Annotated in this window: 56 protein-coding genes (1 of these 56 running past the window's edge); 34 read left to right on the top strand and 22 right to left on the bottom strand. The window is 59.8% G+C overall.

All coding sequences use genetic code 11. From position 1 onward, the window contains the following. The 9 genes from IC232_RS03335 to IC232_RS03295 all read left to right on the top strand — a co-directional run. Window positions 1–393 carry the 3' portion of an SAM-dependent methyltransferase gene (locus IC232_RS03335; RefSeq protein WP_190843497.1) on the top strand. Its footprint begins 189 nt before the window's first position, so 393 of the gene's 582 nt are visible here — the last part of the coding sequence; its start codon lies beyond the left edge, outside the window; its stop codon occupies window positions 391–393. A gap of 176 nt (window positions 394–569) precedes the next feature. Next, entirely contained in the window at window positions 570–1,220 is a 651-nt protein-coding gene (locus IC232_RS03330) for a hypothetical protein (RefSeq protein ID WP_190843496.1), read from the top strand. A gap of 20 nt (window positions 1,221–1,240) precedes the next feature. Continuing rightward, the gene (locus IC232_RS03325; protein WP_190843495.1) at window positions 1,241–1,693 is read left to right on the top strand and encodes a hypothetical protein; all 453 of its coding nucleotides are present in this window, start codon (window positions 1,241–1,243) and stop codon (window positions 1,691–1,693) included. Further along, entirely contained in the window at window positions 1,659–2,369 is a 711-nt protein-coding gene (locus IC232_RS03320) for an XF1762 family protein (protein ID WP_409564850.1), read from the top strand. The genes IC232_RS03325 and IC232_RS03320 overlap by 35 nt, the downstream gene beginning before the upstream one ends. A 283-nt stretch (window positions 2,370–2,652) precedes the next feature. After that, a complete protein-coding gene (locus IC232_RS03315; RefSeq protein ID WP_190843493.1) occupies window positions 2,653–4,683 on the top strand; it encodes a putative Ig domain-containing protein in 2,031 nt (676 codons plus the stop codon). A 414-nt stretch (window positions 4,684–5,097) separates the two neighbouring features. Further along, the gene (locus IC232_RS03310; protein WP_190843492.1) at window positions 5,098–5,796 is read left to right on the top strand and encodes a thermonuclease family protein; all 699 of its coding nucleotides are present in this window, start codon (window positions 5,098–5,100) and stop codon (window positions 5,794–5,796) included. Window positions 5,797–5,978: 182 nt separating this feature from the next. Next, window positions 5,979–6,974, top strand: a complete 996-nt coding sequence (locus tag IC232_RS03305) for a hypothetical protein (RefSeq protein ID WP_190843491.1) — start codon at window positions 5,979–5,981, stop codon at window positions 6,972–6,974. 42 nt (window positions 6,975–7,016) lie between these two features. Beyond that, on the top strand, window positions 7,017–7,916 hold the full coding sequence (locus tag IC232_RS03300) for a hypothetical protein (protein WP_190843490.1): 900 nt from the start codon (window positions 7,017–7,019) through the stop codon (window positions 7,914–7,916). A 10-nt stretch (window positions 7,917–7,926) separates the two neighbouring features. Continuing rightward, entirely contained in the window at window positions 7,927–8,253 is a 327-nt protein-coding gene (locus IC232_RS03295; protein WP_190843489.1) for a hypothetical protein, read from the top strand. Here the strand turns inward: IC232_RS03295 and ligD are convergent. The 4 genes from ligD to IC232_RS03275 all read right to left on the bottom strand — a co-directional run bounded on the left by ligD (window position 8,250) and on the right by IC232_RS03275 (window position 14,542). Next, complete coding sequence (ligD, locus tag IC232_RS03290; protein WP_190843488.1) at window positions 8,250–9,182, bottom strand: non-homologous end-joining DNA ligase; 933 nt, start codon at window positions 9,180–9,182, stop codon at window positions 8,250–8,252. The two genes, IC232_RS03295 and ligD, sit on opposite strands and share 4 nt — an antisense overlap. A gap of 183 nt (window positions 9,183–9,365) precedes the next feature. Next, window positions 9,366–10,907, bottom strand: a complete 1,542-nt coding sequence (locus IC232_RS03285; protein ID WP_190843487.1) for a hypothetical protein — start codon at window positions 10,905–10,907, stop codon at window positions 9,366–9,368. Between the two features lie 502 nt (window positions 10,908–11,409). After that, window positions 11,410–11,979 carry a hypothetical protein gene (locus IC232_RS03280; protein WP_190843486.1) on the bottom strand — a complete coding sequence of 190 codons (570 nt, stop codon included), beginning with the start codon at window positions 11,977–11,979 and terminating at the stop codon, window positions 11,410–11,412. Window positions 11,980–12,082: 103 nt separating this feature from the next. Beyond that, window positions 12,083–14,542, bottom strand: coding sequence for a hypothetical protein (locus IC232_RS03275; RefSeq protein WP_190843485.1), 2,460 nt, complete (start codon window positions 14,540–14,542; stop codon window positions 12,083–12,085). A 254-nt stretch (window positions 14,543–14,796) separates the two neighbouring features. On the opposite strand from IC232_RS03275, the gene IC232_RS03270 reads away from it, so the two are divergent. Further along, window positions 14,797–15,510: a hypothetical protein gene (locus IC232_RS03270; protein ID WP_190843484.1), complete on the top strand. Its 714-nt coding sequence runs from the start codon at window positions 14,797–14,799 to the stop codon at window positions 15,508–15,510. 88 nt (window positions 15,511–15,598) lie between these two features. Here the strand turns inward: IC232_RS03270 and IC232_RS03265 are convergent, their stop codons facing one another. Together IC232_RS03265 and IC232_RS03260 are read right to left on the bottom strand one after the other, a co-directional pair. Further along, window positions 15,599–17,833, bottom strand: coding sequence for a fused MFS/spermidine synthase (locus tag IC232_RS03265; RefSeq protein ID WP_190843483.1), 2,235 nt, complete (start codon window positions 17,831–17,833; stop codon window positions 15,599–15,601). Between the two features lie 91 nt (window positions 17,834–17,924). Continuing rightward, window positions 17,925–18,737 carry an outer membrane protein gene (locus IC232_RS03260; RefSeq protein ID WP_190843482.1) on the bottom strand — a complete coding sequence of 271 codons (813 nt, stop codon included), beginning with the start codon at window positions 18,735–18,737 and terminating at the stop codon, window positions 17,925–17,927. Between the two features lie 255 nt (window positions 18,738–18,992). On the opposite strand from IC232_RS03260, the gene IC232_RS03255 reads away from it, so the two are divergent. The 12 genes from IC232_RS03255 (at window position 18,993) to IC232_RS03200 (ending at window position 26,234) form a co-directional block, all read left to right on the top strand. Further along, entirely contained in the window at window positions 18,993–19,445 is a 453-nt protein-coding gene (locus IC232_RS03255) for a hypothetical protein (RefSeq protein ID WP_190843481.1), read from the top strand. Then, complete coding sequence (locus tag IC232_RS03250) at window positions 19,442–19,720, top strand: hypothetical protein (RefSeq protein WP_190843480.1); 279 nt, start codon at window positions 19,442–19,444, stop codon at window positions 19,718–19,720. Before IC232_RS03255 ends, IC232_RS03250 begins: the two co-directional genes overlap by 4 nt. Beyond that, window positions 19,717–20,022: a hypothetical protein gene (locus IC232_RS03245; RefSeq protein ID WP_190843479.1), complete on the top strand. Its 306-nt coding sequence runs from the start codon at window positions 19,717–19,719 to the stop codon at window positions 20,020–20,022. Before IC232_RS03250 ends, IC232_RS03245 begins: the two co-directional genes overlap by 4 nt. Then, window positions 20,015–20,866, top strand: coding sequence for a hypothetical protein (locus IC232_RS03240; protein ID WP_190843478.1), 852 nt, complete (start codon window positions 20,015–20,017; stop codon window positions 20,864–20,866). Before IC232_RS03245 ends, IC232_RS03240 begins: the two co-directional genes overlap by 8 nt. A 122-nt stretch (window positions 20,867–20,988) precedes the next feature. Then, window positions 20,989–21,420 (top strand): hypothetical protein, encoded by a 432-nt coding sequence (locus tag IC232_RS03235; RefSeq protein WP_190843477.1) that lies wholly within the window; start codon window positions 20,989–20,991, stop codon window positions 21,418–21,420. A gap of 185 nt (window positions 21,421–21,605) precedes the next feature. Next, on the top strand, window positions 21,606–21,923 hold the full coding sequence (locus IC232_RS03230; protein ID WP_190843476.1) for a hypothetical protein: 318 nt from the start codon (window positions 21,606–21,608) through the stop codon (window positions 21,921–21,923). A 33-nt stretch (window positions 21,924–21,956) separates the two neighbouring features. Then, window positions 21,957–22,241, top strand: a complete 285-nt coding sequence (locus IC232_RS03225; RefSeq protein WP_190843475.1) for a hypothetical protein — start codon at window positions 21,957–21,959, stop codon at window positions 22,239–22,241. A gap of 29 nt (window positions 22,242–22,270) precedes the next feature. After that, entirely contained in the window at window positions 22,271–22,912 is a 642-nt protein-coding gene (locus tag IC232_RS03220) for a hypothetical protein (protein WP_190843474.1), read from the top strand. A 37-nt stretch (window positions 22,913–22,949) separates the two neighbouring features. After that, complete coding sequence (locus IC232_RS03215; protein WP_190843473.1) at window positions 22,950–24,203, top strand: hypothetical protein; 1,254 nt, start codon at window positions 22,950–22,952, stop codon at window positions 24,201–24,203. 65 nt (window positions 24,204–24,268) lie between these two features. After that, a complete protein-coding gene (locus tag IC232_RS03210) occupies window positions 24,269–25,042 on the top strand; it encodes a hypothetical protein (RefSeq protein ID WP_190843472.1) in 774 nt (257 codons plus the stop codon). A gap of 14 nt (window positions 25,043–25,056) precedes the next feature. Beyond that, window positions 25,057–25,878, top strand: a complete 822-nt coding sequence (locus IC232_RS03205) for a hypothetical protein (RefSeq protein WP_190843471.1) — start codon at window positions 25,057–25,059, stop codon at window positions 25,876–25,878. Between the two features lie 11 nt (window positions 25,879–25,889). After that, entirely contained in the window at window positions 25,890–26,234 is a 345-nt protein-coding gene (locus IC232_RS03200) for a hypothetical protein (protein ID WP_190843470.1), read from the top strand. 49 nt (window positions 26,235–26,283) lie between these two features. Here the strand turns inward: IC232_RS03200 and IC232_RS03195 are convergent, their stop codons facing one another. Then, window positions 26,284–26,715 carry a response regulator gene (locus IC232_RS03195; protein ID WP_190843469.1) on the bottom strand — a complete coding sequence of 144 codons (432 nt, stop codon included), beginning with the start codon at window positions 26,713–26,715 and terminating at the stop codon, window positions 26,284–26,286. A gap of 195 nt (window positions 26,716–26,910) precedes the next feature. Between IC232_RS03195 and IC232_RS03190 the strand changes: the two genes are divergently transcribed. The 7 genes from IC232_RS03190 to IC232_RS03160 all read left to right on the top strand — a co-directional run bounded on the left by IC232_RS03190 (window position 26,911) and on the right by IC232_RS03160 (window position 31,437). Next, complete coding sequence (locus IC232_RS03190) at window positions 26,911–27,285, top strand: hypothetical protein (RefSeq protein WP_190843468.1); 375 nt, start codon at window positions 26,911–26,913, stop codon at window positions 27,283–27,285. Window position 27,286: 1 nt separating this feature from the next. Beyond that, window positions 27,287–27,778 carry a hypothetical protein gene (locus IC232_RS03185; RefSeq protein ID WP_190843467.1) on the top strand — a complete coding sequence of 164 codons (492 nt, stop codon included), beginning with the start codon at window positions 27,287–27,289 and terminating at the stop codon, window positions 27,776–27,778. A gap of 365 nt (window positions 27,779–28,143) precedes the next feature. After that, window positions 28,144–29,463: a replication-associated recombination protein A gene (locus IC232_RS03180; protein WP_190843466.1), complete on the top strand. Its 1,320-nt coding sequence runs from the start codon at window positions 28,144–28,146 to the stop codon at window positions 29,461–29,463. A gap of 128 nt (window positions 29,464–29,591) precedes the next feature. After that, window positions 29,592–29,798 (top strand): cold-shock protein, encoded by a 207-nt coding sequence (locus tag IC232_RS03175; protein WP_190843465.1) that lies wholly within the window; start codon window positions 29,592–29,594, stop codon window positions 29,796–29,798. Window positions 29,799–29,893: 95 nt separating this feature from the next. Then, a complete protein-coding gene (locus IC232_RS03170; RefSeq protein WP_190843464.1) occupies window positions 29,894–30,199 on the top strand; it encodes a hypothetical protein in 306 nt (101 codons plus the stop codon). A 94-nt stretch (window positions 30,200–30,293) separates the two neighbouring features. Further along, window positions 30,294–30,521: a hypothetical protein gene (locus tag IC232_RS03165; protein WP_190843463.1), complete on the top strand. Its 228-nt coding sequence runs from the start codon at window positions 30,294–30,296 to the stop codon at window positions 30,519–30,521. Between the two features lie 196 nt (window positions 30,522–30,717). Beyond that, window positions 30,718–31,437, top strand: coding sequence for a restriction endonuclease (locus IC232_RS03160; protein ID WP_190843462.1), 720 nt, complete (start codon window positions 30,718–30,720; stop codon window positions 31,435–31,437). 27 nt (window positions 31,438–31,464) lie between these two features. On the opposite strand, the gene IC232_RS03155 is transcribed toward IC232_RS03160, so the two are convergent. Further along, entirely contained in the window at window positions 31,465–31,923 is a 459-nt protein-coding gene (locus IC232_RS03155; RefSeq protein ID WP_190843461.1) for an RNA polymerase subunit sigma-70, read from the bottom strand. 362 nt (window positions 31,924–32,285) lie between these two features. On the opposite strand from IC232_RS03155, the gene IC232_RS03150 reads away from it, so the two are divergent. After that, window positions 32,286–33,896, top strand: a complete 1,611-nt coding sequence (locus IC232_RS03150) for a diguanylate cyclase domain-containing protein (protein ID WP_190843460.1) — start codon at window positions 32,286–32,288, stop codon at window positions 33,894–33,896. 341 nt (window positions 33,897–34,237) lie between these two features. Here IC232_RS03150 and IC232_RS03145 read toward each other — a convergent pair whose 3' ends face one another. From IC232_RS03145 to IC232_RS32035, 4 genes are all read right to left on the bottom strand, one after another. Then, window positions 34,238–36,676, bottom strand: coding sequence for a PAS domain S-box protein (locus tag IC232_RS03145; protein ID WP_190843459.1), 2,439 nt, complete (start codon window positions 36,674–36,676; stop codon window positions 34,238–34,240). A 436-nt stretch (window positions 36,677–37,112) separates the two neighbouring features. After that, window positions 37,113–37,409, bottom strand: coding sequence for an integration host factor subunit alpha (locus tag IC232_RS03140; protein WP_190843458.1), 297 nt, complete (start codon window positions 37,407–37,409; stop codon window positions 37,113–37,115). Between the two features lie 31 nt (window positions 37,410–37,440). Next, on the bottom strand, window positions 37,441–37,641 hold the full coding sequence (locus IC232_RS03135; protein WP_190843457.1) for a NepR family anti-sigma factor: 201 nt from the start codon (window positions 37,639–37,641) through the stop codon (window positions 37,441–37,443). Window positions 37,642–37,993: 352 nt separating this feature from the next. Next, window positions 37,994–38,716 carry a LuxR C-terminal-related transcriptional regulator gene (locus IC232_RS32035; protein ID WP_210335221.1) on the bottom strand — a complete coding sequence of 241 codons (723 nt, stop codon included), beginning with the start codon at window positions 38,714–38,716 and terminating at the stop codon, window positions 37,994–37,996. A 587-nt stretch (window positions 38,717–39,303) separates the two neighbouring features. Between IC232_RS32035 and IC232_RS03125 the strand changes: the two genes are divergently transcribed. Beyond that, complete coding sequence (locus IC232_RS03125; RefSeq protein WP_190843456.1) at window positions 39,304–39,633, top strand: hypothetical protein; 330 nt, start codon at window positions 39,304–39,306, stop codon at window positions 39,631–39,633. A gap of 8 nt (window positions 39,634–39,641) precedes the next feature. On the opposite strand, the gene IC232_RS03120 is transcribed toward IC232_RS03125, so the two are convergent. The 5 genes from IC232_RS03120 to IC232_RS03100 form a co-directional block, all read right to left on the bottom strand. Then, window positions 39,642–40,493 carry a GAF domain-containing protein gene (locus IC232_RS03120; RefSeq protein WP_190843455.1) on the bottom strand — a complete coding sequence of 284 codons (852 nt, stop codon included), beginning with the start codon at window positions 40,491–40,493 and terminating at the stop codon, window positions 39,642–39,644. A gap of 801 nt (window positions 40,494–41,294) precedes the next feature. Further along, entirely contained in the window at window positions 41,295–42,482 is a 1,188-nt protein-coding gene (locus IC232_RS03115) for an IS91 family transposase (RefSeq protein ID WP_190843454.1), read from the bottom strand. A gap of 10 nt (window positions 42,483–42,492) precedes the next feature. After that, entirely contained in the window at window positions 42,493–43,356 is an 864-nt protein-coding gene (locus tag IC232_RS03110) for a tyrosine-type recombinase/integrase (RefSeq protein WP_190843453.1), read from the bottom strand. A 262-nt stretch (window positions 43,357–43,618) separates the two neighbouring features. Beyond that, complete coding sequence (locus tag IC232_RS03105; protein ID WP_190843452.1) at window positions 43,619–44,593, bottom strand: tripartite tricarboxylate transporter substrate-binding protein; 975 nt, start codon at window positions 44,591–44,593, stop codon at window positions 43,619–43,621. Window positions 44,594–44,743: 150 nt separating this feature from the next. After that, window positions 44,744–45,904 (bottom strand): mandelate racemase/muconate lactonizing enzyme family protein, encoded by a 1,161-nt coding sequence (locus IC232_RS03100; protein WP_190843451.1) that lies wholly within the window; start codon window positions 45,902–45,904, stop codon window positions 44,744–44,746. Window positions 45,905–46,016: 112 nt separating this feature from the next. Between IC232_RS03100 and IC232_RS03095 the strand changes: the two genes are divergently transcribed. Both IC232_RS03095 and IC232_RS03090 read left to right on the top strand, forming a co-directional pair. Then, window positions 46,017–46,946 carry a LysR family transcriptional regulator gene (locus IC232_RS03095; protein ID WP_190843450.1) on the top strand — a complete coding sequence of 310 codons (930 nt, stop codon included), beginning with the start codon at window positions 46,017–46,019 and terminating at the stop codon, window positions 46,944–46,946. A 342-nt stretch (window positions 46,947–47,288) separates the two neighbouring features. After that, window positions 47,289–49,397 (top strand): ATP-dependent helicase, encoded by a 2,109-nt coding sequence (locus IC232_RS03090; RefSeq protein WP_210335220.1) that lies wholly within the window; start codon window positions 47,289–47,291, stop codon window positions 49,395–49,397. A 96-nt stretch (window positions 49,398–49,493) separates the two neighbouring features. Here IC232_RS03090 and IC232_RS03085 read toward each other — a convergent pair whose 3' ends face one another. From IC232_RS03085 to IC232_RS03065, 5 genes are all read right to left on the bottom strand, one after another. Further along, on the bottom strand, window positions 49,494–50,459 hold the full coding sequence (locus IC232_RS03085) for a hypothetical protein (protein WP_190843449.1): 966 nt from the start codon (window positions 50,457–50,459) through the stop codon (window positions 49,494–49,496). A gap of 195 nt (window positions 50,460–50,654) precedes the next feature. Next, window positions 50,655–51,173 carry a hypothetical protein gene (locus IC232_RS03080; RefSeq protein WP_190843448.1) on the bottom strand — a complete coding sequence of 173 codons (519 nt, stop codon included), beginning with the start codon at window positions 51,171–51,173 and terminating at the stop codon, window positions 50,655–50,657. Window positions 51,174–51,233: 60 nt separating this feature from the next. After that, the gene (locus IC232_RS03075) at window positions 51,234–51,419 is read right to left on the bottom strand and encodes a hypothetical protein (RefSeq protein WP_190843447.1); all 186 of its coding nucleotides are present in this window, start codon (window positions 51,417–51,419) and stop codon (window positions 51,234–51,236) included. Window positions 51,420–51,543: 124 nt separating this feature from the next. Further along, on the bottom strand, window positions 51,544–54,189 hold the full coding sequence (locus tag IC232_RS03070) for an EAL domain-containing protein (protein ID WP_190843446.1): 2,646 nt from the start codon (window positions 54,187–54,189) through the stop codon (window positions 51,544–51,546). Window positions 54,190–54,384: 195 nt separating this feature from the next. After that, window positions 54,385–55,578, bottom strand: coding sequence for an RHE_PE00001 family protein (locus IC232_RS03065; protein WP_281413334.1), 1,194 nt, complete (start codon window positions 55,576–55,578; stop codon window positions 54,385–54,387). An 18-nt stretch (window positions 55,579–55,596) separates the two neighbouring features. Between IC232_RS03065 and IC232_RS03060 the strand changes: the two genes are divergently transcribed. Continuing rightward, on the top strand, window positions 55,597–57,038 hold a 1,442-nt coding region (locus tag IC232_RS03060), incomplete at its 3' end, for a transposase (RefSeq protein ID WP_190843445.1).

Raw genomic sequence — 57,038 nt, 5'->3', positions numbered from 1 at the left:
CGGAAAGGTGTTGCGTTTCTCGTCCGCTTGGCATGGCTTGAAAGCCAGAGCCGCTATCACGCACTCTGGACGCAGACGCCTCCCACGGTAGTCGCCGCTTTTACCGAACGATTGCCAATGTGTCTGGGCGGGTGGGATCCAAAGTTGTCAACAGCGACGGCCTATGCCTGGTACATTTGGGTCCGCGATGAGGACGGCAAATGGCCCTGTGTTCAGCACCAGCCGTTCTTCATCCCCACATTCCTGATCCCGCCAGGTTGCAGGGAAACCCTCACTTCTGAAACGGATTTCATCCTCGCACGGCGCTATGTTCCTGGCTGGATCTCGCCGACAGAACGCCGGAAACTCGAGAAGCTGCAGGAGAGATCGGTTCCGTTGCTTGCCGCTGAGTGATCCTGTTAACCAAGGCATGAACTCACCAGTAGATCGCAGTTGATAGTCCTGTGGAGCGATAGATCGCATCGAATAAACAGGGGATAATGAAACTCACAAATTGCATTGAAAACGTTTGAAGATCTTTGGATCAAAACGGGTGATCTGAAACAGAGGCTAATCCCCGGGAGCATCACATGATCGGACGTCTTGCCAGCCGCCGTATGTCGCTTGAGAAAACTCTTTCTGTGATTGGAACTGCCGGCCGCAAAGACGATGCGCCGCGTCTGTCTGCGTATCTCTACGAGATGATGATGCGCGAGACCTTTCGGGCGATCAACGACTTCGATATCAGCCACGGAATCTCTGGCGGTGCGGCCTGGGCGGATCACTGCGCCGTCACCGCGTTCCTTCAGGGTGGCTTGGAGAGCCTCACGCTTTATGTTCCGGCTGAGTTCGACGGACGCCGCTTCGTTCCGGATGCCAGCATCCAGTTCAATCCGGGGAAGACATCGAACTACTATCACGACATCTTCTCTCGGGCGATGAACCGCGACACGCTGCGGGATCTGGCCGTCGCACAGCAGCGCGGTGCCCGCTTCATCGTGGCTCCTGGTTTTAAGAACCGGAACAGCGACGTCGCCCGGTCCAGCGCGATGCTCTGCTTTACCTTCGGTACATCGGCAGCTGCTGCCGTCGATTTCCGGCCCGGCGATGCCGGTTTCAGCGACAGCCGTGCCGGCGGCGTGAAGGACGGCGGTTCCGCCGACACCTGGACGAAGGCCACGTCGCAGGCCGTGAAACGCCACGTCAATCTCTCCAGGTTGGCGCAGGCCCTTGTTGCGTAAGTATGAGTGAGAGTTGCGCTATGGCACAGACGCCCCAATGGTCCATCTTCCGGGCCGCCGTATTCGAGACCGAGACCATGCATGTCCTGTGGTACCAGGGGGAATCCCGGATCGTGATCGGAGAGGATGAGAAAACGCCCGGGAACAGTCTTATGGCCAACGTGATTGTCGACCGGCTCAATTCAGGGGCTGAGATCGCGGAATACCACGAGTCCGGGGACTGGATCATCGACCGACCAGTCTCTACGGGGTCTGACGACAACGGTGTTCTCATTCTCGACATCGACGGCGACGTCCGGATCGAAATCCTCGACTCGGACGACGTCGAAGAGAACGTGAGGCTCGCCCAGAAAGTTGCGATGATCTTGAATACGACCGACTTCTCCAATCTGGCCTCGATCCCCCTCGTGCGAATTCCACCCACGGTGCCTACCCCCTTTGTCCAAACGCTTCCTGTTCGAAATCACGGATAAGGCAACCGCCAACGCCATTGTGCGCGAGCTCCACCGACACTCCTCAGAGATCGGCGTGTCGGTGAAGCAAATCCTTGTTCGGGATCGCAATTCCCAAGATGTCCTCGGCGTTGGCATTCTCGGCCGTCCAGTCTCGCAAGTGCTTGATGACGGAGTGACCCTCGAGGTGAGCCGAACAGCAACTGACGGTACGGCCCACGCGTGTTCTGCGGTCCTGGGAGCTTTGGCCCGGGAAGCTCAACTGATAAAGCTTCGGGGGCGGACCATCTATCGGCTCACCACCTATACCCGCGTCTCCGAGAGCGGAGCATCCTTGAGGGCGGCAGGCTGGCGCCTGGACATCCAGCACCACTCCCGTTTCATCCGTCACGGTCTAGGGGTCAAACGAGCGATCGTCCCCATTCAACCAAAATCCTGGTCAAACGCCTCGCGCCGACGCCCTGAGCGCACCCTCGGCGAGCCCCGACTGCGCTGGATCAAGCTGCTTCCAGCAGCTCACAATGACAGTGCCGCGTTCGAGATGGGTCGGGCGGCCGCTTCCGCCGGCGCGAAACTCTCGGCCAATCCCTACTCCTTCCCCGTCCTGAGAGCCGATGGGATTGCCCAGACTGATTTCATCGGCGGAGATCTTTGGGAAATCTGGCGGGAAGGTTACCGGATGATCTCGCCCGCGTGAGGGATAGCCACAGGCGAGGGGATTTCCCTCGTAGTTTGCGGGAGAATGCCTGAAGGCTGGGATGTCTGCTCTCTCGAATTGAAATGCATAAAACTATGAACTTTATTTCGGGTGAGAGAGTATGGTAACAATCCGACGTGGACAATCTTTAAGAGGCTGTCCAAGTCAAAAGGTGAAGATCTAACTTTCCAAAACCCCACTCAAAACAGAGCTTTGACTTCAGAGCCGAACGGCACTGCGCTGTGCCGAGGTTCCGAATGAGCGCACAAGGGCAATCTCCTCAATGGCAACACTCACCATCACCCCTGGTCTCCCGAATATCGCTATCGATCCCGCTGTCTTTTTCTCGAATATCGGAGCAGGATCCGTCACCCAGGTGGACGAAAACACGATCACCGTGTCTCGGGTCGGTGGGTACACCCTGGTGATCAAGGGCATCACCCTCGACTATGATGAGGAGGCGCCCTACTGGGCATCGGGCACGATCACCTCTTTCGAGCTTGTTGACGCCGATCTCGGAGTACTCGCCACCCTTTCTGGGCTGAGCTACGACGTCACAGAGTTCGGCGACATGGTCGCCGACAACGATCCGTACTGGCTCATGGAAAAGCTCACAGCCGGCAATGACACCGTCACCGGCGGTGACGGCAGCGACTACCTCTACACTGGCGCCGGCGACGATGTGATCTCGGCCGCTGGTGGCGATGACACGATCGTTCCTGGCCGGGGCAATGCGACCCTCGACGGCGGAGCCGGGGTTGACGTTCTCAGCTTCAATGACGTCCTGTTTGTTAGCACCGGCGTGAATGTCAATCTTGCTGCCGGCACTGGGACCTCCTACTCGGGCGGCTCACTGACGCTGTCCAACATCGAGTCGGTCGTTGGAACCTTCGCCGCCGACACCATCGTAGGATCAGACGCCGACAACAATCTCTTCGGGAGCCTCGGCAACGACTCCATGACCGGAGGTGCCGGTAACGATGTCATCGATGGTGATATTGGAAACGATACTCTGCTCGGCGGCACCGGCAACGACACGATTTACGGTGGCGACGGGAATGACACCGTCGATGGCGGGACAGGGGACGATACCCTTGGTCTGAGTGGTACGTTGGCAGACTTCTCCTTTAGCTTCGACGCAGAGGGCCGCCTTCTGATCACCGAAAAGGAGACCGGCCAAGTCGATCTGGTCAGCAATGTTGAGTATATCCTTGCTGGTGACACCCTCTATACCGTCGACAATCTGAAGGACGGGATTGATCCCGGCACTAACCCTGGGACCGGCGGAGTACCGTTCGTCGATCAAAAGGTTAATGAGGATACTGCCTGGTCGTACACGATTCCGGCAGGATCCCTGACTGCTGGCGCCACTTTCACGATCACCGGCCTCGACAACGAGCCCCTTCCCTCCTGGATCGTGTTCAATGCAGGCACCTGGACGTTCTCCGGCACGCCGCCGAAGGACTGGCATGGGCAGATTGGCGTCAAGGTCGCGGTCGATGACAGCGATATCCTCAAGGACTTCACCTTCAAGCTCACCGTCTCCGCAGTCAACGACGCTCCCACCGGCCTCAACCTGCATAATGGCTCGGTCACGGAGAACGCCAAGGTCGGCCAGAATGCCGGTCACCTGTCGGCAAAGGATGTCGACGGCGGCGACAAGCTGAAGTTCGAACTCGTCGATTCCGCAGATGGTCGCTTCATGATTGATGGCGACAAGGTCGTTGTCGCTGATCCTGCGAAGATCGACTACGAGCAGGCCACGTCCCATACCATCAAGGTCAAAGTCACCGACCTCGCTGGCGTCTCCGTCACCCAGGCGTTCACGATCGAAGTAAAGGACGTGGGCAAGGAAGATTCCGTTGGCGGCGGCGGCCGGGACGTCCTGAAGGGCGGCAAGGGTGGCGATAAGCTCAACGGCGGTGAAGGCGATGACCGTCTCTTCGGCGGCGATGGGCTGGATGTCCTCACGGGCGGCAAGGGCAAGGACGCCTTTGTGTTCAACACCAAGGCGAACACGAAGACTAACAAGGACAAGATCACCGACTTCAACGTGAAGGACGACTCGATCTACCTTGAGAACTCGATCTTCACCAAGTTCGGGAAGAAGGGCTCAGAATCGAGCCCGTTCAAGTTGAGCAAGAACAACTTCGCCAACGACAAGGCCAAGGACAAGGACGACTACATCGTCTACAACAAGAAGACCGGTGTGATCTCCTACGACGCCGACGGCTCAGGCAAAGCCAAAGCGGTTGAGGTCGCTTCCGTGACCAAGGGCCTGAAACTCAACTACGACGACTTCTTCGCAATCTAATCGCCGAAAAGTCCGAAAGCCCCGGCTTACCACCGGGGCTTTTTTCATGGGCGCCGCTGCCCATTAGTCCGCCGTTGAGGATGTTGCCTATGTCTGACCACGCTTCGATCGCCATTGACGACTGTTCTGACGATGATTTCAGCCTGTCTTGCCCGCAGTGCCGACGCAACGATCGTATCGACATCTCCGCCCAAGTATGGGTTCGGCAAACGAAGGATGGGACCGACATCAATGAGGCTGAGGATCGCTCCCATGAATGGGATGACGAGAGCGCAGTCGCATGCAGAGCCTGTGGGAGGATCGGGAAGGCTAAGGACTTCCGTCTCTCTTCACTTGCGTGATCAAATGCGTGCCGAGCGGACCAGTTTAGGGTATTGCTCAGGCTTATCCTTTGTCGCCTCGTTAGGTCCACCCATGCTCAGAACCTCTCTTATTTTCACGGCTCTCCTGCTGTCTGTCACACCGACTATGGCTCAGTCGATCGTCGGCCGTGCCAGCGTGATCGATGGGGACACCCTCGAAATCCGAGGCACCCGCATTCGATTCCATGCAGCTGATGCTCCGGAAAGCGCCCAATCCTGCCAGGGTGCTGATGGGAAGGCCTACCGCTGCGGCCAACAGGCGGCTCTCGCGCTATCCGACAAGATCGGTACGTCCACGGTCACCTGCCGGCAGACAGACATCGACCGGTACCAACGGATCGTCGCCCAATGCTCAGCCAATGGGGTCGACTTGAATGGGTGGCTGGTCCAGCAGGGTTATGCTCTGGCCTACCGACAGTACGGGACCGACTACATTGCTCAGGAAGATGAGGCTCGGAAGGCCAAGCGCGGTTTGTGGGCCGGAACCTTCACCCCGCCTTGGGATTGGCGGCGCGGCGAGCGCGGAACATCCGCAGCGGAACCTGCCCCTCCGGTTACGACTTCCCGCCCGAACACCCCCGCCGGCGACTGCAGGATCAAGGGGAACATCAGCGCCAAGGGGGAGAAGATCTACCATCTCCCCGGAAGCCGGAGCTATGAGCGCACCGTTCTGAACGAGGCCGCCGGTGAGCGCTGGTTCTGCTCGGAAAACGAAGCAATCGCTGCCGGATGGCGATCTCCCAGAGGGTAAGTATCAGGTAACCAGCAGCACGTTTTGGCAGACCTCGAGAAACGCTTCGATCCTGTTCCTTCGCAGAACGTGCTATTCTCACGAAAGAAACTCCGCACCTCTGAGAATGCGGGCAATCACAATTGGGGCGCTAACCGTGTTGAATTCGAATTTTTCCGAGAAAGGCGGCACTTGCCGCTTTCATGCTCTCGTCCATCTCAACAACCGCACTGTCTGTGGAGATCCGCGAGCCTAATCCAAGACATGTTTGGGAAGCCGCCGACGACTTGACCTCTGCCGGGCTAGGGACACCTGAAACCGACGACGTCGTCCTGACCCTTGCCTGCGCGAAAAACGGCAAGCTCGACGTCATGTTTGCCGACTACGCCCCTATGCCAGACGGCAAGGAAGGCGACGGCGGGCCCGCAGGAATCACGCTCCGCCGAGGCGGCAAAGAGGTGAGCGTACGAGGCACACTGCTCGAGAACCTCATGACTGGCGGCTGGGACCTCTCCACGCAACAGCCTGCGACGCACCCGCTCTTCGATATTCTCAAAGGCGACTTCATTGCTGAGATCGAAATCGACCCGCAATATCAAAAGCCCGGGGGACAAAGAGACTGGATCTCGCTGAAGGGGGCCAAAAAGGTCATCGAGAAAGTCCAAGCACGATGCTCTGGAGCTACGCCGCCCAGTGGCTCCACCGTTTCCTGGAATTCCGGATCCCAAGCGCAAGTCGCTTCCGCTCCACAAGCATCGGCGGCGAAAGCTCCCACGAGCTCGGATTTCGCACGGTACGCCCTCGCCGATTCCTACCAGGGTCAGGTTCGGCTCCCCGACTTCAAGGGCCGGGATCGCGATTGGAATAGCTATCGGACCCGAATTCGCGAAGGCATGAAAGGTGGGGCGAACTTTGCTGGACGCTTAGCTTTCATAGAGATCGGATGCGGTGCTGGCTGCCGCTGGGCAGCGGTAGCCGATGTCTCCACCGGAAGGGTTTACAACTTTCCGCTCGGTGGAGAGGAATACATGTACCTTGACCTTCATTACCGTCCCAACAGCCGCCTCGTCGTTGCCTTCTGGCAAAATAGCGATCGGTGCATGAAGGAGACTCTTGAATGGACTGGGCAAACGTTCAGGCGACAAGGGGCCGTCGACGTGGGATCGGAAGCATCCTGTAATCAGATCCAGTCTCAGTAACTCCCTAGTCTCATCTCGTACTGAAAAGTGTAGCCTGCCCTCATGAAACTCCAGTTCACTTCCGCCATCACTCTTCTCCTCCTCAGCACAGGCTCTGTTTCCGCTCTCACTGATGCAGAGCGAGAGGCAGCTCTCAAAGTTGCCAAAGCCGGCGCGGTGGACAGCTACGTTCAATGCGGCAAGGAGATCAATAACCCAGTTGTTTTCGAAACTGAGACCATGGACCTAAACGCCGACGGTGTGGAAGAGGTCATGGTCACGGCCAGCCACAAGAATGGCGGTACCGGGTGCTTCAGCCATCTCGGTATGACCAAGACTCTCATGATCAGGAACCGCAAGGGCGAATGGATAGAAAACCTTGGATTCGGGGCCCAGGGGATAAATGCTCTCCCTGATCGGTCGAACGGGTACCAGGACTTGGAGATAGACTCTGCAGGGGACTGTCGCCCTGTCTGGAGGCACAACGCCACCGAGTATCACATCTACAAGCAGTGCCAGCGGAGTAAACTGGTCATTGCATCCTCTTGGAAAGCCGGCGGCTCGCAGCCCAAGCGCCTTGAGGATAGCCTTGGATGGGACGGCGACGAGCTTTACGTACACAACGGCTCCGGGATGTACGTCAACAAGGGAGCCGGGACCATCCGGTACGCTGCGCCGAAGGCCTCGATCGCCGGCACTGTCAAGGAAGACACTGTCTTGTTCCGTGGCGAGTTCAAGAACGCTCCAGGCCTCGAAGCCCGGGGAACGGTCAGCGGGATCGCGTTCGTGTTCAAGAAGGGCTGTGAGCCCGCTCCGTACCAGGTTGTTGGAACGTACGATGCCTCGACAGTAACCATGAAGGGGGCAGCCCCACGCCGCGCTAAAGATTCCTGCGCAATCTTGGAGACGACGAAAAACAGTCCTCACTCGGTCCTGAAGTTTGAAGCGCCTCCGGATTACTGAGGAGATGCCCATGCGATGGACCTATCTTCCGCCAGCAGCATACTTGGCCTTTGCCGTCTATGTTTGGATTGATTTCACCAACACGGCACAGGATGGGCTCGCCAATCTTGGTCTCGTGCTGGCCACCTATCCCGTGGCTGTGATGGGGGTGGCCCTGACTTGGGCACTGGGGCAGACCGGCTTTGTGCTTATTCCGAACGGACTGGGCTACTACACCGCACACGCGGTTTACTTCTGGCCGGCGGCTCTGATTACAGCTTATTTGCTCTATGTGGTGTGCTCAGCGCCAGGGTGGCTCTGGCGACGGCTCTCCGGTAAGCGCCCGCGCCAGTCCTAATTGGGCTTGGAAAGCGGGCCTTCCGCACCGATGACCACTTCTCGTGGATCCTTGTCCTCCCGTAGCCCCAGGAAAGCTGGATGACGCAGGATCCGATCCCGCGTCCATTCAGTGAATTCGACCTGGGCGAGGATGCGCGGTTTCACCCAATGCACCTTGGCTCGCATATAGGTGCCTTTCGGCAAAGTTGCCGTTGGGCTTGCCTGCTCGATCTTCTCTAAGCGCTTCTGGAAAGCAAGCAGGAACTCTCGGTTGAACCCGGTGCCCACTTTCGCAGCATAGCGGATCTCACCCTCCGGCGTGTAGTAGCCCACCAGCAGCGCCCCGAAGCCGACGCGCGACCGCTGCGGCTCAGTGTACCCGATAATGATGAATTCCTCGGTGTTGAGGCATTTGACCTTCAGCCAGTCGTCGCTTCGGGTCCCACTGTAGAGAGAGCCCCGTCGCTTGGAGATGATCCCTTCCAGGCGCAGCTGACATGTCTGCTTGTAGAGTGCTTTTCCTCCGCCAATACGATATTCGCTGACCCGGATCGTGGCAGGCGCCTTAGCCAGGAGCTTGGACAGCCTATGCTTGCGCTCCTCCAGAGGAAGGCCCCTCAGATCCTCGCCGTCGAGGAACAGCAGGTCAAACGCCACATAGACCAGATCCGTGGTGTCTTCCTTGGACAGGGCATCTTGCAACGCGGCGAAGGAACTGACCCCGTTCTCAGCCAGTTTCACAATTTCCCCATCAAGGACGGTTCCTGACAGGCCAAATCGGGTCAATGCCTCGACGAGTTCCGGGAACTTTGTCGTCCAATCCTGATCATTCCGGGTAACCAGACGGGCAGGACCGTCATCGATGCGGGCAAGCATCCGGTACCCGTCGAACTTGATCTCGTGGAGCCAATCGTCGGTATCCGGCGCCTCCTTTCCCAGGACAGCCAACTCGACTGGGATACGGCTCGGAAGCGATGCAACTGCTCGCCTTGATGTCTGTAATGAGGAACGCGGCTTGACCATTTGCTGAATCCAACAGCCGCCGCGGTCAGAGGTTCCGCTGTAACAGCCATGAAAGCCGCAGAGCATTCCGGCCTGCGGCTTTTTCTATGTCTGCCTTCTCAAACCCATCTAAGGGTTTTTCAGCGCCGCCGGGCATTCAGCTAGATCGGCCACCTGGTCTCGCGTGATATTCGCATTGTTCAACGGATACGCGTTATTGAGTAGGTTAAGGATCAAGATTTGCCGCGGCTTGTACGTGGATTTGCTCCCAATGTATTTGATGTCCACGCCTGCATCGATTAGTGCAAATGCAACTCTCTGGAGCTCGTCTACTGGCGTATCCGGGCCGCAGATCAATGCGTTTGTCAGGACGTTCTCGTGGCCGGGAGCTATTTTATACATCCTTGTGTAGGGGATGGAGCTCCCCTCCAGAGCGTCCGTTATTCTACTGCCGTCTGCTGGTTTCACGTAGTAGGCAATCAGAATATTTGGCTCAGAGTATTCCACCGACGAGGTGAACGGCGGGTCTTTCCCGACATAGGTTAGAACGACTGTAGGCTTTGCATATTCGATGTTTTGTTCCTGACCGACCGTCCACGTTAGAACCCACTCGTTGTCGAGGATGGGTATCGCATCCTTTTCCGTGAGCTTGTACTTTTCCGGGAGCTTGGAAGTTTGCGCGATGATGGCGGCTGCTTTGCCCTCAGGAGTGTTTGGGTCCAGTTGGGTCCACTTCCCGATGTACTCGTTGGGATCAAGCTTATCGGCTGCCATGATTGGGTCGCCATTCTCGTCCTCAAGGATCTGGCCCTTAGCGTCCCGTGCCCAGGTTGTCTTTGACAGGCAATCAACGTCGGTGGCAGAGATGCACTGAACCGTATCGTATGCGTCTTTAGCTTGATCGTAAGCATCTTTGGCTTCCGGAGCGTAGGCTTCGAGTTCTTCCGTTCCCGCCTGAACCAACACGGCGCCAGCAGACGTGAGGAAGCCGTCTTTGATCGCTTCCTCGTCGCCGCCGGCGGCTGCGACCGCAATACCACCTGCAGCACCCGCCATGGCAGCTTTCTTGACAATCTCCGTGGTGGTGGTGGCTGGCATTTGCGCGACGGATGAACCCGTGTAGGACGTCGCTGCGGACAAGAGCCCGGCGCGGAGCGCCATGTCGGCATTGCCAGTACGTCGATAGGTTGACCATGCAGCATAGGCGGCGGCACCGGCGGGCCCCCCGTAGACGCCCGCTGCCGTGGCGGCCGCCGCATTGATCACTTCGCTCTCCTGGGTTGCCTTTGCGAAGTTCTGTTCGCCCGATTGGAGCGGTTCGGTGCCGAGGCCCCACATCGCATCAATGACTTTTCCGTCGCGTAGTCGCTTCTCGTTGTTCTCAACCGCGTCCCACTCAGCCTTCCTTTGGTTCTCCAAGAAGCGGGCCGCGGCCTTGCCGGCATCAACAGCGTCGTCAAAGCTACGCTGTGCCTGCTCTCCAACGTCTTGCCATGCCTTGACATAGGTGACCGCGGCGTCCTCAGCAGCCTTGTAAATTGTCGTTAAGCTATCCTCTCCGGCCTTTTCGATCGTGGCGAAGGTGTCGCCCGCAGCCGTTTCGAGTGTCTGAACTGTCTCATTTGCCGCGTTCTCGAAGGTCGTCAGCGTATCGCCCCCGAGTTGTTCCACACTCGATCTGACATTCCCACCTAGCTTGTCAATTTCAGCTTGAACCACTGGGGGAAGTGGGTTCAGTTGCTGTAATGGGGAATTGTCTTGGCCTGCGCCTCCGCCTGGGCCTGGGACGGTCGGCACGTTGTCGGAAACACACGTACAATGTCTAATAACCAGTCCAACGCACTGCTCGTGCTTTCCTCGCGGGCAATCAAGCGCAAACGCAGGATAGCTACTGGTGAATATTGCGAAAGCGATTGCACAAACTCGCCTTAGTCTTAAGGCCTGCCTCCACCGCTCATAGGTCCTTTGCGAATCCGGAACAATAAGCTCAACGGTTGCGCCCATGGCCGCAGCTCACCCAGTGGCTCGCCCCTGAGTTGATTATAGGCCTTTTACTGGTTTTCCCGAAGTATGTCGTTCGGAGCGTATGTGCGGTGCCACACATCTAATAGGGGGACTCTCCAGGTCGGTCTCAATTGCTTGAGAGACCGTTTAATTGACCATAGGGGCCAGCTTAGCGGTCAGACTTTGGAAGGAATTGGAGGATCCCCTCGGGTCGGTCGATCGTTGGCTGCTCAACCCGATCCTGAACCTTATAGCCCAACGTACGCGCAAACTCGGCGGCCCCTGTCATCATGGAATCGAAGATACGGCCGTGACACACGGCAAAGTATTGAGCCATCGAGATCTCGTTGGCGTGACCGTAGCGGCCTTCATCATCCAGGGTCAGAAAGTCGACGAGATACTTGCCCTCAAAGGGTGAAATGACGGCCGGCACCTGCTTCGAGCAGAACACGAAAGTCCTGCTCGCCCCTGGCGCCCGGGTCTTCTTCTTCGGATTCTGCATTGAGTAGGACCAGGTTTCACCCTCGATACGGAAAAGCACCCCAGCCGAGCGGAATAGGACAGGTTCTGAATATTCAATCGTGGGGGTTACGCACTCGCCATGCTGGCACCAATCCGGCAAGGGCTTGGCGACCGGCTTGCCCGGTAAACGTGAGGCGGGCTGCGCACTGGCGCTCGCCGTGCACGCCGCTAGAGCTAACACAACGAAAACTGCTCTTATCGGCATATCTACAATCATGAAGCTGCCCAGCCAGGTTGCCCTAAACAAAGCCGATTACACTTGGATCTGCAACTGACCCTACGAGTTTTTCGGGCCTTGAGTATCTCGACTGTGGGTTTTCTTAGACAGAAGTCGGTTTCTTGTACAATTCATCCAGCAAGTTTTCATAGGCCTCCGCAATTGCGGCGGTGACGGCATAGATCGGAGCGCCGTTAGGTGGCGGAGTAAACGCCCGTGCGGAACCAATGATGGCTCTGAGCGTCTCTGGATCAATTGGGCTCAGGTCCGCCGATCCAAGATCTTCGATAAGATCCTCGGCCTTTGCTATTTCCACAAAGTCCACTTCCGGCGGGCCAAGCGCCTTCCGAACATAAAGGCGCGCCAGAAACGAAACTAGCGCCGAGGATTCGTCCCCCTCGCCGCTTTCCAGGAGCTGATGCACCCGTCTCGCAAGAAACGTTGCCAAGACCGCCTCAACCCCCTCACGCCGGCCGACACGGAGATCGTCGCGAACTGCCACCATGAACTCGGTGCTCGGTGGGCCAAGGAACACTTCTGCGAACTGGGCATCGCCACCTTCTGCCAGTTGGCAGCACCGTGCGATCTGCTCCCTTCCATCCAAGCCCAGATCATCTCCGAAGATCATATATGAATGGTCAGTCGCGAGTGCGACGAGATAGAGCGGAGCGACAAATATCTCAGAGCGGCTGAAAATCTTTCGGGCGGCGTCAGTCAGATCTGTGACTGAAGCCGGCATCGGGGCCGGCATCGTCCAATCGTACTCGAGCGATCCGAGCGTATGAGCGAAGTCTCTGACGAGATCAGCCATGCGGAAATTCTGGAGGGTTTCGGTTTTCATCGTCAGCGTTGAGACGATTGCCGGAAGAGCCACGCCCTTCACCCAGGCCCGCAACAGAAGAAAGGGCTCTACGCAAGCGAACGGTGCCAATTCTTCAATCTCAATCCAGTCGGCCCCGTCCTCTTGAAACCGGAGAACCTCAATCCGCTCGACCTCTGCATCGACGTCATCAATCATGCGATTGCAGAGCTCCTCGACCGCGAAGTAAAGCGGCTCGCTCTCAACCTCGATCTCGGACGGCATCGGACGGAACAACAGCGTCGGAACGTAAGGCTCGCCTTGGTGGGGCCAAAGCTTGTCCTCCATCACGATGGGCGTCAGAAACTCATGGCCTTGACTTCGTTCGGGCACAGCCTGCCGGGCCTGGGGCCAATCCTCCGAAACAACGTCCTCGGCGGCCTGAAGCAGATGTTCCGGAACTCGGAACCGGACCTGGATCTGCCCCTCGTATCCGGCAAGGCTTGTTGTCAGGGAGGTCAGGTCGGACACCGCCTGCTCCATCATGATCTCTGCAATGCGCTCAGCTATATCATCCAAATAGGCTGAACCAAGCGTATGACAGACCCTGATATCGAGCAGGAGCGGCGACATGAACCCAGCCTCCAGAATGAGGCTCAACGTCCGCCGAATACCGACAAAGGCGCAGTAGGACCGATCCTGAAGATCCGCCACGTTGATCTGAGCCATGCGAATGTCGGACAGGTCTGTCCCGAACACGGTGGCAGGATGCAGCTCGTTTGGATCGAGCGCCAAGCTCGCGATATCCATGACCTCCGGTGAGGCATACTCTGCTACGAGCGTAGGAACTCGCAGGCCCGGGAGGATTGTCCGGTCTCCGTTCGGTCTGACCCGGCGGATGTCGGAATACGCGATCAGGCTCGCTGTTCGCAGGATTTCGCGGCGCCTCAGGTCCTCGTGGGTATCTTGCCTCTGCTCGACCTGATCCTCGGTGAACCAAATTCCGGGGAAAAATGGCCCCACCACATAGGCCGGGCCTGCCATTCCGCTGACTTCGTCAAAGTCACCTAAATGGCCAGAGTAGGTCTCGATCGTTTCTCCCAACGCACGCACGAACTCATCCTGTGCGCCCGCCCTCCCCTTGATGTGACACTCAACGCGGACAGAGGGCACCTCCTCCGATTTCCCTTCCAGACTGAAGTCATCGTCATCCCAGGGTGACCCGATCGCATCAGCAGCAATGTCGCTCGCACTGCGATGAAGGTGATAGACGTCGCTCAGCACCATTACGGTGCTGGCGGCGGTAATAACGTCGAGCACACCCTCTGCGTTCTCAAAGGTGTCCAGAACGTCATGGATCATTCGGACGACGATTGGGCTTCCATCTTGGGAGGATACATACTCAATTCCTCTTCTGATCGTCACAAAGCCTTGGAGTGCGCCCGACGCATCCGCCCGGACCACCTCATGTGATCGCAAATCGCGTTGGACGTGGTTCAGAAGATCAATGTGACGCTCTCTCATTTCATCCGAGAGGTCGAGCGCACTGTATGCCTCTACCAACTCAGCCAATTGCTCGGGCGCATAGAGTGGATACACCTTGAGGGATGGAACCGGGGATTCAACGTCCGTCCGGGCCGGAACCCGGATTTTCCGAACAAGTTGCTCTTCGCTCACGCGCGATTCACCTGACGCTAGGCCGACGGGACGAAGAACGGAAACCGGTAAGTAGTCTGCAGAGGCATGGGGGTTCAGATTCATCACGCATTGCCCTCCGCACGGGCCCGACTGTCAGGCCTCGGACAGGATGTTTCATCGCATGTGAGGCAACGGTCAAGTAGCCTAGAGGGTGTCCTCTGCCCGTCGTGCTTCTATGACCCCCAATGCAAGTTATTCCGACCGTAAGGATCTGCCGGAAATTGCTTCAGGATATCAATCACAAGCTTGCTCCTAAGCCAGGAATAATGCCCAGTCGTCGCGTGGCCTCAAGAGCCAGCCGACGCCAAAAGGAGAAGCTCATGACCATGATCTGTTGTACCCTCACCGGCGTCGACCAAAACACCAGTTCTACTCGTCTGAGAGATCTGGCGGACAAGTTCCCCGAAGCCGAGTTCGGAATACTTTTCTCACCAGAGCGCTCAGGCCGCCAGAAGCGCTTCCCCACGTTCGCAGAAATTCAATCCATGCTGGACGCCGGACCTATGCAATGGGCCATCCACCTGTGTGGAAGGGCCGTGCCAGAATTCATTCGGGCAGCGGTTTCCCAGAATTCAGAAGAAAGAGATTGCGAGAGTTTCCGGCTCGCCACGCATCCGGGCGTATCGCGGATTCAACTAAATTTTGCATTTCGGAGGGCAAAGTTTTCCCTCACGGAACTGGACGCCGCTATCCGTTCCCTGTCCATTCCTGTCATCACGCAGGAGCATCGGGCCAATGAGGGAGTGTCGCTAGGGATTAAGGCGCCAAATCACCAGGTTCTATTCGATACTTCCGGAGGCCGCGGGATCGAAACCTCCGACTGGTTTCCGCCCATTGAGGGTAAAACCTGCGGCTTCGCCGGTGGCCTTGGCCCAGACACGATCGGCAGAGTGCTTCCATCAATCCAGCAGGTTTGTGCGGGCCAGCAATTCTGGATCGACATGGAAAGTCGGATCAGAGATCGAGACGACTGGTTTGATCTCGATGCATGCGAGAATGTTTTGAGTACCAGTCAGAGACTTCTGAATTCCTGATGGGTTAGGATTCCGATCTGTCCCAATGCGAAAGGCGGCGGTGATTTCCACCGCCGCCTTTTCTTTTCCGGCTGCGCAAGTCCCAGGATCAGTTGCGGGCGTCCACGCTCTGGACCGGCTTGATGAGAACTCCATCGACCTTCGGACCAAGCCACGCATCCCGGATGCCCTCAAGAATGTTGGAATAATCGTCGGTCCAAGGGGAACGCTCCATATCCGGCTGGATCAACGTCCATGTTCCAGCAATCCGGCCGATGTCCTCCGCCTGGCGCGCAATCACCAGTGTCACACTGGCCGCTCCTCCCTCACCGGAGCTTTCCGTTGCTCCAGCGTACGTTACCATCCCCACCTCCGCCGCAGCTCGTGCCACAATCGCGCGCAGATCAAGATGCCGGTTTGAGATATGCATCACGATGGCACCGTCCGGCCAAAGCCGATCGCTGTAGGACTGCAACGCCTCAACCGTCAGCAGGTGGGCAGGGACTGAGTCAGACGAGAAGGCGTCGAGGAAAATCACGTCGAACGGCTTCTCGGCTTTCTGAAGCGTCAGCCGTGCATCGCCGTGGACAACAGGAGCCTTGGGAGCGCACGACGACATGAATGAAAATAGGGCGGGATTGGTGGCGATCCGGGTTACCACGGGATCGATCTCAAAGAAGGTCCAGTCCTCCCCATCCCGGATAGAACAAGCGATGCTCCCGCTTCCTAAGCCAACTGCTGCGACCCGGTCCAGACGACCGCCACGAGCCTGCCGCACTCCATCAATGCCCAACGCATTCGATCCGAACGGCGTGTAATAGGTCAGCGGCTCCGGCCTGCCTGTTACCGGCTGTCCGTCGGCCGTCCGGATCCTCATGGCTCCATGGATCGTGCTGCCATGCCGGATGTAGCGGAACTGGCCGTCAGGGGATTCATAGACCTTATTCACCCCAAAGAACGACCGGTAGGACGTTGAACCCACCACCAGATCGGCAAACACAGTTACCGTCAGAGCGCAAGCGGTTGCGATCATCACAGTTCCAATCGCCCGACGCCAGCTCACGATCATAAGAATGATCAACAGCACCCCGGTCAGGAACAGGATACCCGGGCGAGCTAGATCTGTCGCGAGCATCAGCACGCCGCAGAGGACCAAGAGGCCGCCCGCAGCAAGTCCAGGGAGGGCTTCCTTGGACACGACCCTCTCCCATGTGATCCCGCGACCGGCTGCCAGAGCCGCGACCAGGAGGATCGGATACTCGAGGATGCCGGAGAACAGGACAGGAGCCATGAGGCCGCTGAAGATCCCACCCATGACGCCACCCGCCGACATCCAGAGATAAAACGAGGTCAGGTTGCGGGCATCCGGCCGGCGCTCATAGAGAGCTCGATGGCAAACCAGAGCGTTGATGAAAAACAGGGACAGATGGACAGTCACCAGGGCCAACGTCTCCGCGCCCTTCAGCAGCACCAGGAATACGAAAGCCGTAGCGATTACCTGAGTTGCCTTGAACCAGTTGGATGATGCGAACGAATTTTCCCGGAAAACAACGATGAAGGTGAGCAGGAATAGGGCAAGCGGTGCAACCCACAGGAACGGCGCTGACGCGACATCTGTCGCGATGTGGGCCGTCACCGCAACCAGAAGGCCCGACGGCACGAAGGCAAACGCCGCCCAGGACGCCCGGTCCTGCCACGTCACCCGCCGGTTGGAGCCCTCCCCTGCAATGGGATGTGCAGCAGGGACGTTCCGGCTCCGGCGGATCAGGAAAAAGCCGCAGATGGCGATCGCCATACCCAGGACACCGTAAAGCGAGGCCCACAAGAGGCTTTGCGCTCCCAGCCGGAGCCACGGCTCGATCAGGAGCGGATAGGCCAGCAGCGCCAGGAACGATCCGGCATTAGACGCCGCATACAGAAAATAGGGGTCGGATGCACGCTTGCCGCCTAAGCGGCTGAACCATACCTGTAGAAGCGGGCCGTTGGCCGAGAGGGCAAAGAATGGAAGCCCGACCGAGGCCGTGAAGACACCCAACAGCCAGAAAGCCTCTGCTCCAGAAGGGTCAGTATCGCCAAAAGCAACAACGGAGATCGGGAGACTGGTCATGGCAGCCAGCATCACGCTCACATGGACGGCAATGGCTACACCCGACCGCAGCCGCGAGGCGAGCAGGTTCGCATAGGCGTAACCCGCCAACAGGAGCGCTTGGAAGAACACCATGGCGATGCTCCAGACCGATGGCGAACCGCCAAGGATCGGCAGCACCATCTTTGTGAACATCGGCTGCACGCCAAACAGAAGGAAAGCGGAGAGAAAGATTGTCGCTGCAAACAGAGGAAGCATTTGAGCAGGTCCGCGCAAGAGCTTACGGGTCATTCAGCAAAAAGGCCGGACACAGTCCGGCCTTCGATCGACGTCACGCCATGCCGGCAGGTCACCACTTGAAGTTCAAGCCCGCGCGGACGACGTTGCCTTCCGTCTTGCTGCGCACATAGAAATCAGCAACACCGGTCTCCAGATCGGGGGTATCGTACTTGGATGTGCCCAGATCGTAATAAAGATATTCGAGTTTGCCCGTCAGGTTGTTGGTGATGGCATATTCGGCACCTGCACCGACAGTCCAGCCCGTGCGCGTTTCGGTCTCACTGCCGGCCAGCGAGCCGGAATCGACAAAGACACCATTGGCGGTTGTCACGGAATCGACCGCTGCGCTGTTTTGCACTTCGCCAATGGCAAGGCCACCGGTGCCATAGACAAAGAAGCGGTCCGCTGCCACACCAAGACGTCCCCGGACGGTGCCCAGCCACTCAACGCGGTTCTCGATCGAAACGGTTCCGGTGGCCACTGCGCCATTTCCTAGGTCCACCGTGCGCGGCACGACCATCGTTTCGGTATCAGCAAGGGAGCTCAAGTCGCCCTCGAGACCGAAGACGAAAAGGCCGGATTGCCAGTTGAAGCCGACCTGACCACCGCCCGTGAAGGTCTGATAATCGTCCTTGGGACGCACCCAGTCGCCAAGAGACGATACCTGGGTGTCACTTCCGAAGTGACCCTGAGCCTCGCCGTAGGCAAGACCGGCATTGCCACCGATGTAAACGCCCTTCCAGACGAACCCGGACTTTGCGGACTGCACGGGAGCCTGGAAGATCGTCCCGAAGGAAGGCAGCCCGAGGTCCGCGGCAAAGCTGGACGAGCTCACGAGGGCCAGAGCGGCGGCGGCAACGAAGCTCTTCAGATGAATGTTCATGATTTGAGAAACTCCTGGTTCTGAGACCACGCTGTTACCCAATCCGGATTCTTCTGTCGGCAATAAATAGGCATTATCCGAAATAAAACGCGGGAGCAGCCAGCGGCATGGTTACCGCCGCCCAGGGCGGCCACCTATTGGCCCTTACTTGCAGGAAAGAGCTGGAATCCTATCCGGGAGCCAGGTGAGAAGTCGGATGTATCCCCTCAAAAACCCCTGAATTTCCAAGGCAGCAGAGCGCCAGGAGGCGCACCTATGGACACCTACACAGTCTCGGTGGCGTTCTACGACGCGTGGAACGTGCAAACCCTCGTGACCAAAGGCGCAAGCCCTTTGAAGGCGGGAGAGGCCGCCATCCGTCTGGCCGACGGCAAACGGGTCGATCACTACAAACTCGAATCGTGGGATCCAAGCGCCACCTTCGTTGCGGGCATCCGCCCGGGCGGCAAGCTGTCGGACAACAAGTTCAACCTCGATCCGGTTCTCCAGGGGCCCGTCCCCTATCGACTGTCCGAGGAGTTCATCGCGGGAAGCCCGTGCTCCCGCGTAACCGCACAAGAGCTCGTTGAGGCTTTGACCATGCTTCGTCTCTGGGCAGTCGACGAAATCGGCAGCGCCTCGAAGTGCGGGCGGTTGCCCGAGGACCATCCGATTAAGAGGGCAGCCAGCGCCCTGCAGACGGCAAAACAAGAAGGACTAACCCCGTGAACACGCCAGCCCAGCACCCTGCCCGTGGCAGCGCGTCCAGTGAGGGCCCGAAGCTCCTTGGCTTCCAGCTCGCCGATCGTTCCGGCGTCAACATCCAGGGTGACGAGGACGACCCACTCAATCTCACATCCTTCCAGATCATGACGCCCGCCTATGCGATTGGCGCCTTGGAGAAGCTCGGGGATGCCGCCCGGTATCTCCTGATGCCGATCTTCGAGGGCGACGTCGAAGAACCCCACCTCATCGGTCCCACCGGGACGGAGTCCAGCCAATGACCAAGCTCTTGAACCTCGACGAAATGCTCGATTGCGCTAAGGAAATTGGCCTCCCTGACGCTGATATGTGGGCTGGCCAACTCGAAGCCATCGGTTCGACGATGGCTGCTGCGATCGCCGACAAGCTCGGCGTCATTGCAGGGGATGCCTCCGCTGAGGGAGTAGCCTTCGCAGGCACCTGCGCTCCGTTCAATCCGGCCTTTGAAGGGCAGCCCTGCCCGGACGCCCTGGATCAGTTCGATCCTGAGGGCGACTGGGGTTCCGAAGGCGAAGCCATGCAGGAGGAGACCGCCAATGCATGAAGACGATCTCAAGAAGGCCCGGGCCGTTCTGGAGGCTGCCGGCTTCGCCAACTACCACAACTACCCACCCTATGAGGATTTCGACCGCTGGCTCAACAATGACCATGCGGTTGTGATTACGCTCAATGGCGACGATGGCACGTTCTATGCCCTGTACCGGGCGAGCAAAGAGCCAGACGGCGATCTTGGGACGTCCGCAAACCATGTGCGGCAGGGTGCGCTTTCTGCGCTCACCGCTGCAACAGTCGAGGACATCGTACGCAGGTTCGACCTAACACTGGTTTTCCCAGCTTTAAGGTCTGTCCCTCGATCCGCGGCACTGGTCATCACGGCCGAAGCGGTCCTGCAGGAGTTTGTCTTCGATGTGATGGCCGTGCATGGCACGCAGGGGCAATCGATCGCCGATGTCCGGGACAGCGTTGAGCAGGAATGGCCGGATCTGGCTCCCACCTTCCTGAAGGCACTGGTGGCTCTCAATGGCGAGCATGCCAACGCTGCAAAGCGTCTCCTGGGGCCAGCCCCCGAACAGAGCCTGCCACAGGAGCAGCCCAGCCCCCCTGTAAGCCTTCCCCTGGTCAAAGGGGCCACCTACCGGGTTAAGAAGGAGGGTTCACGCCTCCTGCAGTACGTGACCCTGCCCAGTGGCGGAATCACCAATAACCGGATCGAGCTTCCCGCCGGGGCTGAGGTCATCTTCCTGGGGTCTCGGGAGGGGCTAGGCTCCGATCCCGGCTACGAGCAGCATTTCTCCTACCTGGGTCAGGACGGGCGCTTTTGGCCCACGACCACTATGGGTCTCGCGGTTTCGGACGAATGGCTCGGCCCTATTGAGGCTGCCGCGTAGGACGAAGTACCCGACGGTAACCTTTCCACCACTTCCTACTGGGGCCTGCCTCGACAAACGATCGGAGCGTACTGATAAGTCCCGGAACCCGCATTTCAATTCGAATCCTGGAGCATCGCTCAATGAAGAAGTCCTTTGTCGCCGTCGGTTTGGCAACGTTGGCATTGACCACCCTCGCGCTCACCGCCTCACCTGCTCTCGCGAGAGATCCGTTTGCGGGCGGGTACTCGGGAAATGAGGGGGTCTGCGCGAAGAACGTATCCTGCAGCCTGGAAATCGATCCTGTCGCCGGCGGCAAGTCCTACACTGCTGTCTTCGAGGCAGAGCAGCAGGGGCGCAGCCCCGATGGTCTGATTACGCGCAAGACGCTATGCAAGGTCACAGCGCAGCTGACGCGGGACGGTAAGCGGCTCAAGGGCGCTTTCCCGAGTGGTCAGCCAATTGAGATCGCGCCATCCGGCGGCGGGGTTGTCTCAGTGAGCAAGAACTCAGGCACTCCCTGCGGCCTGCCGTTCTCGATCAGCGGCAGATACGAGAACTTTGTCGACTACTGAGCATCGAGACGATCGCCTGCTCGGCTTACGCTTCGCATAGAGCCGACCTGACTATTGGGCGAGGGGTCTTCAAAGGCCCCTCGCCTTTTCTTTTTCCGCTGAGTTGAGTGTTCCTCAGCGAAGGTCTGCATCTCCCAAAGCCCTGATTGGCTGAGAGCGACAATTCAAAACCCCAGGAAACCTTGATGACCGACCCTGTGTTCAAACCGGCGGTGGAATACCCGCTGCGCGCCTTCTTGGATCTGTCCACCGCGCACCTGCGGCCAGAAACGCTTGCGCATCTAAATACGCTCGAGAACGAGGAACTGCCGTTTTCCGGCGGAGTCACCCAGCACGGCTGGCTGGTCTATGCCCCCCATGAGGCTGACCTGAAGGCCTACCCCAAGTGCCCGCCGGAAATCGTCGAGGCCATGAAGAAGGCCCGCGAGCTCGGTGCCGATTACGTCCTCTACGACAACGAGGCCGATCCGGACCCAAACGTGCTCCCGGTTTACGAGCACTGATCCATCCCACCCTCTCGCCAACGAGGTGTTTTCATGACGCCCCAATCTGTCCAAACCGCCGCAGAGGCACTCGCCCAGCGTGGCGCCATCATCGCTCACCACGATGAGATCGCGGGATCGCTCACCATCGGCTCACGGGTTCAGATCTTCACGCCGGATGCGGAAGACCAAACCTGTGAGCTTGTGATTGAGACCGGCGATGATCTCCATGCCGTTTTCTCTGCCCTGCGGGGGAGGTTTCAAACCCGGGTCCAGGACCTGGATGCACGCCTCCACGCCCTCGGCATCGATACCTCCCAGCTTTCCTCCCTCGACTGACCCGGTGGCATTCCCAGAAGGCGTACAGCATGTTTCAAGAACAGATCACTGGACGGGCGGACAACCCTTTCCTGACGATGCGGGCAAAGCTCCATGACCGCCTCGGGCCCCAAGGCCGCGAAACCGTCCGAGCCAAGGCTACCCAGGCCGTATTCGATGCAGCGACCCTGAGTGGGGACGACCCCTGGGTGGAGTTCCATCATGAGGGATACAGGTTCCGTGTCAGGCATCTTGGGGACGACTTGGAAGTCGAGCTGATCGGTGAACCAACCCTCAATGAGGCTCTTGCAACTCGGGGGCTCTCCCACAAGCGCGATGGCCTGACCAGCGCCGATGGGCGGCATACGATCAAGGACGCTGCAGGGAGCATCATCGGTCGCTACACCGCTACCGAAGCATGGGCCGAGGTGATCAACGATGCCAAACGCCCCCTGCCCGATTTCGACCCTTCCAAGGTCCGGATCGAGCGACACCGGATGAGCGTCACTCAGGGCGAGACCTCGGTGTTCTACGATGAGCGGCTCCTCAATCGCTACGGCGACGAGATCAGGCTGCTCGACAAGGATGCCACCCCGCCGGCTGGAGCCACCGTCATCGCAGGCTACTGCGGCTATGGCGACCAGGACTGGATCGATACGGCTCGCCGCGTGATCACGCGAGGCTCCTGGTAGGGGCCCAGCCCCTTCCCTCCCCCTCACCAGGCTCCCGATGTCACGGAATCTCGCAACCCTCCTGCAGACGGCGTTCGACTTCGACGTCTTCATTGCTGCCCCTGTCGTGGCTACCCCACCCACGATCCTGCCTCCGGTGATTGGCGATTGCCCGGCGCCGGCTCTTCCGCCCGGCAACGACAACGAGGCTCCTCTCGGGGCTGAGGCCCTGCTGCAGGTTCTCAAGCAGAAACTCGTAATCTTCGCGTCTGGCATGAGCCGCATTGGCGACCTTGATGCCGGGACCTTCGCCTGGAACAACCTCAGATCCCGCGGGATCGGGGTCGAGGCTGGAGAATTGTCGAGCACCGCCGTCGAGGCAATTGCCGAGGCCGTGGTCATCGGCAAAACCCAGATCTTCGTCGATTCTGGGGCATTCAGCGAGTTCAAACGCAGTCTACGCAATCCTTCCCAGCTGAAAGGGATCGTCCACGATCTCTTTGCTGACGAGACAGAAAAGCTGCTTGCGTCCTGCCAGACAATTGATTTTCAACGCGTGTGGCTGCGCTATGAGGCCATCAAGGCAACCATTGCCTACTACCTCAACGGCGATAGCGGAATCGAAGGATCCGCCACTCCAGACGATCCGGATTACCCTCGGCCGCTGTTTGTGATGCCGGATGTCGTCGGCGACCAGGCTGCAAGCCTCGCCCTTGTGGAGCGCTATCGGGCTTGGATCCTCGAAGAGATTGAGCAGAACCAATCCAGGCCGATCATCCCGATTCAGGTTGGAGCGCTGACGCTGACGCAGGCCTTCGATCGTATCATCGAAGTTCTCGATGGTAGAAGCTTCATAGCGGGGATTCCCTCCAACGAGAAATCGGTGACCCCTGACGAACTCCGGGAATTCATTCGCGAAACCCGTCCCAGCCGCCTCCACTTTCTTGGTGCAGCCTCCTCGAAGACGCTGGACCCGAAGCTCGAGATCATCGCCAGCGTCGGCCATGAGCCAGAACACCTGAGCGCCGATGCCAACATCTGCCGTTCGCAGGTATACGGGAAAGGCATCGATAAGAGCCGCTTCCGTGCCATTGTCGAAACGCTTTACCGCCGCTCGGCCGAGGCACAGCAGGCAACTGGAGAGATTCCCGGCTGGCGCAAGATCAAACCGGGCGACCGGCTTCCCGACGGGACGCACCTCGTTCTCAAAGGGCTCAAATGCAGCCTTCAGGCGACCGACGTTGCCTCTCAGCACCCGGGAGGCCGAGTCATTCCTGACGGTCCGCTTCGGTTCGCCGTCACGGCCTCGTAGTTCCTCCCCTCCATCTTATCGACACGGATATAGCCATGTCCCGAAACTCTCTGGGCGCCAGCCAGATGGCGTTCGACTTCGATGCGCTGTTCGCGCCCCAACCCACGGTCCCGCAGGCGGTCAAAGATGCCGTGAAGGATGCGGTCTTCTCTTTCCGAGAACCCGTCAAAGCCCGTTCCGATGACGCTGAACCAAAACCATGGGCCGAAAGGCTGGAGCCCGTTGAAGACACAAGCCCGCGGATTCTTGAGATCGACGGCATCCGGGCGATCTGCACGCCGGACCGATGGATGTGTTTCTACGCGATCGACCCAGGCAAGCCCTTCATCAGCGAAACCGGATTTATGTCGGGCTGTTCCAGTCGAAAGGGATCCTCAGAAGAAACCTTCGCGGCCCTGCTTGCCGAGCGCAGGAAACAGCACAAGGGCAAGCTCCCGCTCCCAGCCACCACCTACCGGCTCCCGGAGCCCGGTGAAGACGGCCCGCAGGCCGCCACTGGTGCCCTCCTGGCGCTTAAGAAGCTCAAGACAGAGCCCTACAATGCAGCCTTGCTGATCGAGGCGAATGGCCAATGGGGTGACGGCGCCTGTTCAGAGCACGGCAAGCCAGAGCGATTGAAGGACTGTACCAAAGGTTTTCTGCCGCCAAACTTCGACGTTGAGGTCGATGCCAAGGGGCATGGTTTCGCAATTATCGGCCCGAACGGCCGTCGATGGCCGGAAGCCGGAAGCTACTTCCCTGCCCTGCATAACATCCGCTGCGCCGTCACGCGCCAGGCCCGCGACGACGCCGAGACAAACGCCCCCTTCTTCTACGCGACCATTCCCCAAGCCGCCTAAACGACAGGTCAATTATGACGACAGAAACGACGCTCGCCCTCACAACCACCCTGCTCAAGTCCGGCGATCAGATCACGATCAGAGCCGAAGGCCTGTCCCTCCTCATCAAGCGCCAGGACGAAGGAGTCAGTGTCTACACCTATGGTTCGGGTGAGGAGGCGATAAAAGACGACTGGACCCTTTTTTCGGGAGCGGAGATGGACGAGCGCTTCGAGACCGCCGCCCGAGCAATCGGATGGTCGAAGATCGAGGCTCAGGACGAACATGAAGAGGCCTTTCTCCTGCAAATTGAGGGTAAGGACGACCGCATCGAATATTTTGGAGATTGGGAGGAGCTGTGCCTCAGCGAGGGGATTGAGGTTGGGGCAGCAATCGCCACTGACATAGTCATAGAGCCGCTGGGAAAGGGCGCTCCGGGTGCGAAATGGAATACGCTGCCTGATATGGCACAGGCCGAGACGGAGGGCTGGCGGATTTCGGAATGCAGCGGCCTCGAAACCGAGACCGCCCGGCTGGAGCGCGATGACGCCATGGCAATTTTCTCTGGCGATGCAGCCGCCTGGGTCCACGTCTGCACTCAAGCCCAGAACGGGAGCACCTATCATCAAGGCATCCTCGACTGGCTGAGAGAGAATGCCCCGGTCGAGTTCAAGCGGATCTCCGATCACCAGGAAGCCCTGGCTGACAAGACCACATGGGCCATCGTCAACGAAGCCGGTGAGTTCTGGTCCAATGAGGATGGTTGGGGTGATCAGTCATCCAAGACCCTGTTCTACGCTTACGAAAAACTGGTTCTGAATCTGCCGATGGGCGGCAAGTGGGCTCTAGTCGGCTAGGAGGCATTTCAATGATTAACGCATCACTCCGCAGCAATGATGGCATCCTCAAACTCTCCTTCGATGCAACGCCTTGGTTCGCAAAGGCCTCAGATGACGAGATCTTTGCTCTGGCCACAGCAGGCTGGGGCGGCTCAACGGCGACGGACGAGCTAATCCGCTATATTGGGAGCTGCAATCCGCAGGCGGCTTCATTCCTTGCGGAGATGAAGCTCCCGGAGCCCCCGAATGGCACCGCAGCCCCTATCAAGGTGAATATCGAAGAGGCTCCCGCGGGTGGCTGGCTGGTGGAAAACCGCCCTGCCCTTGCCGCAAGGATCTTAGCCGAGACGGCAGAAGAGGACGACCACTCGTAAAGCTGATTGCACCGCCCGGGACAGAATCCTCCCGGCCACCGTTCTGGCGCTACTGGGGAGGATCTCGATCGAGAACCCTCTCGATCATCTCAACAAGCTCCGGCAGCCGGTAGGGCTTTGCAAGGAACGGCACTCCTACGGACGTACACATTCCGTGGAATGTCCGCGACCGCCCAGACGTGAAAACGACCGACAGGAGTGGCTGAACGGACAGAGCCGATTGGGCCAGGTCGAACCCGTCCCGGCCGCCAAGATCCACGTCGCTGAACAGCACATCGACCGACACATCCGACAGGATGATCTCTGCCTCCTCCGCGCTGGAGGCTGTGAAGACCTCAAATCCGGCGTCCGTCAGCGCCTCGGCGGCAATCTCACCGATAATCAACTCATCCTCTACGACCAGAACTCGTTGGCGGAAGGACTTCGGAGCGGCTTTCTCTCTCGTAGCCGGGCGGTTCAAAAGTGAATGGATCTGGGTCATGTACGCAACCTCACTGAACGCATCGGTGTGGTTAATGACCGATTGTGGCATCCGTTCACATCTGGGCCAGACAAGTGTCCGGCATGGTAAGCCAATGGTTAACACTTCGATGAGGCTGTCATCTTCCAGTGGCAGCCCTTTCTTCTGCTGACCTACTCCACCCCTTCAAACCCCATAAAAAGTGAAGACGACACCATGGATGCAATTGACATTGTGGTCGAAAATCAGGGCTGGACCCCCGATGTAACCCTCGGGCTCCTGCGCCGCTTTATCAACGGCAGCGGACTCAACGCCGAGTGCGCTCAATTTCTCCAGAGCATTGCCGACGCAGAAAACGAGGGTGAGCCAACCGCCGATATCCAGGTCGAGCCGAAGCCAGATGGGCAAACTCTCCGCCTTGCCGTCGACCTCTTATTCGGGCAAGGCAGCGTCGACGGTCACCATATCCGCATGAGCGTGCACAACGCGATTTCCCACTTCGCAGCTGAGGGGGCGATCACCCCGGATCACGACGACCATGCCATGCTGGAAAGCTGGTCGGTCACGGTCATCCCTGCTGAGGAGGCCTGACATGAACACAGAACTGCAGGAGGCCTTCGGCTTCAAGACCGGCGAAGTCGTGCAGATGCTTGTTGAAACGAGCGGCCTCGACGCTGACGACAACGAGCTCACCTTCCCGGTCGGCGCGCTCGCGATTATCGATCGCATTGAGCGTCTGGGGGATCGGCAAGGCATCGCCTTCACCCTCGCCATCGAGGGAAAGATCGTCAACGTGTTCGACGAGGGAGACGGTCTCCCGGCGAAGGCATTCTTTTACCAGATCATGACGGACAAGGATGACGCAGAGCGCCCCTTCACTCTCTCCGATGTCAGTGACGTGGACACCTATACCCATGCGGCATTCGTCCATGGAGAAGTGAGCGAAGGCGACCACGAGGTCGGGGATCTGCAGGACCTGCTGCGCGCGGCCTGGGGTCTGATGACCGAAGAGCAGAGGATCGACTTCCTCTTCACCGACGAGGCCAAGGCTGTCCTGTCGGCCGCCGGCATCCTCAAAGATTGATCCACCCCTGCATTCCAATCCTTCTTCCAAGGTGACATCTATGCATTGCGCTCGCCCGACCCGCGCCCAGATCAAGTCCGTGCATGAGCTCTTCCAGCGCTCCCCAGACGGAAGCCCGAGCTATCGAGCATTTCGCAAAAGGTTTCGGCTCCATTCGCTCGATCACCTCCTTGGCGGCACCTGGCACGGCATGTTCATTGGCATTGAGACAGACGGTTACCGGCATTCTTGAACAATGCTGGGGAGGTCTAACGATAGAATGCCGCAGAGCCTTGGATCGACGATGAATTTACGGCATCAAATCACTATATTTCTGGCTCCCTTGTAGTGCCAAAAGTCGGCCAACGACATCCCTTAGGTTCCCCATGAGCGATCTCTTTCAGACGGCCACGGCGCGCAACCGCCCCAAGCCCCTTGCCGCTCAGATACGGCCCACACGCCTCGACGACATCATCGGGCAGCGCCACCTCCTCGCCCCCGGCACGGTGCTGCGGAACATCGTGGCTTCCGGACGGGTGGGCGCGTTGCTGATGTGGGGCCCGCCAGGCACCGGTAAGACCACGGTCGCCAGGGCGATTGGGAATGAGATCGGGAAAGAGTTTCGGGAACTCCATCCCGCGCACAACAACGTTTCCGACATCAAGGAACTTGGGAAGGAAGCTCAGGTTCGCGACCTCCTGGTCTTTGCCGATGAGGTGCATCGCTTCAGCAGCAGTCAGAGCGATTATCTTCTCGGCCTCGTCGAGGACGGTGTGTTTGACCTGATTGGTGCCACGACCGGAAATCCAAGTTTCGTTCTCACCCCTGCCCTCGTGTCACGCATGACAGTCTTCCGGCTTGAGCCGCTGACGGTCGAGGACATGAAGGACGTCGTGGCTCGTGCCGTTGCGCATTTCAAAGATAAGGGGATCACAGTTGATGTCGAGGAAGCAGCTCTGGCACAGCTCACCGCCCATGCGGGCGGCGATGCCAGGCGCGTTCTTACGGCAATGGACCGATTGGCGGCGAATGCGGCTGTCGGCTCCACGCTCGCGATCACGGGAGAGATGGTCGCAGATCTGTTTCAGGCATCCCCGGTTTTGTATGATCGGAACGCGGATCAGCACTACGACTCCGTGAGCGCCTTCTTGAAGGCAATGAGGGGCAGTGATCCCGATGCGACACTCTACTGGCTCGCAAAGTTGATCCATGCCGGGGAAGATCCGCGGTTCATCGCTCGGCGGATCATGATCCATGCGTCAGAGGACGTAGGTCTTGCCGATAACACCGCTCTGCAGACGGCTGTGGCAGCGCTGCATGCCGTGCAGCACATTGGCTATCCGGAAGCTCAGATCGTCTTGGCACATGCAGCCCTGCATATTTGCCGGGCTCCCAAATCTAATTCAGTCTGCCGTGGCATCGGTCAGGCTATGGCCTATGTGCAATCCGCGCCGCCGATCCCGGTACCGCTGCATCTGCGCGACACTCACTATGCGAGCGCGAAAACGCTTCACGGCTATGGTGGCTACGTCTTCCCCCACGATGATGCGAGAGGCTGGGTAGAGCAGGAATATGCTCCGGGCATCGCACCGGGCCAGTTTTATCAGAGCGACAGCCGGGGCCCGAACACGTTCGAAGGCCGGGCCGATCAGTTCTGGGCCGAGGTCACCGGTAAGGAGCAGCCGCGGCATCCGAAGAAGCGTTAATGCTGATCTTGCCTCTTTATTGCCACGGTTGCCCTGCCCAACTAGCCTCCCTTGGGTGGCGATGACGTCACTGGGTGGGTGGGACATGACGTTCTGCCAGAGGAAACGACTAGGGACTCGGGACAAGAATGGCGACTGGCACGGTAAAGTGGTTCAACGAAACCAAGGGATACGGCTTCATCCAGCCGGATAATGGCGGCAAGGACGTATTCGTTCATATTTCAGCCGTGGAGCGCGCAGGCCTCCGCAGCCTGCAGGACGGGCAGAAGATCTCCTACGAGGTTGAGCAGGACCGTCGCTCGGGAAAAGAATCCGCGACGAACCTGCAGGTCTAAGCCCTCTCACGTTTGCGGATTGCTCCGCCTTCACAATGAGCCGCTCCGTTTCGGGGCGGCTTTTTTCATTGTGCCTGCCGCAATGGAGATCCCTGATGACAGAGACATCGCCCCCTGCATTTCTCAGTGACGAGCGGTTCATCAACGAGCACCGCAAAGTGTTCGTGATGTTCATGGGCCGGGACGGCTACTCAGAAGACATGTCCACCGAGGAGTTCCCCCGGCTGCAGCAGACCGTCAAACTCGACGCCTGCCCGATCGCCTACCTTCGCCTGCAGCGCACCGGCTCCCGTTTCGCCCTCGACCGGCGCAAGAAGATGGAGATCGCAGATATCTACCATAAGGCAGGGGAACATGCGTATTACGGCTACTGCATTGCGCTCGGGATCAAGCCAGAGTGACTGGACCTTCCTGCACTTGGATCTACCAATTGCCCGAGGTGGGGTATTTAAGCTGAAATCCAAACTTTACCGCCCGCCACTGGAAGGAGACGCCGTGACCACCCGTCTTATGGAAATCGTCGATCGCGATGCCGCTATCATGAGAGCCAAGATGGCAGAAGTCATGCCGGCTGGCGACGGTGAAGCACGGCAGGCTCGGGAGTTGATGATCCTGCTCCATACTGGCCTCTTCGTCATCCAGAGGGACGAGACGAGCACAGCAGAAGAGTTGAGAGAGTTCGCCGGCCAGATCCTCGACCGCACGCGCATCACCAAACAGTAGAAGCCGAAATATTCCTGTGAGTTCCGCTCGCTTTAGCTCGGTACGAAGCTGCCGGTAACCGCGCTCAGCTATGGAGAATGCTCGATGATCATGGTGATGATCGGCATTTGGCGCGGTCAAGGGAATGTTTCGTTACCTCTGGAGGCATAAGGCGTTCAGCGCTGTGCTGCTCCTCCTATTCAGCGTGGGCTTATATTTGCACCCCGTAGCTGCCTGGGCCGGGCTCGCGGTGCTTCTGTTCTTGCGTCTGACTAGGGTTCACTCTGTTCTGCTGATCCATGATCTGACGGATCGGGCAGCGCTGAAGCATGTCCGCACTCTCGCGACTAAACGTGCCCATATGCTTTCGCCCGACGAGTATGGGAACATCTCCGAAGAGGCCTGGGAGAAGCACCTCAATACCTTCATCAAGAAGACGCTTCTGCCAGAGTTTCAGCGCAGGAAGATCGAGCATCTCCTAGCACAAGACCCAAAGAGGCACGCCGGCCGCCTCAGAACGCGCATTAACCGGATCGTTGACAGACACCAGCCGGCCAATCCAGCGATCGAATTCGATGAGGCGATGACCGGCAGGGAGTTTGAGCTCTACTGCCGGGAAGTCCTGCAGGAGGCGGGCTGGCATGCAGCGCTCACTCCCGGATCAGGTGACCAGGGCGCCGACATCATTGCGGAAAAGGATGGCAGACGGGTGGTCATCCAGTGCAAGTTTTACAACGGCACTGTCGGCAACAAGGCTGTTCAGGAGGCCTATGCCGCCGCAGCTTTCCAGGATGCACCTTATGCGGTGGTGGTCACGAACTCAGTCTACACGAAGTCCGCGCACCAGCTCGCGCACAAGAACGGCGTGCTGCTGATGCACCATACGGATCTGGAGCGGCTCGACCTGATCGTCACCAGCGGGGCAGGCTCCCGCTGATACAAAATTCCATTTAGTCGTTCAGGATCATAGAAAATCTTCGATCGACAGCTGTGCAGTGTTGCGCGTTTTCGGCTTCGGCTTCTTTGGCGCTTCCTCGGCATTCGCAGCAACCGGCTGCTTGCGCGGGATAGGTGTGTCTTCCGACTGTATCCTCTTCATGCGAGCCATCGCCTTATCACGCGCCTGGGCTTCCTCAGATTGCGGATCTTCGGTCAGCCATTTCCCTCGCTTCAGGACCTCGTTTACCCTGCCCTGATTGACCCCGAGCTGGAAGGCGATCTCCTGCTGGGTCATGTCCGTAGTGCCATGAAGCTCGAGGATTTTGCGGGCGAGCTCCGGGGTCATCTTGCGCCCGGACACCCGACGAGCCGGTGCGATCGACCTCGTCTTCTTGTCTTCCTTGCGCATCTTCTCGAGAATGGCCAGGGCCATATTCATGCCTTGGGCGCGCAGGGCTTCTTCGAATTGCTTCAGCGTGGTCAAAAGAGAGACTCCTGAACTCCTGCCCCGATGCATGTACACCGGTTCAGACTGACTTTTGAACGACGAAGAGGTGGTAAACGGACCGCCAGCCCCGCACGGCTATCGGGAAGGTCTGCCGAGTTAAGGCGACTGAAAACAGAATAGAGTCCATGATTCGCGTTTTTCAAGAGCAAGGGCGAACTTGGTTGTTGATTTGTTCCGACGATGGTTCCAACGCGGCCTATGAATGCCCGCTGTCTTAACCGTTCCCTATGGAGTTACTTGAGAAGATGGCATAGCGGATTGTATGAGGTCGCAAAAGCGAAGCTCTGTGGATTTGAAAGTTGTAACGGGCCGACGAGAAGCCCTGAATTGAATCAGTGATGTTGAAGCGTTTGAATTTAAGAACCATCGTTGCCGTTTCCGGCGCAGCCCTCGTCATCGCTATGGCCAGCACGATGAGCATCGTTGTGGGAGCTCGGTCCGAGCGCCACTTCGAGCGCGAAATTGGTCGAGCCTTGTCTGAAACAGCCTTTCAGATGGCCGACAAGCTGGACGCCGACATGGCATCCCGCTCCCGCCAGGTCGGCGTGCTGGCCAAGATTAGCGCCGTCCGGGATTGGTCTGAGGCCCAGAAGGTCGTCGATGAGTTGCAACTGAAGGACCCCACTCTGGCCTGGATCGGCACCGTCAACACGGATGGCATTGTCACCGCCTCCAGCGGTCGGATCCTGCTCGGCGCCAACGTCTCCTCCCGCCCTGTCTTCCAGGAAGGCGTCAAAGGGCACTTCATCGGTGACGTGCACGAGGCCGTACTGCTCGCAAAGCTTCTGCCGAACCCGACCGGCGAGCCGATGAAGTTCGTCGACGTGGCAACCCCCATTCAGGACAGCACCGGCAGAACTCTTGGGGTCTTGGCCGCCCATTTCTCCTGGGGCTGGGCCCGAGAGGTGCAGGATAGACTTCTCCGCCCGGCCCAAGAGAGGCTCGGACTGGAGACCTTTATCGTCGGCGCCGACGGCACTGTGCTTCTCGGGTCCGCAAACACCATTGGACGGCCGCTGCCGGTTGAGAGCCTCAAACTGGCTCAGTCCAAAGGATCCGGCTGGGTCATTGAGACGTGGCCCGATGGACAGCGATACCTCACCGGCTATTCCCGCGGTGCTGGACAGGCTGACTACTCCGGCCTCGGGTGGACGATCCTCGCCCGTCAGCCACTTGCAGCGGCCTACGAGAATGCGGACGATGCCAGCCGTGAGATCTTCCTGTGGGGTGTCGGCTTTGCAGCGCTGTTCAGCGCACTCGCCTGGTTCGCCGCCGGCCTGATTACCCGGCCCCTGCATGCCATTGCCGACGCTGCTGTGCGTCTGCGGCAGGGTGAACCGGGTGTCGAGATTCCTCAGCTCCGTGGGGCGGCGGAGGTGGCTGATCTCTCGACATCGCTTCGAGACTTGGTCGCGTCCCTCGACAAGACTCAAAATGCCTTGTCGAAGATGGAAGACGCCGCCTACCACGACACGCTCACCGGACTGCCCAACCGACGCATGTTCGACGAGTACCTGGGGAAGCTCGTCACCGATGCTCCTGTCCCTGACTTTGCCCTCCTGAGCCTCGACCTCGACAAGTTCAAGCCGATCAATGACAGCTTGGGGCATCATGCCGGTGACATTGTGCTGAAACAGGTCAGCGCCCGCATGCTCTCCTGTCTGCGTAGCAACGATGTGGTTGCTCGCATCGGCGGCGACGAGTTTGTCATTATCGTGCATACGGAAGCTGGCACATCGGCTCCTGGGCTTCAGGAGATCGCTGAGCGACTGATTAAGGCCGTCAATGAGCCGATGCTGCTTGCCGGCAAGGCCGTTCGGGTAGGCTGTAGCATCGGCATGGCCGATGGGATGATCCCAGGCGAGACGGTTCAGGACATGCTCGACCGGGCTGACGGAGCGCTCTACGAGGCCAAAGCCAACGGCCGTAACTGCGCTGTCGCCGCTTGAAACCTAAGCAGAGCAAGCTTCCTGCAAGCCAGTGAGCGTAAAACAAGCTGTCCTTCCATCCGGGAGATCGCCCTTCGGGATGGCCCTCTGGACAACTTCCTCCCAAACTCGGGCCGCTGGTTTCCAGCGGCCATTTTTCTGTTTGGGATTGGGTGACGCCGACCGGTCGGGTCACCTTGAGCGGTTGCTCGCAGCGAGCACAAGAGACCGCACGGCCGGTCGGCGTCGCGGCCTCGGGGTACTGTGTCAGTGCGAGCTGAGACAGGGCAAGGCCGTATTCGTCAGCCTACTCGGGTTTGTGACAGTTTCAGGGCCTTCGCAGTGGTGCCTGCTCTGCGAGATTACTCCTCTGCCGCCTCGGCAAGCTCCTCTTCCCGAACCACCTTCAAGGTGAAGTAAAACGTGGTCCCTTCCCCAGGCGCCGAGTCAGCCCAGATCTTTCCGCCATGCGCCTCGATGATCGTCCGGCAGATCGACAGGCCTACGCCCATGCCGGTCTGCTTCGTGGTCGTAAACGGGGTGAACAGCCGTTCTTGGACAGAAGGCGCCAGGCCGGTCCCGGTGTCTTTGACGCTCAGGCGGACCATCGACCCCTGGTCTTCCACCTCTGCCTTGATGTTCAGATCGCGCTCCTCCACGTCCTGCATCGCCTCCATGGCGTTGCGAACCAGATTGAGCAGAACCTGCTGGATCTGCACCCGGCTCACGAGCACCTTGGGGCTCTCATGAGGAAGATCGAAGTCAACTTTGATGCCCTTGTCCTTGGCGCCAGCGAGCGCAAGCGCACTCGCCTCTTCGATCAGCTTGCGCAGATCCTCGACTTCTTGATCCGTTTCCCCACGGGCCACAAACGCCCGCAGGTGCCGGATCACCTCTCCCGCGCGCAGAGCCTCCTCCGCGGCTCCCTCCATCCCCTGCCTGAGCATCGGAACGTACTCGCCGTCCATCCGGTCCAGGATCATGCCGCAGCCCTTCAGGTAGCCTGTGATCGCAGTCAGCGGCTGATTGACCTCGTGCGCCAGGGTTGATCCCATCTCACCCATGGCGGAGAGCCGGGACATGTAAGCCAACTCGGATTGCAACTCCTGCATGCGCTTTTCCGTATACTGCCGGTCGGTCAAGTCGCGGATAAAGGCAGTAAAGAAGAGCTTCCCCCCTGACTCCATCTCGCCGAGATGCACCTCCATCGGGAAGGTCGAGCCGTCCTTGCGCTGGGCAACTGCCACACGGCCGCTTTCCGTGATCCGACGCTCGCCGGTCTGCCGGTAGCGGTGCATGAAGCCTTCGTGGTTGTCGCGGTACGGCACCGGCATCAGGAACTTGACGCTGGTGCCGATGATCTCCTCAGGCTCGTAACCGAACATCTTCACAGCGGCGGCGCTGAACGAGGTGATGATCCCCTTCTCATTCGACACCACCATTGCGTCCGGCACAGTCGCCAGGATCGATTGCAGGTGAGCGGTCTGCCGGAGCAGATCGTCTTGGCTGCCACGCAGGGCTACTTCGGCCTCTACATGGTGGGTGACATCCTGGGCGATGCCAAGCCTACGGGTTGGCCGCCCATCCTTGTCGACGAGCGTGTGCCCGACGGATGTGATCCAGCGCTCTTGGCCAGTATCAGCCCGGATGATCCGAAACGTGTTGGTGAAGATCAGACTGTCGCCTAGTTGATTAGTGTAGGCAGTTTGTATGATGTCCTCCCGATCCTCAGGATGAATGCACTCAAGGACAAGGTCCTGGGTAATCACGGTGTCTGGTGCAAAGCCAAACAACTCCCGGGCCTCGGCGCTCCACTGCCGCTCGCCCGTCAGCACGTTCAGATCCCAGATCCCGAGGCCGGTGGTCTCGATCGCCAGGCGCAGCCGCTCCTCGCTCTGGCGCAGGCTCTCCTCGACGTGCTGCAGCCCTGTGATGTCACGGGAGATGGCCAGCAACCCATCCGGTTTGCCGTCGCTGCCCAGGATCGGCGTGACCATCACGTCCCACCACTTCGGGGTGCCGGCGAGCGTTGGGCAGAAGCCGCGAAAGCGCCCGGTGTCGCCGAGCTTGGCCCGAAGTACAGCCCTGCGGGCGTCATCAGCCGTTGGTCCTGTCCAGAAGTCGAGCCAGTCGCAGCCCTCGATATCAGCAAAGGCTCCCACCTCCATGGCCCTGCAACCGCCTTCGCTCATGAAGCGCAGGCGGCCCTCCAGATCGAGAACCTTGATGCAGTCCTCAGAGCTGGCATGCAGCCGATCCAGCATCTCGGTCTTCTCAGCGAGTTCGCGCTCGGCTTTGCGCAACTTCATCTCGCGCTGAATGGAGCGGGCCAGCGCCAGCAGGGTTCGCTCCTGCACCTGGGAGAGCCCTTCCGGGCGGGGCTCACGATCTACAACGGTCAGAGTCCCAACAGGAACACCGTTCCCATCCCGAAGGGCGATGCCGGCGTAGAAGCGCAGCTGCGGCTCTTCCGTGACAAACGGGTTGTGGCGAAACTCCGGATGCTCCCTGAGATCGGGGATAACTGTCAGGTCCGGCTGTTGGATCGTGTAGGCGCAAATTGAGAGGTCCGCCGGTATCTCGGCGGCATCGAAGCCGATCCTGGCCTTGAACCAGTGCCGGCCCTCAGCCATGAAGCCGATGGATCCCATGGGGGCCTGACAGGCCTGCGCGGCGATCAGAACGGCATCGTCGAAGACATCCTCGGGAGGAGTGTCGAGTATGTGCAGATCCCGAACCGCAGCCACCCGATTGGTGTTGGCAGGCCCAGGGATGCTGCTGCTGAAACTGCTGATGGCCATCGTTGGAATGCTGCCCCGACCCTTAGACGTGTTCTACCCATTGGAGGTAACGCCTCTGGGGCGATAGCAAAGAGGTCCGTGTTCCGCAACGTAAACGCCGATGCAACTTATGACCAAGCTGAGCAAAGGGAACTTTAGATAGGCTTCTAGTCAGTAGAGTGGATTATGTTCTCGTTATGTTTGCTGCAATGTTCTCGAATTACGTTAAGAGAATACGTAGTCTGCTCACGGCCAAGCTTTCGGTTTTCCCTTATTGCGCCAAGTAACCGACTGGTTCATCTTCCGGTGCATTGAAGCACGGCACATTTTCAAGCGTCGATTTCAAAAACAACAACAGTTTTACGTACTTACCGTAGGGGCAACTGCGGGGGCAGACGGGTCGCGAACACGGTCAAAAGACCGGGCGCGGCCCTTTTCTTTTTCGGCCTGCGAACGCTTAGGACGTTCCGTTGACGTGGTTCTTCAGTACGGGAGACGGGCTGAATGTGAGCGCCCGCCGTGGTTCGATTGGCACCTCGACACCTGTCTTCGGATTGCGGCCTACGCGTTCAGCTTTATTTCGGACCGTGAACGTGCCGAAACCGGATAGTTTGACACTTTCCCCTCTGACGCAGGCGTCACTGATCTCTAACAGTACCTGCTCCACCAGCGCGGAGGCTTCATGCCGGGGCAGGCCTGAGGCGTCGTAGACCGCATTGCACAGGTCTGCCCGGGTCACCGTGTTTCCGGCCATCTACTCATTCCATGATTGCTGAAGGTGCAGCTTAGCCGGCGTCTGACGCCGCTCTCTGCTTGTTCTCAAGCTCTTGCACAAGAGCTTTCAGCCGGTCCGGGAGGTCAGCTGCGAGGATGGCGTCGTACTGGCTGCGCAGGGAGTGCCCCAGAATGAAGGTTACCTGCTCCTGGGAAAAGTTCAGGCTTTCTGGAATCTGTCTTGCCCACTGCTGTCTGTTGCTCTGCTGCATGGCATCGTTCTCATGGATGTCCCTGCATTGCCCCTGTTCACATATGTGAAGGGGAACTCACCCTTTCGGGTTAGGTTTCAGCGTGACTGTATGTGTTTGCCGGCCCCGCTTGGTCTGTCAGGCGCGAAGGTGGAGGCCCGACATCAATCGATCTTTTTTCTTTCCGGCCACGCTGGAATAGGCCGGATCACCCGTCGTTTGCCTATCTGACGGGTCGTTCGCTCCTGTTCGACCGTCTGGAAAAGGATCGCCGTTCCTCTCTCAAGAACAACGGCATCAATCTTAGGGCCCCTCCCCCGCGGAGCGGGCCCCTTTTCATGCGACTTCGTTTTTATGGCCCGTATGGAGCGCGTCAGCCCACGACCTTGGCGTATCCGGCATCGGCTTGCAGGCCAAAATGCTGGGTTGCCCACATGGCAGCCTGGGTACGATTGGCAGCTTTCGCCTTCCGCAAGATCGCCTTGACGTGCACTTTCACCGTAGCCTCGGCCACGCCAAGATCACGGGCGATCAGCTTGTTGGAGGCTCCCGTCGTGAGCAGCCTCAGGATCTGAGTTTCGCGATCGGAGAACTTGGCTGGCAGTCCTGCAGGATCATTCGCAGCGGCCATCATCGGCGCTCCAGGAGAGGAGGCTTGCTCGAGCATAGCCAGGCTTACCGAGATCGGCAGGAACATCTCGCCCAGCATAACCAACTCCAAGGCCGCGAGCACAGCGGCCTGGGGCATCCCTGTCGGGCACAGCCCGTCGAGCCCGGCGGTGCAGAGTTCCCGAACGGTCCAAGGATCGACGTTGTCACTGAGAGCCACCACGCGGGCGCTCGGATACTGCTCCTTCAATTGCTTGATCGTTTCGACAGCAGCGCCTTGCGGGGGGCTGTCGCAGAGAAGAACCAGCTCCGGGCTCTCCCCATCGGAGAGCCCATCGTCCGCGACCACAAATCTGGTGCCTTTCAGGATGTACCTGACACCCGTCTGAAGCAGCGTATTCTGGCAGACCAGGTAGGTGGTGACTGAAGCGGGAGCATTCAGCGTCGAAGGCAGGGATTGCGTCCTATAGCCGATGTCTTGGTCCATGTTCAGAATCCCCTTGTTTTTGTCAGACCAGATCCCCACCAAAGCTTCACCCTTCCACCTGCGGCTCGCAGGTAGGTCCTTCTGGCAAAGCTGCCGTCTGGTCCGAGGGAGGTCGCCTAAGCGTGGGCGTGGTGTGGCATTAACGAGGCTAAACCATGGCGGTTCCCAAACGGGTATGCCCCTCCGGGCTAAGCCAATCGAGGCAAACGCCTCTTCCTCTACAAATGTGTGGTTAAGCTGAAACCCTTCTACCTCATCATGATTAGCGGCTTGAAGGTTTTGTTCACCTACACCTTCCTCCTGGGCCCTTGATCACCAGATCGAAGGGCTCTTCTTTGGATCATGCTCACCGCTGAAGATACCAAGTCAGATCGGATGAAACGCTAGGCCAAGTTTTCGGTTATTGGAGCGAGGGCAGCTACTGCCTTCAAGGCCAGGAGGCCTCCTCATCTACCTGGCAACGGCGGGTGAGGAGGCTTCCGCCATTGCACCCTGCGGCTGGCGGACCTTAGGCCTTTCCCTCAAAGCTGCCGTAAGGCAAGAGGATCCAGTAACCTCTGGATCCGATGACGTGAGCCGCAACGACGATGAGCAGCCTGCACCAATACCCCGCGATATCGGCTCACAACGAAGAGACCGAGCCGGATCGGATCTCGCGCCTGCATGAGGCTTTTGGGGTCATGTGCGCCATCGCCCGCATGGTCTGGCGCGAGGAGACAGGCTACGGCTCCACCGAACCAGGGCTTATTCATACCCGCTGGGACGGTGCGATCATTGCCATGCGGGACACCAGTGGGCAGCTCGAGGTGATCTGGGCCTCTGCCGATCACCGGGAGCGCTTTGGCGTCCTGGCCGAACTCGGATGGGAAGCGATGTCAGAGTCGCGAACCAATGTCGTTCACCGCCTCCCAACTTGATCCCCAGTTTATCTTAAGGACGAATGATCCCTCGCTTCGTCTGAGACTGGTGCACTTCCCCTGGACGATGTCTGGGCCACGCCGAGCGTACCATCGGACGCACGGGTGAATTTCACGCCCTGTTCCTGGAATGCCAGCACAATGGCCTCCAAGCTGTCGCGGCGGACCGAGGTTTCCCCGTGGATCTCCACACGCTTGACCGAGGTGGGAGAGATATTGGCGGCGTCTGCCAGCTCTCGTGTCGACCAATTCAGGAGACCTCGGGCGGCCCGGATCTGAGCGCTGGTTGGGGGAACCCACGTCTCGAAATCGAGGGGCGTTCCTCTCGTGTCTGACGGAAGCGGTTGGGTGTCGGCCTGACCGGTCACTTCCAGATGATGCAACCACAACTCATCGACGACGAGCCGAGCCAAACTGCGCAGCATCGTCATTTGGTGCGGACTGAACTCCCGCGGCTTCAGGTCGGAGACACACAGGGCACCGAGCCGGATACCCGGCCGGATCGTTAGCGGAGCACCGGCATAGAACCTGATGTGAGGTTCCCCCACCACATAAGGGTTCTTCACAAAGGTCCGGTCCGCCACTGCGTCCGGCACCACGAACACCTCATCGTGCAAAATCGTGTAGTTACAGAACGCATAGTCTCTGGGCAGCTCAGATAACGACATTCCTTCCGGCTTGGCCTTGAGGAAGTAGCGATGGGCATCGGCCAGGGTCACGTGAACCATTGGAACATCGAATAGCTGTTTTGCGATGCGGCAGATGCGATCAATGGCAGGCGAAGATGGGGTGTCGAGAATGGCCAGGCTGTGGAGAGCGGCGAGACGCTCGGCCTCGTTAGGCGGCTGCGGGAAAAGCATTTCAGATCAAAACTCAGACTAATATAATGTAACAGAAGTTTGCGACTCAAGGACTCGCTATGCGGTGAGGGGATAAGGTACGAAGCTGGCCCGAGGCTAGTCCTAGGTGGAGTAGAATCCTATCGAGGGCTCTGCTCTTGAAGAGAGACGCCGGCCGGCATCTTCAACTCACAGTTGGCCAGACCCAGCTCGACACGCTTCGGCGGCTCTGCCACTTGTTTGCTTTACGATGGGTCAGACCTCGTGTGAAGAGATGCGAAGTTTCCCTCAGAGGCGTCCTCTAAACCATTGAGAGAGCCCATCTGCCTGCGGGCTCGTCCGACCGGAGCTGCCGCAATTGGAGGCGAAGTCCTTCCACAGATTAGCGCGGGCGAGGATGCGCTCGACGAGAAACAACGTTCGAATAGGGACGATGAGCGGACATTCAGGCTACCTGGCTCTTCGTCTCAGTTGTTAAGGCTTGTTGGATGCCTGCCGCGGCGGGACGGTGCTGCTGCACGAGCGGCAGGCGTTCGACAAGCCTCAAAGGAGGAAACCGCGGAACGCCGTGCTGACGCTGCGGATGTTATGGGGATTGTGGCGTCGGCATCGGGTGCTGAGCAACCGTCACGGACCTGATCCGGTGTGGGTGAGCTCGCTGTGAGGGCCCCCGCGGGCGCGGCAAACGACACTCTCGGTGTGCCAACGGCACGGATGAGGATGCATCATGGTCACCACTCAGGGCGAAGCGGCGAGCGCCGGTGTGCCGGATGCAGCACCCGGCATCAGCAGCATGAGGGTCAGGGGCGGGCCGGCGTGAGGTCATGAGGTGTCGATCCGGATCGGGGGAGAGGGCGCCGGGCGCGGTGCACATTCGCGGGCGAACCGCTCGATGAGGATCATGCGACCGCCGCAGCACGGGCAACACCGCGACGGCTCGATCGGGGCAGGAGCATCGGCCATCGGCTTCTCGGCCACGGCCAGCAGCGTCCGTGCACGAGCGAGGTTTTCCTGACGCACGCCATTGCCGAACAAGCCATAGTGGCGGATGCGGTGAAAGCCGTCGGGCAGCACGTGCAGCAGAAAGCGACGGATGAACTCATCCACGCTCAGCCGCAGCACCTTGATGCGCTGACGTCCCTTGTGCCGGTAATCCTTCCAGCGGAAGCTGACCCCATCCGCATCGCAGGCGATCAGCCGAGAGTTCGAGATTGCCACCCGATGGGTGTAGCGCGCCAGATAGGCCAGCACCGCCGCGGGCCCACGGAGCGGGCGCTTGCAGTAGACCACCCACTCGATCCGCCGCAGCGCCGCCAGCAAGGCGCTGAACGCCTCCGGCTGGGCCAGATGAACCTGAGTTCTGAAGAAGCCCAGGCGCCCGGTCGCCTGGGCGCGGGACAGCCCGTCCAGGAACAGGCGCCGGAACAGCCGCGAGAGCACCCGCACCGGCAGAAGGAAGCCCGGCCGGCACGCCACCCACCGCTCACCGTCGCGCGACAGGCCGCCGCCGGGCACGATCACGTGCACATGCGGATGATGCGTCAGGGCCGAGCCCCAGGTGTGCAGCACCGCGGTGAAGCCGATGCGTGCGCCCAGGTGTTTGGGATCGGCCGCCAAGGTGAGCAGGGTCTCGGCGGAAGCCTTGAACAGCAGATCATAGACCACCGCCTTGTTGGACCAGGCCAGATCGCCGATCGCGGCCGGTAGCGTGAACACCACGTGGAAGTAGGGCAGGGGCAGCAGCTCGGCTTCGCGATCGGCGAGCCAGTCCTGGGCCGCTGCGCCCTGACACTTGGGGCAATGCCGGTTGCGGCAGGAATTGTAGGCGATCTGCGTGTGGGCACAGCGCTCACAGCGCTCCACATGCCCGCCAAGATCGGCCGTGCGGCAGACCTCGATGGCGCTCATCACCTTGAGCTGGCCGAGGCTGATGTGGCCCGTGTGGGCGGCGCGCCAGGCCGCCCCGTGGGTGCGGAAGATGTCCGCCACCTCGAGAGCCGGGTGGGGCATGGGTCTGCCCTCAGGCCGGCGGATCCGCGAGAGGCAGATGATCGAGCGGGCTCATCACGGTGCGGATGAGCTGGGTGGCGACGCGGGTGTAGCGGGCGGTGGTGTCGAGCTTGGTATGCCCGAGCAGCACCTGGATGACGCGGATGTCGACGTTCTGCTCGAGCAGGTGGGTGGCGAAGCTGTGGCGCAGGGTGTGCAGGCTCACGGGCTTGTCGATCTCGGCCAGGCGGGCGGCGGCATGACAGGCGCGGTTGAGCTGACGCGGGGTGAGCGGGTTGACCCGGTTCTGGCCCGGAAAGAGCCAGCCCTGCGGCCGGGCCGCCTTCCACCAGGCGCGCAGGAGCGCGAGAAGCTGCGGCGAGAGCATGACATAGCGGTCCTTGCGGCCCTTGCCCTGCTCGACGCGGATGACCATGCGGGTGGAATCGATGTCGCTGACCTTGAGGGTGACGACCTCGGAGGCGCGCAGGCCTGCCCCGTAGGCGACACTCAGCGCCGCCTTGGACTTGAGGTTGGGCGCCGCCTCGAGCAGGCGGGCGACCTCGTCGGGGCTGAGGACCACCGGCAGCTTGCGCGGCTCGGGCACGAACGGCACCTGGTGCATGACCTCAGGCCTGTGCAGGGTGACCTGGAAGAGGAAGCGCAGGGCCGTGACGGCGTGGTTGATGGTGGGCGGGCTGGCGCCGGTCTCGATCAGGAACAACTGGTAGCGGCGCACATCCTCGAAGCCGGCCTGGTCGGGCGAGGCGCCGAGGAAGGCGCTGAAGCGACGGATGGCGCGGATGTAGGCCTGCTGAGTGCGCGGGGCGAAATGGCGGATCGTCATGTCGTCGATCAGGCGCTGGCGAAGAGGGCTGACGGACGCGTGGGTCATGGGAGGCTCCTGTTCTGAGGGTGGAGGAAACCTCTCCATTCTCAGGCCAGACACGTCCCGGCGTGACCTCTATGATCGTTCCAGACGCCGACAGCGCCGGCATGTCCTACCGCGGTAGCGGTTTAGTCCATTTGACCCCGAGCGGACCTTCAATGAGCCTGCGATGCCTTTTCAGAACGCCAGAACGCCCGTCTCCGTACGCGACTGAGCGATAGCGGAATGGCGGGCACGAAGCCCGCCATTCAGATTGTGAGGGCCATGTCTATTCGGCCGTGACACCAGCCGCCTTGAGCACCGGGGTCCACCGGGCAACTTCGGACTCAACAAGTTTTTGCAGTCCTTCCGGGGTGCGCTCGGAAGCGGTCGGCAGCACGCCGCCCAAATCGAGGAGACGCTTCTTGGTGTTGTCGTCATCGAGGGCCTTCAGGAGGGCATCGTTGAGCTTCTTGACGATCTCGGGCGGAGTGCCCTTGGGCGCGAAGATCGCATTCCAGGGGCTGACCTGGTAACCCTCAAGGCCGGCCTCCTTGGTGGTCGGCACGTCCGGCAGCGCGGGCGAGCGCTCGGGCGTCGCGATGGCAAATGCCTTGATGTTGCCGCCCTGGATCTGCGGCGCCACGTTGACGATCTGGTCCGTCATGAAGTCGACGGTGCCCGCCATGAGATCGTTTAGGGCTGGGCCTGTGCCGCGGTAGGCCACCATGGTGGGCTTCGCCTTTATCGTTGAGCTGAAGAAGGTCCCGCTCGCGTGCGAGACCGAGCCCACGCCGGCATGGGCCATGTTCACCTTCTCGCCGTTTGCCTGCACATGGTTCACCAACGCCTTCAGGTCATTGGCCGGAAAGTCCTTCTTGGCGACGATCACGATCGGGGTTCCACCGGCCATGCCAATGGGGGCGAAATCCTTGGTCGGATCGTACTTGAGCTTCGGGTAGAGGGCTGGAGCGGCGCCGTGGGTGCCCATGTGGCCCATCATGATGGTGTAACCGTCCGGCGTCGACTGGGCACCACGGGTAATGCCCGTGGTGCCGCCGGCTCCCGCTACGTTCTCGACCACGATCTGCTGACCCAGCGTGCGGGACATGTGTTCGCCCACGATGCGGGCGATCACGTCGGTCGGGCCACCGGCCGCGAAGGGCACGATCATGGTGATCGGACGGGTGGGATAGGTCTGGGCCTGGGTACCCGTGGCGACGACACCTGCGAGCGCGGCAAGAGCAAGCGTTACCTTCTTCATCAGTTTCCTCCTGTGGACGTTTCGTTTGATTGCATTCCCGTGAGGCAGCGCCTCTTGCTCCGGATTCCGATATTGCTGTTGGTCTCGCGGGATGTCTGCATTTCCTGATGCGGACATCGCGCCGGGCCGGGAGCATTGTGTCGGGCCTGGTTACTCGGCCAGTTCCCGCATGACCTTGATCAGGTCTGACTTGCCCTCGAAGCCAATGCCGGGCAGATCCGGCATGACGATGTGGCCGTCCTCGACCCGAACGCCGTCGGGGAAGCCGCCATAGGGTTGGAACAGGTCCGGGTAGCTTTCATTGCCGCCCAATCCGAGACCGGCTGCGATGTTCAACGACATCTGGTGCCCGCCATGCGGGATGCAGCGGCTGGGTGACCACCCGGCGACCTTCAGCACCTCTAGCGTCCGAAGGTACTCGCAGAGGCCATAGGAGAGGGCGCAGTCGAACTGGAGCCAGTCGCGATCCGGGCGCATGCCACCGTACCGCAGCAGGTTGCGGGCATCCTGGTGGCTGAACAGGTTCTCGCCGGTGGCCATCGGGCCCGGATAGAACTCGGCCAGCGCCGCTTGCAGCGCGAAGTCGAGGGGATCGCCGACCTCCTCGTACCAGAACAGCGGGTACTCGCGCAGCATCCTGGCATAGGCGATGCCCTGCTCGAGCGTCAGCCGCCCGTTCGCATCGACCGCGAGCTGGGCCTTGCCATCGAGCTCCTTCAGCACGGCCTCAATCCGGGGCTGGTCCTCGGCGATGCTGTTGCCGATCTTCATCTTGACCACGTTGTACCCGCGGTCGAGGTAGCTCCGCATCTCGGCCCGTAGCTCGTCGAGGCCCTTGCCCGGGTAGTAGTAGCCGCCCGCGGCATAGACGAAGACCCGCGGATTGGCCTCGCGGCCATACCGCTTGGCGAGGAGCCGGAACAGGGGCTCGCCGGCGATCTTGGCCACGGCATCCCAGACCGCCATGTCGATGGTGCCGACCGCGACCGAGCGTTCGCCGTGACCGCCAGGCTTCTCGTTCTTCATCATGGTCGCCCAGATGCGGTCCGGATCGAGGTTCTCTCCCGTATCGTCGAGGACGGACTCAGGCGCTGCCTCCAGGATACGCGGCGCGAAGCGCTCGCGGATCAGGCCACCCTGGCCGTAGCGGCCGTTCGAATTGAACCCGTACCCCACGACCCGGCGGCCATCCCGGACCACATCGGTGACGACGGCGACGAGCGACAGCGTCATCTTGGAGAAGTCGATGTAGGCGTTGGCAATTGATGAGGCGATCGGCGCGGTGACTTCGCGGATCTCGAGGATTTTCATGACTTGGTCTCCTGTTGCTGGATTGAGCCAGGTTGGGTACGTCGTATAGACATCCCGCTAGTGGCCGCCCAATACCAAGACCGAGGATCGACATGCACAATCGGCATTGCCCATGGATCTGACCTGGCTGGAAGATTTTCTGGCTCTGGCCGAGCACAAGACCTTTGCCCGGGCCGCCGAGACCCGGCATGTGACGCAGCCGGCCTTCAGCCGGCGCATCCAATCTCTGGAAGAGTGGATGGGAACGCGCCTGTTCGTGCGTTCGCCACAAGGGACCTCATTGACGCCCGCCGGGGCCTTCCTTCGGGCCCATGCCGAAGACCTGACCCGCAACATCTACCGGTTGCGTCAGGAGACGCTCGAGGTTGCAGGCCGGGAGGCCTCCGTCATCTCCATTGCCGCCACGCATGCGCTTTCATTCGTCTTCTTCCCCGACTGGATCAGGAGTCACCCCCAGTTCGGAACTCTCGGTCCCCTCAACCTGATCTCGGACACCATGGAGGCGTGCGAACAGATCATGGCGAGGGGTGATGCCGAGTTCATGCTGTGCCACTTCCATCGTGATGCCATGCCCCGCCTTGAGGCCAGCCAGTTCACGAGCGTCGTGGTCGGAAGCGATGTGCTGCTGCCGCTCTGTGCTCCCCTCGAGGATGGCACGCCGCAATGGCCGCTGCCTGGGGATCCGTCGTCGCCGTCGCGCCTTCTGTCGTACCGGCCGCAATCCGGCCTCGGCCGGATCGTGGCCGCCGTCCTGGAGAAGAACTGGCCGACGCTGTCGCTTCAGAAGACACTCACGGCACAGTTGGCGGCGACGCTGCTGACCATGGCGCGTCAAGGCGAAGGCATTGCGTGGCTTCCGCAAACCCTCGCCCACGATGACATCGTGGCCAGCCGTCTCGTTGATCCGGGGCATGGCAATTACTCGATTGAAGTCGAGATCAGATTAATCCGGCCCTTGCGCCGGCAGGGCCCGACAGCGGAAGCCTTCTGGAAATCCATCGCGGGTGGTGTCAACGCTTTGGAGAAATCCTCTCCCACCTGAGGTTTTGCCATCGGTTGAAGCTAGCACAGTGCAAAGGCGCACCTCGGAACTGTTGCCGTAGACACCAGATTTTGGTGGCTGGCGGCGACCCCATATACTCGGAACGTCTTCAAATGGCACATTCCGGAAGTAGGCTGAATGTCTGATCGTAAGACGAAAGCGGACGAACGTCAGTCGTGCTTGCATAGGAAAGGCCGCCTGAGTAGGGCGGCCTCGCTTTTGGTTGGTTGCGGCAACATTCGGGCAATTGGGCCGAACTTTGCTTCTTACTTCACCTCGCCAGCAAAGCAGAGCGGATCTCGCACATTCACCGCTTGCGAACAAAACGAGAAACAGGGTTCTATGCTCTCCGACAAAGGGGACGATTCGCTGGTGACCATCGCTGCCGCCTATCTCGAAAAACTCAATCCAGAACAACGTCGAGCGGTTGAGTACGGAGTGTCTGCGGGGGTCTCAGCCTCGCCTCGTCCGCTGCTGGTGATCGCCGGAGCGGGATCAGGCAAGACCAACACACTTGCACACCGCGTCGCTCATCTCATCGTCAACGGGGCTGATCCGCGTCGCATCCTTTTGCTGACCTTCTCACGTAGGGCGGCCGCTGAGATGGCGCGTCGGGTCGAGCGCATCGCCGGACAGGTCATGGGCCAGAGTGCCAGCATAATGACCGACGCCCTCACCTGGGCTGGCACGTTTCACGGCATCGGCGCCAGACTGCTGCGCGACTATGCCCTTGAGATAGGCCTCAACCCAGCCTTCTCGATCCATGACCGAGAGGACTCTGCCGACCTCATGAACCTCGTCCGGCATGAGCTCGGGTTCTCCAAAACAGAGAGCCGCTTTCCCGCAAAGGGAACGTGTCTGGCGATCTATTCCCGCTGCGTGAATGCCGAGATGCCCATCGATGAGGTATTGAGAGCATCCTACCCGTGGTGTGTCGGATGGGCCGCTGAGTTGCGGCAACTGTTCGCCGCCTATGTAGAGGCCAAGCAGCGCCAGAACGTCCTCGATTATGATGATCTTCTGCTCTACTGGGCTCAGATGGCGGCCGAGCCCACGATTGCCGACGAACTCGGTGGGCGCTTTGATCATGTCCTCATCGACGAGTACCAAGATACGAACCGCCTCCAGTCCTCAATCCTGCTCGCGTTAAAGCCACATGGAGACGGTCTCACGGTCGTCGGAGACGATGCTCAGTCAATCTATTCATTTCGGGCCGCGACGGTCCGCAACATCCTGGATTTCCCGGCGCAGTTCAGCCCGGCGGCTGAGATCGTCACCCTGGACCGCAATTACCGCTCGACCCAGCCCATCTTGGCCGCGGCCAATGCCGTGATCGAGCTTGCATCCGAGCGTTTCACTAAAAATCTCTGGACCGACCGGACCTCGGCCGAACAGCCGCAACTTGTTGCCGTCCGTGACGAGGGCGACCAAGCCCGGTACGTCGTGGACCGGGTGCTGGCAAACCGCGAATGCGGGATGGCTCTCAAACAGCAGGCCGTCCTGTTTCGGACCTCCCATCACAGCGGTCCGCTGGAGATTGAGCTCACCCGCCGGAACATCCCGTTCGTGAAGTTCGGGGGCCTCAAGTTCCTCGACGCCGCTCACATCAAGGATGTGCTCGCGTTGCTGCGGTTCGTTCAGAACCCACGGGATCGCGTCGCCGGCTTCCGGCTGATGCAGCTGCTGCCCGGGGTTGGACCAACCTCCGCCCAGCGTGTGCTGGATCGCATGCATGATGCTGCCGATCCGATTGCAGCGCTGATAGAAGCCCCTGCCCCGCCCCGTGCTGGGGATGGGTGGCAAGCCTTTGTCGACACAATCACGCAGCTTCGCGCGGGTTTAGCCGGATGGCCGGCTGAACTTGAGCAAGCTCGTGTCTGGTACGAGCCTCACCTGGAACGAATGCATGAGGATGCCTCGACGCGAAAGGCCGACCTTATCCAACTGGAACAGATCGCTGCCGGCTATCCCTCCCGAGAGCGCTTTCTCACTGAGCTCACTCTGGATCCACCGGATGCCACGAGCGATCAGGCCGGAGTGCCCTTGCTTGACGAGGACTACCTGATCCTGTCGACCATACATTCTGCGAAGGGACAGGAGTGGAAGTCGGTATTCGTTCTGAATGTGGTCGATGGCTGTATTCCGTCGGACCTCGGCACGGGCACTACGGCGGAGATCGAGGAGGAGCGGCGGTTGCTGTATGTCGCAATGACCCGAGCCAAGGACAACCTGGATCTCGTGGTGCCGCAGCGGTTCTTCACCCACCAGCAGTCTGCTACAGGGGATCGCCACGTCTATGCGGCTCGTACCCGCTTCATTCCCAGTTCTCTTCTGAAGCTTTTCGAGCGAGCGTCATGGCCCAAAGCCGTACCCGATCCTGCGCCTGGCGCTTCCACAACTAGCGGGGTTCGGGTTGACCTCGGCGCCAAAATGCGGGGCATGTGGCGCTAAACGCCGGCTGTAAGTAGGACCCGAGTTGATTCCGGTCCTATCCTCCTCGTAGCCTCTTTGAGATACAGAGAGGCGCACAGGAATCGCGCAGGCTCATCACTTTGCAAGCGAGTGGAGAACCGCATTGAGAGGCAGGAGCTTCCACGCCGGAACCTCGCCCCCTTCCGCAAACGGAGGGCGCTTTTCCTCGTAGTTGAAGTCCCAGACCTGGTGGACCTTCGTGACCCGGCCTTTGCTGAGGACAAAATCAACGACACAGATCCTAGTGCCCTCAGGGGGGAACCCAGGAACAGACACCCTGATCCCACTCTGGGTTTTCTTAAGGGCCACGCCGGACGGCATCTTATAAAGGTCAGACAGGCGGTTTTCTTCGATGTACTCCCGCGCGAGGGCTCCCGAGGTGTAATCGTCGTAGCGTTCCCAGATGTACTGGTTTTGACACAGGTAGTTGGCCGCCCTCTCTGTCGCGTTGACGGGGATCGAGGCACCATACGGCGTGATGTTCCAGCGTCCGGCCCGCAGTACGTTGTCAACGTTCAAGGACTCAGAGGGGCCATAACGCAGCATCTCCGTGATCAGGCTGACCGGGATCGAAGACCGCTCAGAATTCTGCAACAGCCAGCTTGTCGTCAGGATCAAACCATCGATCAGCTGCTGCACCTCTTCCTTCTGATACGTCTCCTTGTCGGTTTTGTAGTACGGAGCGTGGAACCCCAGCCTCCCGCCATAATGCAGGTGTCGCCAGGGGAAGGTCAGAGCCTCCTCCTCTTCGATCTGCCCTGCCATGAAGACCAGAGCGCATGCGGAAAAGCAGCCCGCATTCCTCTCGATCAGCGTTCCGATGCCTTTGTCCCTCATAAGGTTCATAAGCCTGAGACCCTCGACATAGGAGCCTCCTGGGCTGTCAAGGCACAACACTGTGCGATGCTCCGACGAGTCTTCGATCTTAATCGGCCTGCGGTCCTCAGCGGAATTGACGATAGTCTCGATCCGCTTGGCGTCACCGGCTGCGATCGAGCCGCTGAGACGAATGTGGCAGGGGGAGCCACCCTGTACCGGCAAGATGTCGGCTGCTCTCACAACCGTTGGGAGGGAAAGGCCTACGGCCATTCCGATCAGGCAAAGAAACTGCCGGACGCGCATACTGGGTGCCCCTGAAATCGCTTATTGATTTATGCGATCTACAAACCAAGGCTGATTGTACGTCGTCAAGCCACTTATGGATTCTTCACTAACCATCCAATCCGATGCTGACCGTCATCGTGCATCTTGGGGCTGAAGTGAGATCCCTGCCGGAACCTTCAACTCGCCATCTTCCTGATCCAAGTCGATGAACCGATTGTCCTTGGGGATGACTAACCCCTCCCCGATCTTGGGCAGTTTGGAGAGAGCCGTGCAGCTGATAGTTGATCGCTCTCCCGATGAGGTTTCGGTGCCGGTGAGCCGCGCTGCTCTCTGACCGAGTCCTGAAAGGCTTCCCTCGATCCGGATGCTCTGATCAGGAAAGGTCCAGGTGAAAAGCTGGCCGGTCTGCTCCCACTTGCCCGGCCATTCGCCTGGCTTTGTTCGGGAGGCATCGAAGATGTAGGGGCTCACCTCGCCGCTATCGAACTCCCCTCCCCCAACGCCGCCACCTGGGTAGAAAGTGATGACGAACTGGGACCGATCAGAGGCGCGGATACATTGCCAGAGAGAGCCTGCCAAAGTCAGTCCATCGGCAACTGCCGTTGGAGACATCAGGACAATCCCGATCGTGGCGAGCAGGAAGCATTTCATGGGCTGTCTCCGATGAAGGACGGAGCAGGACCGTAGACGTCAGATCGTTACTAAAGCTATTCAGGAGGCCGTGTTCGAACGGTCATTGTTGTTGCCGCTGGATTCCAGCAGGCACACAAGGGCGAAGACGCTGATCACGGCCAGGAACTCCGCGCCGGTCTGTAGCCAGGATGGCGCGATTCCCCGCAGCGGGCCTACCGCCACGAGCGAGATCAGAAAGGCAACAACTGTACCCCACACCAACATGTGCCACCGTCCCTTGGAACGGGGAGCAGACTTAACTCACTGCAGATGAACAGACAATGACAGACCTGCACCATGGTTGAAAACAAGTTCACCCATGCCCCAGGCTTGCCAATACGTCTGCCGGCTACGCGTCGGCCAAGACTCTGTGATCTGCCATGACGGCATCGAGGGGTTCAGGCCTATGGATCGCGTAGCCTTGGGCGAAGGTGATGCCCATGGACGTGACTAACTTGAACGTCGCTTCGTCCTCGACGAACTCAGCCACCGTCTGCGCGCCGAGTTCTTGGGCAATCTGGTGGATCGATTTGACGATGTAGCGATCCACCGCATTCACCGTCATGTTGTGAACGAAGCTGCCGTCGATCTTGACCATGTCAACCGGGAACTGGCGCAGGTAGTTGAACGAACTCAGGCCCGTGCCGAAATCATCCAGCGCAATCCGGCACCCCATCTCCCGCAGCTTGCCGACTGTCGCGGCTGCCACGGCCATATTGCTGACCAAGGCCGTTTCCGTGATCTCGAAGACCAGGATCTCCGGCGCAACCCCAGAGGCTTCAAGGGCCTCGAGCACGTGGGCCACGAATGAAGCGTCTCCGATCGAGGCTGCCGACAGGTTGAGGTGGAGATAGGTCTGCCGATCAAGACCTCCTCCCCGTCCCACAGTGTTCAATGCTTCCCGAACCACCCAGCGGTCGATTGCCCCGATGAGATCATACCGCTCTGCCGCCGGAATGAAGACAGACGGCGGGATGATCGCCCCATCCCTGTCTACCATTCTCACCAGGATCTCATACCGGTCCTGGGTCGGATCCGCACACGCGACAATCCTCTGGGCAAAGAGCCGCAACCGACCCTCTTCTATCGCCTGCTTGATCCCAGCCGCGACAGCGATCTCGCGGTGGCGATCGACCGCTTCGCTCTGCTCGGGACGGTAGATGCTGACCCGGTTCCGCCCTGCCATTTTGGCTGTCAGGCAGGCAACATCCGCCTGAGCCAGGACAGCACTTGGGGAGACGGAGTTTGGCGTAATCTCGGTGACGCCGATGCTGGCTCCGACGCTGTAGCTGCGATCGTCCCATGGGAACTGGATAGCACTGGCCGCGGCATTGAGATCCTCAAGGATCGCCTTTGCATCGTCGAGCGAACATCCGAGCAGGATAATGCCAAACTCATCCCCGCCGAGCCGGCCGATCACGTCGCCATCGCGCAGGTAACCCGGCAGGGCCCCTGCCACGCCTCGCAACAAGGCGTCTCCGGCGACATGGCCGGCGGAGTCGTTGATCATTTTCAGCCGGTCGAGGTCAACAAAGGCCAGGGCATGCTTAACGCCCGTGTCACGGCTTTCCTCCAGGGCCTCTTCAAGCTTCTGCTCGAAGGCTGATCGATTCAGAAGACCCGTCAGTTCATCATGGGTCGCGTTGTATCTCAGTTGCTCCTCGGCTTCGCGTCGGGCTGTAATGTCCTGGAATTGCACGATCAGGTACGCGGGTTTGCCCGCCTCGTCACGCAGGAGAGAGGCGGAGCGGAAGATCCAGACCTCCGCGCCATCCTTGCGCAGCAAGCGATGTTCATTTTCCGCAAGGTCGATCTCGCCTCTCAAGAGCGCTGCATCGTCTGGCGGATCGTCACTGGGGTGGACCAGGTCGGCAGCGGTCTTCGACAGCATCTCCCCTTCGGAAAACCCGAACAGCCGACAGAAAGCTGGATTGACCTTGAACACTGTCCCGTCGAGGCGCAGAAGCGCCGTGCCGATCCCGGCCCCTTTCATCGCTCCGCGGAAAAGCGCTTCGTTATGCAACGCCTCCTGGTGCGCAGCTCTCCTGCCCCGGAGCTCCCGCCGCAGGCTGAGGGCCAGCGCGATCATTGCCCCGGTCAGGGCCAGAACAATCCCGCTGATCGTCAGGGCTCGACGCCACCAGGCAGCATAGACGTCCTGTAACGAGCGTCCCACGCTGATTGTCATCGGGAAGTCGCCGATCTGAGTGAACGTGTAGAGCCTTGGGATCCCGTCGAGCGGAGACGTGGTCGCCTCGTACGATCCTGAACGTTGCGCCGGGTAGTAGCGATAAAGCTCCGCTGCGCTCACATCCGTACCGAGCTGTTTCTCGTTGAATGGCTCCCGCACGAGCAGCGTCTTGTCCGTTCGCATCAGGGACATGGAGCCCTTGAGCCCAAGGTCCATCCTGCTGAACAGGTCGGTGAAGTAGTCCAGGCCCAGACCTACATACGCGACCCCGGCAAACCGGCCATCTGGATGGGATAGCCGCCGACTGAACACGAGACCCCATCCAAGTCCAACCGGGCTCTTGATGGGAAGCGAAACATAGAGGCCTGCGTCAGGGCGATCGCGATGGGCGGTAAAATACTGTTGCTTTGCGACGTTGATGATATCCAGGTCAGTGAAACGGGAGTGAAACTTCAGTCTCCCGCTCTCGTCTACCACCGCAAGGGCTGCAAAATACTGCGCCATGGCTACCTGATCGAACAGTAGCTGTCGCTGAAGGTCAGGGCTCAGTTGGTTGAAGCCGGGCTGGGTGGTCCGCTCAATTAGCTTCTGGATCGTTAGATCGATGATCTCAATGTTGCGCGAGATGTCCCGGCTGACGGCTGCAACAAGATTGCTCGATGATGCCTTGGCTTGCTCGAACGCATTCCTCCTTTCATCGTAAACGAGGGCCGCGCAAAACAGGTTGAAGACCCCGGCCAGAACCAAGACGTTCAACACCGGATTGCGAGCAAGCAGGTTCTTAGACCAGGAAATGGTGGGCACGAGGCTACTTCTTAGAGAAACTCTTCGGGCGGGACTTCATCAGGACTTTTACACTACAGGGCCCGATCGGGCCCCGATTGGAGTAAGCCAGAGAAGCTCTTCGAAATCCATTCGACAAAGGAAACTGGGTAAATCACCGCGCGACCATCTCACGTGATGAGGGGCTTGGGGAACGTCCTTGTCGCCTAACTTGCCTCAGCTCACGATGCCCCAAGCACGATAGCGGGTCCTGCCAGTAAGCTCCCGTGGGAGTGCCCCACCGAGTTGCCCTAGCATCAGATCAATAGCCTTCGGCGTCACCTTCAGAAGCTTGGCGCCGAGTGGCACCGTCACGAGCGGGCGGGACAGGAACAGATCGACTAACTCGGGCAGCTTCGAGTTGGAGCGGGTCTTGGCCGTCACCCGCTGCATCAGCTCGCGAGCCAGGATCAGCCTCTCCAAATCCTTACTGGCGATCTCAAGGGCCTCCTCAATGACGCTGCAAAAGCCATGGAGTTTCTCCTTAGCCCCTTCCCTCCCCTGTGGCCGGAACTTCGACTTTTTGAAGCCGGCCGCCAGCGGCAAGAGATGGTTCGTCAGCCCGCGCGATCTTAGAATAGAGGCTGCCATAGTCAGTCCCAGCCATGGCAAGCGGGTATAAAGATTGAGGTCAAGCCACGCATTCCAGGCGACTGCCGCCGCGGCAACTGCCGGCCAGTGAGATGTCCGCTTCACGAAGTCGAGCCACCGGTCTTCGTTCTCAGCCTCATCCTGGTCCGGGTCATAGACAAGGTGCGATCGGTTCTTGGGAAGCGGGGTTTCACCTGCCAGAACCCTGGTGGTCCGGTCCAGCAACGCGTCGATCTCGGCAAAATGAGCCTTCCACGGGTCCGCATCATTGGCGTACGGCGGATAGGCCTCGTCATTCTCCGGATCCGGCCTCTTGCCCTTTGAAGCTGCCGTCGCCTCGACGCCAATCCCGCCGACGCCCCTTAGGGCCGCCAATCCATCGATTGACACTGGCCAGGGTGCCTTTCGAGCCATGGCAGTGCGCCGAGCTTTGAGAGCCGCCGCCGCTCGAGTCAGTTCGTGAGTAGGATGCCGGACATCCATTCCGGCATCGTGGAGGACGAGATCGCCTACGTCGACCAAATGGCCATCGAGCATCAGGGCGCGGACTGCCTCGGTCATATCGCAACGAGACTGCCAGCCCGCCGAGAGCCCAGACGCCTCTAAACGGGCGTCAAAGCGGAGGATAGCAATTGCGATCTGCTCAAGCCGCCCAACGATTGTCTCCCACGGTAATTCGGGAAGTGTAATGGCTGGTTGTTCGACCCCCTCCTCGCCCCAACTTAGCTGCAAGTCGTAACCGGGGCATTTTCGGGGGCAGGGATTCCTCCGACCGAGCATTCATGATTCAATCCAGGCATGACATCTCCGCCCGGTAGGTCCAGCAAGCCTCTGTCCTCGACGGCCCTGCGCCAGCTGGTCTCGGATCTGGCCGGCAAGATCGATCGACTGGAGCAAGAGGTTGAACGGTTGCACCTCGACAACAGCAACCTGCGCCTCGACAACCAGGCCCTGAAGGATGAGATCGCCCGGCTCAAGCGCCTGCCGCCGCGGCCACCGTTCAAACCCTCCGGCATGGAAAAGGCCACCCAGCCAAAGCCTGCTGGTCCGGGCCGCCGCCCCGGCCGTGGCGCCAAACGGGATCGGGTGACGCGCGAGGTCACGATCCGGGCCGAAGTGCCAGCCGGATCGCGCTTCAAAGGCTACAAGACGGTGGTGCACCGGGATCTGGTGCTAGTCGCCGAAGTCGTGCGCTACAAGCGGGAACGCTGGGTCACGCCGGAGGGGCAGACCATCATCGCGCCGCTGCCGGTCTGCATCAGCGGCGGGTTCGGACCTGGCGTGCGGCGGTTCTGCCTGGCTCTCCACACGCAAGGCCAGGTGACCACGGAACGCCTGACCGATCTTCTGAACGGCATCGGCCTGGCGATCTCGAAGCGGGAGGTCGTGCGTCTGCTCACCTCAGATCTGGAGTCGTTCGAACAGGAGGATCATGCGGTCCTGCAGGCGGGCTTGGTCTCCTCGCCGTACCTCACCGTCGATGACACCGGCGCACGCCATGCCCGCCGCCCGGGTGTGACCACGCAGATCGGCGGCGAACGCTTTTGCGTCTTTCGCACCAGCCGATCGAAATCGCGCCTGAACTTCCTGTCGCTGCTGCGGGGTGGTCGCGAGGACTACGTCGTCAACGAGGCTGCGCTGGACTACCTGCGCCGGCAGCCGGTCGAGGCCGCCGTGATCGCCCGGTTGACGAAGCTCCAGGGCCAAGTGTTCCGCTCGCAGTTGGAATGGCTGGAGCACCTGGCGCGGTGCTCGATCAACATCTTCGACCGGCCCCTGCTGCAGACGCTGAACGAAGCCGCCACCTGGGGGGCGATCCGGCATCATGGGCTAATGGGGAACACTGTCGTTGTCTCCGACGATGCCGGCCAGTTCCGCGTTGCCACGCATGCCCTGTGCTGGGTTCATGCGGAGCGGCACCTGCAGAAGCTGATGCCCGCCTCGCCCAAGCAGGCCCAGGCGGTAGAGCTGGTTCGCGAAGCGATCTGGTGCTTTTACCGCAGCCTGAAGCTGTGGAAGCAGAGTCCTGCACCGGGCGCTGAGGTGTCATTCCGGCGGCAGTTCAACCGCATCTTTGGCCAACGCACGGGCTACAAGGACCTCGACGAAGTGCTGGCCCGCCTGGCGCGGCGCAAAGCCGAACTGCTGCGGGTGCTCGAGCGTCCCGAGATCCCGCTGCACACCAATGCGTCCGAGAACGACCTGCGCGCCTGCGTGATCAAGCGCAAGATCTCCGGCGG

The sequence above is a fragment of the Microvirga sp. genome (assembly GCF_014699075.1).
In the GTDB taxonomy this organism is placed as follows: Bacteria; Pseudomonadota; Alphaproteobacteria; order Rhizobiales; family Beijerinckiaceae; genus Microvirga.
Note: the sequence above shows the minus strand (reverse complement) of the source record. Positions and strands in the feature narration are given on the sequence as shown.

Bases quoted from the DNA above. Each gene is read 5' to 3' on its own strand.
- IC232_RS03235 (WP_190843477.1), top strand. From the start codon at position 20,989: ATGAAGAAGTCCTTTGTCGCCGTCGGTTTGGCAACGTTGGCATTGACC.
- IC232_RS03270 (WP_190843484.1), top strand. From the start codon at position 14,797: ATGACCATGATCTGTTGTACCCTCACCGGCGTCGACCAAAACACCAGT.
- IC232_RS03315 (WP_190843493.1), top strand. From the start codon at position 2,653: ATGGCAACACTCACCATCACCCCTGGTCTCCCGAATATCGCTATCGAT.
- IC232_RS03145 (WP_190843459.1), bottom strand. From the start codon at position 36,676: ATGGCCATCAGCAGTTTCAGCAGCAGCATCCCTGGGCCTGCCAACACC.
- IC232_RS03190 (WP_190843468.1), top strand. From the start codon at position 26,911: ATGGATGCAATTGACATTGTGGTCGAAAATCAGGGCTGGACCCCCGAT.
- IC232_RS03260 (WP_190843482.1), bottom strand. From the start codon at position 18,737: ATGAACATTCATCTGAAGAGCTTCGTTGCCGCCGCCGCTCTGGCCCTC.
- IC232_RS03205 (WP_190843471.1), top strand. From the start codon at position 25,057: ATGACGACAGAAACGACGCTCGCCCTCACAACCACCCTGCTCAAGTCC.
- IC232_RS03325 (WP_190843495.1), top strand. From the start codon at position 1,241: ATGGCACAGACGCCCCAATGGTCCATCTTCCGGGCCGCCGTATTCGAG.
- IC232_RS03220 (WP_190843474.1), top strand. From the start codon at position 22,271: ATGTTTCAAGAACAGATCACTGGACGGGCGGACAACCCTTTCCTGACG.
- IC232_RS03195 (WP_190843469.1), bottom strand. From the start codon at position 26,715: ATGACCCAGATCCATTCACTTTTGAACCGCCCGGCTACGAGAGAGAAA.
- IC232_RS03265 (WP_190843483.1), bottom strand. From the start codon at position 17,833: ATGCTTCCTCTGTTTGCAGCGACAATCTTTCTCTCCGCTTTCCTTCTG.
- IC232_RS03300 (WP_190843490.1), top strand. From the start codon at position 7,017: ATGAAACTCCAGTTCACTTCCGCCATCACTCTTCTCCTCCTCAGCACA.
- IC232_RS03180 (WP_190843466.1), top strand. From the start codon at position 28,144: ATGAGCGATCTCTTTCAGACGGCCACGGCGCGCAACCGCCCCAAGCCC.
- IC232_RS03135 (WP_190843457.1), bottom strand. From the start codon at position 37,641: ATGCAGCAGAGCAACAGACAGCAGTGGGCAAGACAGATTCCAGAAAGC.
- IC232_RS03075 (WP_190843447.1), bottom strand. From the start codon at position 51,419: ATGTTGGTGTGGGGTACAGTTGTTGCCTTTCTGATCTCGCTCGTGGCG.
- IC232_RS03125 (WP_190843456.1), top strand. From the start codon at position 39,304: ATGAGCAGCCTGCACCAATACCCCGCGATATCGGCTCACAACGAAGAG.
- IC232_RS03210 (WP_190843472.1), top strand. From the start codon at position 24,269: ATGGCGTTCGACTTCGATGCGCTGTTCGCGCCCCAACCCACGGTCCCG.
- IC232_RS03115 (WP_190843454.1), bottom strand. From the start codon at position 42,482: ATGCCCCACCCGGCTCTCGAGGTGGCGGACATCTTCCGCACCCACGGG.
- IC232_RS03295 (WP_190843489.1), top strand. From the start codon at position 7,927: ATGCGATGGACCTATCTTCCGCCAGCAGCATACTTGGCCTTTGCCGTC.
- IC232_RS03100 (WP_190843451.1), bottom strand. From the start codon at position 45,904: ATGAAAATCCTCGAGATCCGCGAAGTCACCGCGCCGATCGCCTCATCA.
- IC232_RS03215 (WP_190843473.1), top strand. From the start codon at position 22,950: ATGTCACGGAATCTCGCAACCCTCCTGCAGACGGCGTTCGACTTCGAC.
- IC232_RS03245 (WP_190843479.1), top strand. From the start codon at position 19,717: ATGACCAAGCTCTTGAACCTCGACGAAATGCTCGATTGCGCTAAGGAA.
- IC232_RS03110 (WP_190843453.1), bottom strand. From the start codon at position 43,356: ATGACCCACGCGTCCGTCAGCCCTCTTCGCCAGCGCCTGATCGACGAC.
- IC232_RS03120 (WP_190843455.1), bottom strand. From the start codon at position 40,493: ATGCTTTTCCCGCAGCCGCCTAACGAGGCCGAGCGTCTCGCCGCTCTC.
- IC232_RS03310 (WP_190843492.1), top strand. From the start codon at position 5,098: ATGCTCAGAACCTCTCTTATTTTCACGGCTCTCCTGCTGTCTGTCACA.
- IC232_RS32035 (WP_210335221.1), bottom strand. From the start codon at position 38,716: ATGGACCAAGACATCGGCTATAGGACGCAATCCCTGCCTTCGACGCTG.
- IC232_RS03080 (WP_190843448.1), bottom strand. From the start codon at position 51,173: ATGAAATGCTTCCTGCTCGCCACGATCGGGATTGTCCTGATGTCTCCA.
- IC232_RS03225 (WP_190843475.1), top strand. From the start codon at position 21,957: ATGACGCCCCAATCTGTCCAAACCGCCGCAGAGGCACTCGCCCAGCGT.
- IC232_RS03200 (WP_190843470.1), top strand. From the start codon at position 25,890: ATGATTAACGCATCACTCCGCAGCAATGATGGCATCCTCAAACTCTCC.
- IC232_RS03170 (WP_190843464.1), top strand. From the start codon at position 29,894: ATGACAGAGACATCGCCCCCTGCATTTCTCAGTGACGAGCGGTTCATC.
- IC232_RS03230 (WP_190843476.1), top strand. From the start codon at position 21,606: ATGACCGACCCTGTGTTCAAACCGGCGGTGGAATACCCGCTGCGCGCC.
- IC232_RS03150 (WP_190843460.1), top strand. From the start codon at position 32,286: ATGTTGAAGCGTTTGAATTTAAGAACCATCGTTGCCGTTTCCGGCGCA.
- IC232_RS03175 (WP_190843465.1), top strand. From the start codon at position 29,592: ATGGCGACTGGCACGGTAAAGTGGTTCAACGAAACCAAGGGATACGGC.
- IC232_RS03305 (WP_190843491.1), top strand. From the start codon at position 5,979: ATGCTCTCGTCCATCTCAACAACCGCACTGTCTGTGGAGATCCGCGAG.
- IC232_RS03140 (WP_190843458.1), bottom strand. From the start codon at position 37,409: ATGGCCGGAAACACGGTGACCCGGGCAGACCTGTGCAATGCGGTCTAC.
- IC232_RS03095 (WP_190843450.1), top strand. From the start codon at position 46,017: ATGGATCTGACCTGGCTGGAAGATTTTCTGGCTCTGGCCGAGCACAAG.
- IC232_RS03280 (WP_190843486.1), bottom strand. From the start codon at position 11,979: ATGATTGTAGATATGCCGATAAGAGCAGTTTTCGTTGTGTTAGCTCTA.
- IC232_RS03105 (WP_190843452.1), bottom strand. From the start codon at position 44,593: ATGAAGAAGGTAACGCTTGCTCTTGCCGCGCTCGCAGGTGTCGTCGCC.
- IC232_RS03065 (WP_281413334.1), bottom strand. From the start codon at position 55,578: ATGCTCGGTCGGAGGAATCCCTGCCCCCGAAAATGCCCCGGTTACGAC.
- IC232_RS03255 (WP_190843481.1), top strand. From the start codon at position 18,993: ATGGACACCTACACAGTCTCGGTGGCGTTCTACGACGCGTGGAACGTG.
- IC232_RS03090 (WP_210335220.1), top strand. From the start codon at position 47,289: ATGCTCTCCGACAAAGGGGACGATTCGCTGGTGACCATCGCTGCCGCC.
- IC232_RS03330 (WP_190843496.1), top strand. From the start codon at position 570: ATGATCGGACGTCTTGCCAGCCGCCGTATGTCGCTTGAGAAAACTCTT.
- IC232_RS03240 (WP_190843478.1), top strand. From the start codon at position 20,015: ATGCATGAAGACGATCTCAAGAAGGCCCGGGCCGTTCTGGAGGCTGCC.
- IC232_RS03185 (WP_190843467.1), top strand. From the start codon at position 27,287: ATGAACACAGAACTGCAGGAGGCCTTCGGCTTCAAGACCGGCGAAGTC.